The organism is Marinobacter similis, assembly GCF_000830985.1.
GTDB lineage: Bacteria > Pseudomonadota > Gammaproteobacteria > Pseudomonadales > Oleiphilaceae > Marinobacter > Marinobacter similis.
On record NZ_CP007151.1, the window covers coordinates 3,273,668 to 3,330,866 of the forward strand.

Annotated in this window: 50 protein-coding genes and 8 pseudogenes (1 of these 58 only partly in view); 32 read left to right on the forward strand and 26 right to left on the reverse strand. The window is 58.6% G+C overall.

Annotated features, from left to right (window positions below; translation table 11 throughout):
- Positions 1-737 carry the 5' portion of an ArsJ-associated glyceraldehyde-3-phosphate dehydrogenase gene (locus AU14_RS15150; protein ID WP_041342145.1) on the reverse strand. 268 nt of this gene lie to the left of the window's left edge, so the window shows 737 of its 1,005 coding nt (coding positions 1-737); it begins with the start codon at positions 735-737; its stop codon lies beyond the left edge, outside the window.
- A 42-nt stretch (positions 738-779) separates the two neighbouring features.
- Positions 780-1,808: an ACR3 family arsenite efflux transporter gene (arsB, locus tag AU14_RS15155; protein ID WP_041342148.1), complete on the reverse strand. Its 1,029-nt coding sequence runs from the start codon at positions 1,806-1,808 to the stop codon at positions 780-782.
- Positions 1,809-1,993: 185 nt separating this feature from the next.
- Here arsB and AU14_RS15160 point away from each other — a divergent pair, with 185 nt between their 5' ends.
- The gene (locus AU14_RS15160) at positions 1,994-2,242 is read left to right on the forward strand and encodes a CDGSH iron-sulfur domain-containing protein (RefSeq protein ID WP_041342151.1); all 249 of its coding nucleotides are present in this window, start codon (positions 1,994-1,996) and stop codon (positions 2,240-2,242) included.
- Between the two features lie 4 nt (positions 2,243-2,246).
- Here AU14_RS15160 and AU14_RS15165 read toward each other — a convergent pair whose 3' ends face one another.
- From AU14_RS15165 to pilG, 12 genes and pseudogenes are all read right to left on the reverse strand, one after another.
- Positions 2,247-3,257 carry a PAS domain-containing protein gene (locus AU14_RS15165; protein WP_041342154.1) on the reverse strand — a complete coding sequence of 337 codons (1,011 nt, stop codon included), beginning with the start codon at positions 3,255-3,257 and terminating at the stop codon, positions 2,247-2,249.
- Positions 3,258-3,347: 90 nt separating this feature from the next.
- Entirely contained in the window at positions 3,348-4,160 is an 813-nt protein-coding gene (locus tag AU14_RS15170; RefSeq protein WP_041342156.1) for a metal ABC transporter permease, read from the reverse strand.
- Positions 4,147-4,938, reverse strand: coding sequence for a zinc ABC transporter ATP-binding protein ZnuC (gene znuC, locus AU14_RS15175; protein ID WP_041344041.1), 792 nt, complete (start codon positions 4,936-4,938; stop codon positions 4,147-4,149). Before znuC ends, AU14_RS15170 begins: the two co-directional genes overlap by 14 nt.
- Positions 4,931-5,447: pseudogene (locus tag AU14_RS19175) on the reverse strand (Fur family transcriptional regulator). Before AU14_RS19175 ends, znuC begins: the two are co-directional and overlap by 8 nt.
- Positions 5,448-5,514: 67 nt before the next feature.
- Positions 5,515-5,976 (reverse strand): chemotaxis protein CheW, encoded by a 462-nt coding sequence (locus AU14_RS15180; RefSeq protein WP_041342159.1) that lies wholly within the window; start codon positions 5,974-5,976, stop codon positions 5,515-5,517.
- Positions 5,977-5,987: 11 nt separating this feature from the next.
- A pseudogene (locus AU14_RS15185) lies at positions 5,988-7,039 on the reverse strand (chemotaxis protein CheB).
- A pseudogene (locus AU14_RS24060) lies at positions 7,039-14,689 on the reverse strand (Hpt domain-containing protein). Before AU14_RS24060 ends, AU14_RS15185 begins: the two co-directional pseudogenes overlap by 1 nt.
- Positions 14,690-14,700: 11 nt before the next feature.
- Positions 14,701-15,599, reverse strand: a pseudogene (locus AU14_RS15195) (CheR family methyltransferase).
- Positions 15,600-15,626: 27 nt separating this feature from the next.
- Positions 15,627-17,702 (reverse strand): methyl-accepting chemotaxis protein, encoded by a 2,076-nt coding sequence (locus tag AU14_RS15200; protein ID WP_041342162.1) that lies wholly within the window; start codon positions 17,700-17,702, stop codon positions 15,627-15,629.
- A 91-nt stretch (positions 17,703-17,793) separates the two neighbouring features.
- Positions 17,794-18,339 carry a chemotaxis protein CheW gene (locus AU14_RS15205; RefSeq protein WP_041342164.1) on the reverse strand — a complete coding sequence of 182 codons (546 nt, stop codon included), beginning with the start codon at positions 18,337-18,339 and terminating at the stop codon, positions 17,794-17,796.
- A 20-nt stretch (positions 18,340-18,359) separates the two neighbouring features.
- The gene (gene pilH / locus AU14_RS15210) at positions 18,360-18,722 is read right to left on the reverse strand and encodes a twitching motility response regulator PilH (RefSeq protein WP_041342169.1); all 363 of its coding nucleotides are present in this window, start codon (positions 18,720-18,722) and stop codon (positions 18,360-18,362) included.
- A gap of 32 nt (positions 18,723-18,754) precedes the next feature.
- Positions 18,755-19,147, reverse strand: a complete 393-nt coding sequence (gene pilG, locus AU14_RS15215) for a twitching motility response regulator PilG (protein WP_041342172.1) — start codon at positions 19,145-19,147, stop codon at positions 18,755-18,757.
- A gap of 294 nt (positions 19,148-19,441) precedes the next feature.
- Between pilG and gshB the strand changes: the two genes are divergently transcribed.
- The 8 genes and pseudogenes from gshB to AU14_RS23495 all read left to right on the forward strand — a co-directional run bounded on the left by gshB (position 19,442) and on the right by AU14_RS23495 (position 26,451).
- Positions 19,442-20,404 (forward strand): glutathione synthase, encoded by a 963-nt coding sequence (gshB, locus tag AU14_RS15220; RefSeq protein ID WP_094191234.1) that lies wholly within the window; start codon positions 19,442-19,444, stop codon positions 20,402-20,404.
- Positions 20,405-20,442: 38 nt separating this feature from the next.
- Entirely contained in the window at positions 20,443-21,309 is an 867-nt protein-coding gene (locus tag AU14_RS15225; RefSeq protein ID WP_041342178.1) for an energy transducer TonB, read from the forward strand.
- Complete coding sequence (locus AU14_RS15230) at positions 21,306-21,872, forward strand: YqgE/AlgH family protein (protein WP_041342181.1); 567 nt, start codon at positions 21,306-21,308, stop codon at positions 21,870-21,872. Before AU14_RS15225 ends, AU14_RS15230 begins: the two co-directional genes overlap by 4 nt.
- On the forward strand, positions 21,865-22,308 hold the full coding sequence (ruvX, locus tag AU14_RS15235; protein ID WP_041342184.1) for a Holliday junction resolvase RuvX: 444 nt from the start codon (positions 21,865-21,867) through the stop codon (positions 22,306-22,308). The genes AU14_RS15230 and ruvX overlap by 8 nt, the downstream gene beginning before the upstream one ends.
- A gap of 32 nt (positions 22,309-22,340) precedes the next feature.
- Positions 22,341-22,850 (forward strand): bifunctional pyr operon transcriptional regulator/uracil phosphoribosyltransferase PyrR, encoded by a 510-nt coding sequence (pyrR, locus tag AU14_RS15240; RefSeq protein ID WP_041342187.1) that lies wholly within the window; start codon positions 22,341-22,343, stop codon positions 22,848-22,850.
- A gap of 59 nt (positions 22,851-22,909) precedes the next feature.
- A pseudogene (locus tag AU14_RS15245) lies at positions 22,910-23,922 on the forward strand (aspartate carbamoyltransferase catalytic subunit).
- The gene (locus AU14_RS15250) at positions 23,919-25,226 is read left to right on the forward strand and encodes a dihydroorotase (protein ID WP_041342190.1); all 1,308 of its coding nucleotides are present in this window, start codon (positions 23,919-23,921) and stop codon (positions 25,224-25,226) included. Before AU14_RS15245 ends, AU14_RS15250 begins: the two are co-directional and overlap by 4 nt.
- 244 nt (positions 25,227-25,470) lie before the next feature.
- A pseudogene (locus AU14_RS23495) lies at positions 25,471-26,451 on the forward strand (putative solute-binding protein).
- A gap of 56 nt (positions 26,452-26,507) precedes the next feature.
- On the opposite strand, the gene AU14_RS15260 reads toward AU14_RS23495, so the two are convergent.
- Positions 26,508-26,783 carry an HU family DNA-binding protein gene (locus AU14_RS15260; protein WP_041342193.1) on the reverse strand — a complete coding sequence of 92 codons (276 nt, stop codon included), beginning with the start codon at positions 26,781-26,783 and terminating at the stop codon, positions 26,508-26,510.
- Between the two features lie 285 nt (positions 26,784-27,068).
- On the opposite strand from AU14_RS15260, the gene AU14_RS15265 reads away from it, so the two are divergent.
- Together AU14_RS15265 and AU14_RS15270 are read left to right on the forward strand one after the other, a co-directional pair.
- A complete protein-coding gene (locus AU14_RS15265) occupies positions 27,069-28,133 on the forward strand; it encodes a hypothetical protein (protein ID WP_052472080.1) in 1,065 nt (354 codons plus the stop codon).
- 7 nt (positions 28,134-28,140) lie between these two features.
- Positions 28,141-30,225 carry a TRAP transporter large permease subunit gene (locus AU14_RS15270; RefSeq protein WP_041342196.1) on the forward strand — a complete coding sequence of 695 codons (2,085 nt, stop codon included), beginning with the start codon at positions 28,141-28,143 and terminating at the stop codon, positions 30,223-30,225.
- Positions 30,226-30,284: 59 nt separating this feature from the next.
- On the opposite strand, the pseudogene AU14_RS15275 reads toward AU14_RS15270, so the two are convergent.
- The 6 genes and pseudogenes from AU14_RS15275 to mutM all read right to left on the reverse strand — a co-directional run bounded on the left by AU14_RS15275 (position 30,285) and on the right by mutM (position 35,491).
- Positions 30,285-31,816, reverse strand: a pseudogene (locus AU14_RS15275) (phosphoenolpyruvate carboxykinase).
- Between the two features lie 172 nt (positions 31,817-31,988).
- Positions 31,989-32,843 carry an Hsp33 family molecular chaperone HslO gene (hslO, locus tag AU14_RS15280; RefSeq protein ID WP_041342199.1) on the reverse strand — a complete coding sequence of 285 codons (855 nt, stop codon included), beginning with the start codon at positions 32,841-32,843 and terminating at the stop codon, positions 31,989-31,991.
- 80 nt (positions 32,844-32,923) lie between these two features.
- Positions 32,924-33,331: a ribosome-associated heat shock protein Hsp15 gene (hslR, locus tag AU14_RS15285; RefSeq protein ID WP_041342202.1), complete on the reverse strand. Its 408-nt coding sequence runs from the start codon at positions 33,329-33,331 to the stop codon at positions 32,924-32,926.
- Positions 33,332-33,372: 41 nt separating this feature from the next.
- Positions 33,373-34,062 (reverse strand): GMP/IMP nucleotidase, encoded by a 690-nt coding sequence (gene yrfG / locus AU14_RS15290; RefSeq protein ID WP_041342205.1) that lies wholly within the window; start codon positions 34,060-34,062, stop codon positions 33,373-33,375.
- 86 nt (positions 34,063-34,148) lie between these two features.
- The gene (locus AU14_RS15295; protein ID WP_041342208.1) at positions 34,149-34,481 is read right to left on the reverse strand and encodes a hypothetical protein; all 333 of its coding nucleotides are present in this window, start codon (positions 34,479-34,481) and stop codon (positions 34,149-34,151) included.
- A gap of 197 nt (positions 34,482-34,678) precedes the next feature.
- Positions 34,679-35,491 (reverse strand): bifunctional DNA-formamidopyrimidine glycosylase/DNA-(apurinic or apyrimidinic site) lyase, encoded by an 813-nt coding sequence (gene mutM / locus AU14_RS15300; protein WP_041342212.1) that lies wholly within the window; start codon positions 35,489-35,491, stop codon positions 34,679-34,681.
- A gap of 235 nt (positions 35,492-35,726) precedes the next feature.
- Between mutM and AU14_RS15305 the strand changes: the two genes are divergently transcribed.
- Complete coding sequence (locus tag AU14_RS15305) at positions 35,727-36,905, forward strand: DesA family fatty acid desaturase (RefSeq protein WP_041342215.1); 1,179 nt, start codon at positions 35,727-35,729, stop codon at positions 36,903-36,905.
- Positions 36,906-36,964: 59 nt separating this feature from the next.
- On the opposite strand, the gene rsmD is transcribed toward AU14_RS15305, so the two are convergent.
- Positions 36,965-37,624, reverse strand: coding sequence for a 16S rRNA (guanine(966)-N(2))-methyltransferase RsmD (rsmD, locus tag AU14_RS15310; RefSeq protein WP_041342218.1), 660 nt, complete (start codon positions 37,622-37,624; stop codon positions 36,965-36,967).
- Between the two features lie 159 nt (positions 37,625-37,783).
- Here rsmD and ftsY point away from each other — a divergent pair, with 159 nt between their 5' ends.
- The 9 genes and pseudogenes from ftsY (at position 37,784) to AU14_RS15350 (ending at position 45,870) form a co-directional block, all read left to right on the forward strand.
- Complete coding sequence (gene ftsY, locus AU14_RS15315) at positions 37,784-39,013, forward strand: signal recognition particle-docking protein FtsY (RefSeq protein ID WP_041342221.1); 1,230 nt, start codon at positions 37,784-37,786, stop codon at positions 39,011-39,013.
- 30 nt (positions 39,014-39,043) lie between these two features.
- Positions 39,044-39,733: a cell division ATP-binding protein FtsE gene (gene ftsE / locus AU14_RS15320; RefSeq protein ID WP_041342224.1), complete on the forward strand. Its 690-nt coding sequence runs from the start codon at positions 39,044-39,046 to the stop codon at positions 39,731-39,733.
- Complete coding sequence (locus AU14_RS22065; protein WP_236744132.1) at positions 39,723-40,247, forward strand: cell division protein FtsX; 525 nt, start codon at positions 39,723-39,725, stop codon at positions 40,245-40,247. Before ftsE ends, AU14_RS22065 begins: the two co-directional genes overlap by 11 nt.
- Positions 40,244-40,726 (forward strand): cell division protein FtsX, encoded by a 483-nt coding sequence (locus AU14_RS22070; RefSeq protein ID WP_236744133.1) that lies wholly within the window; start codon positions 40,244-40,246, stop codon positions 40,724-40,726. Before AU14_RS22065 ends, AU14_RS22070 begins: the two co-directional genes overlap by 4 nt.
- Before the next feature lie 191 nt (positions 40,727-40,917).
- Positions 40,918-41,778 (forward strand): RNA polymerase sigma factor RpoH, encoded by an 861-nt coding sequence (gene rpoH / locus AU14_RS15330; RefSeq protein ID WP_041342227.1) that lies wholly within the window; start codon positions 40,918-40,920, stop codon positions 41,776-41,778.
- A 121-nt stretch (positions 41,779-41,899) separates the two neighbouring features.
- Positions 41,900-42,811: an NAD(P)-dependent oxidoreductase gene (locus tag AU14_RS15335; RefSeq protein ID WP_041342230.1), complete on the forward strand. Its 912-nt coding sequence runs from the start codon at positions 41,900-41,902 to the stop codon at positions 42,809-42,811.
- Positions 42,812-42,815: 4 nt separating this feature from the next.
- Entirely contained in the window at positions 42,816-43,589 is a 774-nt protein-coding gene (gene hyi, locus AU14_RS15340) for a hydroxypyruvate isomerase (protein ID WP_041342232.1), read from the forward strand.
- Between the two features lie 124 nt (positions 43,590-43,713).
- Positions 43,714-44,394, forward strand: coding sequence for a winged helix-turn-helix domain-containing protein (locus tag AU14_RS15345; protein ID WP_041342235.1), 681 nt, complete (start codon positions 43,714-43,716; stop codon positions 44,392-44,394).
- A pseudogene (locus tag AU14_RS15350) lies at positions 44,381-45,870 on the forward strand (ATP-binding protein). Before AU14_RS15345 ends, AU14_RS15350 begins: the two are co-directional and overlap by 14 nt.
- A gap of 82 nt (positions 45,871-45,952) precedes the next feature.
- Here AU14_RS15350 and AU14_RS15355 read toward each other — a convergent pair.
- Together AU14_RS15355 and greB are read right to left on the reverse strand one after the other, a co-directional pair.
- Positions 45,953-46,153 carry a hypothetical protein gene (locus AU14_RS15355; protein ID WP_236744134.1) on the reverse strand — a complete coding sequence of 67 codons (201 nt, stop codon included), beginning with the start codon at positions 46,151-46,153 and terminating at the stop codon, positions 45,953-45,955.
- Positions 46,154-46,407: 254 nt separating this feature from the next.
- A complete protein-coding gene (greB, locus tag AU14_RS15360; RefSeq protein WP_041342238.1) occupies positions 46,408-46,890 on the reverse strand; it encodes a transcription elongation factor GreB in 483 nt (160 codons plus the stop codon).
- A gap of 308 nt (positions 46,891-47,198) precedes the next feature.
- Here greB and AU14_RS15365 point away from each other — a divergent pair, with 308 nt between their 5' ends.
- From AU14_RS15365 to AU14_RS15405, 11 genes are all read left to right on the forward strand, one after another.
- Positions 47,199-47,717: a YfiR family protein gene (locus AU14_RS15365; RefSeq protein ID WP_041342241.1), complete on the forward strand. Its 519-nt coding sequence runs from the start codon at positions 47,199-47,201 to the stop codon at positions 47,715-47,717.
- Positions 47,714-48,112: a CHASE sensor domain-containing protein gene (locus tag AU14_RS15370; protein WP_041342244.1), complete on the forward strand. Its 399-nt coding sequence runs from the start codon at positions 47,714-47,716 to the stop codon at positions 48,110-48,112. Before AU14_RS15365 ends, AU14_RS15370 begins: the two co-directional genes overlap by 4 nt.
- Positions 48,079-49,224, forward strand: a complete 1,146-nt coding sequence (locus AU14_RS15375) for a sensor histidine kinase (RefSeq protein WP_148312761.1) — start codon at positions 48,079-48,081, stop codon at positions 49,222-49,224. The genes AU14_RS15370 and AU14_RS15375 overlap by 34 nt, the downstream gene beginning before the upstream one ends.
- The gene (locus tag AU14_RS15380) at positions 49,217-49,678 is read left to right on the forward strand and encodes a response regulator (RefSeq protein WP_041342247.1); all 462 of its coding nucleotides are present in this window, start codon (positions 49,217-49,219) and stop codon (positions 49,676-49,678) included. The genes AU14_RS15375 and AU14_RS15380 overlap by 8 nt, the downstream gene beginning before the upstream one ends.
- 22 nt (positions 49,679-49,700) lie before the next feature.
- Positions 49,701-50,018 (forward strand): response regulator, encoded by a 318-nt coding sequence (locus tag AU14_RS19920; protein WP_236744640.1) that lies wholly within the window; start codon positions 49,701-49,703, stop codon positions 50,016-50,018.
- Positions 50,015-50,947: a diguanylate cyclase domain-containing protein gene (locus tag AU14_RS23000; RefSeq protein ID WP_201773486.1), complete on the forward strand. Its 933-nt coding sequence runs from the start codon at positions 50,015-50,017 to the stop codon at positions 50,945-50,947. The genes AU14_RS19920 and AU14_RS23000 overlap by 4 nt, the downstream gene beginning before the upstream one ends.
- A gap of 23 nt (positions 50,948-50,970) precedes the next feature.
- On the forward strand, positions 50,971-51,384 hold the full coding sequence (locus tag AU14_RS23005) for an EAL domain-containing protein (protein WP_269079150.1): 414 nt from the start codon (positions 50,971-50,973) through the stop codon (positions 51,382-51,384).
- A gap of 53 nt (positions 51,385-51,437) precedes the next feature.
- A complete protein-coding gene (locus tag AU14_RS15395; protein ID WP_041342249.1) occupies positions 51,438-53,162 on the forward strand; it encodes a thiamine pyrophosphate-binding protein in 1,725 nt (574 codons plus the stop codon).
- Between the two features lie 11 nt (positions 53,163-53,173).
- Entirely contained in the window at positions 53,174-53,665 is a 492-nt protein-coding gene (locus AU14_RS19935; protein ID WP_201773487.1) for a citrate synthase family protein, read from the forward strand.
- A 104-nt stretch (positions 53,666-53,769) separates the two neighbouring features.
- Positions 53,770-54,003, forward strand: a complete 234-nt coding sequence (locus AU14_RS19940; RefSeq protein ID WP_201773488.1) for a citrate synthase family protein — start codon at positions 53,770-53,772, stop codon at positions 54,001-54,003.
- Positions 54,000-54,797 carry a citrate synthase family protein gene (locus AU14_RS15405; protein ID WP_041342252.1) on the forward strand — a complete coding sequence of 266 codons (798 nt, stop codon included), beginning with the start codon at positions 54,000-54,002 and terminating at the stop codon, positions 54,795-54,797. The genes AU14_RS19940 and AU14_RS15405 overlap by 4 nt, the downstream gene beginning before the upstream one ends.
- Here the strand turns inward: AU14_RS15405 and AU14_RS18765 are convergent.
- Both AU14_RS18765 and AU14_RS18770 read right to left on the reverse strand, forming a co-directional pair.
- Entirely contained in the window at positions 54,794-56,110 is a 1,317-nt protein-coding gene (locus AU14_RS18765; RefSeq protein ID WP_094191236.1) for a TonB-dependent receptor plug domain-containing protein, read from the reverse strand. The genes AU14_RS15405 and AU14_RS18765 overlap by 4 nt on opposite strands.
- 49 nt (positions 56,111-56,159) lie before the next feature.
- Positions 56,160-56,900 carry a TonB-dependent receptor gene (locus AU14_RS18770; protein ID WP_158498329.1) on the reverse strand — a complete coding sequence of 247 codons (741 nt, stop codon included), beginning with the start codon at positions 56,898-56,900 and terminating at the stop codon, positions 56,160-56,162.
- Positions 56,901-57,199 lie beyond the last annotated feature (299 nt).

Consider the following 57,199-nt stretch of genomic DNA (forward strand, 5'->3'; position numbering starts at 1 on the left):
ACGCAGTCGGTCAGGGAGGCGTTGGTGAGGGGGACACGGACCGCGTGCCCGTCCAGCCGGCCCTTCAGCTCCGGAAAGATCTCGATGATCGCGGTGGCCGAGCCGGTGGTGGTCGGAATCAGGGAGCTGCCGCAGGCCCTGGCCCGGCGCAGGTCTTTGTGCGGGGCGTCGATGATGGTCTGGGTGTTGGTCAGGCTATGGATAGTGGTGATGGAGCCGTGCTTGATACCCAGTTTTTCATGGATCACCTTGACCACCGGAGCCAGACAGTTGGTGGTGCAGGACGCCGCGGTGACGATCCGGTCGGTGGCCGGGTCGAACAGGTGATCGTTCACCCCCAGTACCAGGTTCTTGGCACCGGCCTCTTTCACCGGAGCCGTAACCACCACCCGTTTGACGCCCTGGTCCAGGTAATCCTGCAGAACATCGACCTTCTTCATCACACCACTGGCTTCGATGACCACGTCACAAGCGGACCAGTCGGTCTCGGCGATGGTGCGGTTGTGGGTCACCCGGATACGGCGTTCGTCGATCACGATATGAGTACCGTCGACGCCGGCATCCCGATTCCAGCGCCCGTGGATACTGTCGAAGGTGAGCAGGTGGGCCAGTGTTCCGGCATCCGCGCCCGGGTCGTTAATGGCAACAAACTCAACGTCTGGCCAGTCCCAGGCGGCACGCAACGCCAGCCTGCCAATTCGGCCAAAGCCGTTAATACCTACTTTGATGGTGCTCATGTTCAGTGCCTCCTATCGCCCTGGGCCAGGGTTTTTGGTTTGTCAGGATGAGGTTGGCTGTGGAAACCAGTGTCGGGTCCGGTTAGCGAGGGCCACCAGCGATAACATAACCGGAACCTCCACCAGAACGCCGACCACGGTCGCCAGGGCCGCGCCCGAGGTCAGTCCAAACAGGCTGATGGCGACGGCCACCGCCAGTTCAAAAAAGTTTGAAGTACCGATCAGCCCGGCTGGCGCCGCAATGTTGTGCGGCAGCTTCAGTTTTCGGGCGGCCAGATAGGCGATGACGAAAATGCCGTAGCTCTGGATCAGCAGAGGTATCGCGATCAGCCCAATCGCGACCGGGTTGTCGAGGATGCGCTCGGCCTGAAGCCCGAACAGCAGGGCCACGGTCGCCAGCAACCCGAGCACGGTGGTCGGTTTGCTGTGGTGAAGCCAGTTTTCCAGCCGCTGCTTGCCCTGCCTTAGAAGATAGCGACGGGTCAGGACGCCGGCAATCAGGGGCGCTACCACGTACAGCAGGACTGACAGTAACAGCGTCTGCCAGGGTACGGTGATGGAGGACAGGCCCAGGAGCAACGCGGCAATCGGCGCAAACGCAAAGATCATGATGATGTCGTTCACCGACACCTGTACCAGGGTATAGGCAGCGTTGCCTCGGGTCAGCTGACTCCAAACGAACACCATGGCGGTGCAGGGTGCGACCCCAAGCAGAATCATCCCGGCGATGTATTCGGTGGCGGTGGCCGGATCAATCATTCCCGCGAACAACACCTTGAAGAACAACCAGCCGAGGGCGGCCATGGTGAAGGGTTTGATCAGCCAGTTCACCACCAGTGTCAGTACCAGCCCGCGCGGCTCGCGGCCTACCTGTCGAATCGCCGAAAAGTCGACCTGGACCATCATCGGGTAGATCATCGCCCAGATGAACACGGCGACGACCAGATTAACGTGTGCGTAGGTCAGGCTGGCTATGACTTCGAACCCGCCCGGGAACAGGCTGCCGGTGGTCATGCCCAGGAGAATGGCCAGGGCGACCCAGACACTGAGGTAACGTTCAAACAGACCCATTACGCGCCATCCGTATGGTTTGGGCGGGTTTTCTGGTTATTTACTCCAGCACTCATGTATATCCTTAAATCAGCATATGCTAAAAAGTGAATATACAATAACCGGCAATGAGTGGTCAGGCAAGTGCCTTGGGGTAATTGTCTATACTGCCTCTACCTGAGGGAAAGTTTGTTACCGGAGGTGTTATGAGTGATGACAAGGCGCTGGTTGCCAGCGAGACACCCTATTCCGTGCTGGTTGAGGCGGGCAAAAACTATCTGTGGTGCGCCTGTGGCCGAAGCCAAAGTCAGCCGTTTTGCGATGGGTCCCACAAGGGCACTGGATTCAGCCCGGTAAAATTCACCGCGGAAAAAAAGGAGTGGGTCTGGTTCTGCGGTTGCAAACAGACCGGTTCAGCGCCTTTGTGCGATGGCACCCACAAGACCCTGACTTAGGGCATTAATGCCAGGGGTGGGGCACGGCGCTGAGGCGAAAGCCGCTCAGGCCATGCACCGGATCGGTCAGTGCCAGGATCCGTAGCGTGACCTCGACGGTGCTCTCACCGTCGCCATGACGCAGCGGCACATCAATGCGTTCGATGGATTGGTCGGCGCGGGCGGCGCTCAATGCCCGTCTAAAATTCTCTCGGCAGTTAGCAACCATCAGTTTTTCAAAGGGTTGGCCGGCGAGATCGGCCGGTGCCCGTTCCAGCAAATCAGCGAGTTGCGGCGAAATAAAACCAATGTGGCCGGTTTCGTCGAGTTCACCAATGATCGCTCCGGACAGTGCCACCAGATCTCGGCTGCGTTGCTCACTGTCATCAAGAGCCCGGCGCAGGATGGTTTTCTCGACCTGTAGATTGTTGACTTGCTGGTCGAAGCCCGCTTCCCGAAGCTCCATTTCCCAGAGTTGTTTCGCCTTGGTGTGCAATCGGCGGCACTGAACCAATGCCAGCACGGTTGCCACCAGGGTCAGGCAGCCGCCAGCCATCCAGACGTTTCTGAGTGCGTTGTCGGAGGCGTGCTCTAGCAATGCCCGGGCTGGCACCGTGGTCAGCATCCAGCTGAAATTCTCCGAGCTGACTTCGGTACGCAGAGCCAGGGTGGGATCAATGGGGCCTTGGGTTCGAATCTGAAACAGCGGGCGCTTGGTGTGTCTGGCCAAGGTATCTACCCGGACACCAAGGCTGGGCGGCAGCGCATTGCTGAATACGGCTTGTAGCCAATCCCGGGTTGCTCGCTGCGCCAAAGCATCGTCGCTGACCCGCCCGGGGGCCCGGGCCAGCAAGAGATGAACCAGGGCCTGGTGTTCGGCTTGATAGTGAGCCTCGGCCAGTTGGCGGGCGCGGTGTGACTCCTGATGGGCGGTGAATGCCGTGGATGCCACGCCGACGATCAGAATGACCAATGGCACCCAAAGGCCTGGCCACAGGCGGTGCCAGCCCGATGGATGAGTTGATGTGCTGTCCATGCGCGTCTTCCCGAGTCATGGCAGTTGGATGCCACACTCCCTCAGTGATGTTCCTTCACTTTAGACCAGTCCGTGGTGGCTGGGAAACTCTCAGATTCGGGCTTTGCCGGCGGTGCCATAGACCAGTACGAAGGTCAGGAATGCGGTCACTACGGCGGAAGGGCCTGCTGGAGTGTCCAGGTACCAGGACAGGCTCAGGCCCCCGGTCACCGCGATAAAGCCAAACACCATCGCAAGCCCAACCATGTGTTCCGGGCCGTGAGCCAGGCGTCGTGCGGTAGCGGCAGGAATGATCAGCAGGGCCGTAATCAGCAGCACGCCAACGATTTTCATCGCCACCGCAATGACCACTGAGAACATGAGCACCAGAGTCAGGCGCAGACGCTCGACCGGCAGGCCTTCCACCTGGGCCAGCTCCGGGTGAATGGTACTCATCAGCAGCCCATGCCAGAGGGTGCCTAGTAAGGTCAGAATGACGGCGGCGCCGCCATAGATCCAGAATAGGTCAGCACGGCTCATAGCCAGCAGATCGCCAAACAACAGGCCGGTGAGGTCCACCCGGACGTCGGGCATGAAGCTGAGTGTGACCAGACCGATGGCCAGGGCGCTGTGAGCAAGAATCCCCAGAAGGGTGTCGGTGGCGAGGGCGCGGGTTCGGGAAAACAGCACCAGAGCGATGGCCAGTACCATGCAGGTCATCACCACGCCAACATGCAGGGGCACGCTGATCAGGAAACTCAGGGCAATACCGAGCAAGGCCGAGTGTGCCAGGGTATCGCCGAAGTAGGCCATCCGGCGCCAGACCACGAAACAGCCGAGGGGCCCGGCCACCAGGGCCACGCCCAGGCCACCGATCAGCGCCCGCCAGAAAAAGTCGTTAAGTATGGCGTCAATGATGGGCATGGCTGGAGCACTCCTGATGATCGGTAACCGACGAACCCGTCTCGCCTTCCACCACGTCGCCGTGAAGATCGTGGCGGTGATTGTGGTGGTGATGGTAGACCGCGAGGGATTCCGCCACCCGGGGGCCGAAGGTTTCGATAAAGGCTGGATCGTGGGAGATATCAGCCGGGTGGCCACTGCAGCAGATGTGCTGGTTCAGGCAGATGACCTTGTCAGTGGCGGCCATGACCAGGTGCAGATCGTGGGAAATCATGATGATGCCGCAGTTGAGTTCGTCACGAAGCTGGCGGATCAGCTCGTACAGCGCGGCTTGGCCGTTGATATCGACGCCCTGGGCCGGTTCGTCCAGTACCAGCAGATCAGGTTTACGGACCAGGGCCCGGGCCAGCAAAAGGCGTTGCTTTTCGCCCCCGGACAGGTGATGCACTGAGGCATCCAGCAGGTGGCCAACGCCGGTTTTCTGCAAAGCTGCCTGGCATTCCGGCAGTGTCCGTCCAGTCAGCATCATGAACCGTTTGACGCTCAGGGGCAGGGTCGATTCCAGGGCAAGTTGCTGGGGGACGTAACCGATCATCAGTTTGCGCGACAGGGTGACCTCACCGCTGGAGGCTTTCTGCAAGCCCAGTATGGCCCGTATGAGGGTGGTTTTCCCGGCGCCGTTGGGACCAATAATGGTAATGATATCGCCCCGGTGCACGGTCAGATTGACGCGATCGACCACCAGCCGGTCGTCAAATTCCACCGTGACCTGGTTCAGGGTTGCCAGTAATTCACTCATTGCCCCGCGCTCCTGTTTTACCTTCTTCACCCCGTTCGCTCTGGCAGCGTGGGCAGAGACCGGCGATCTCCAGGGTGACGTCATCCAGCGCGAAGGATTCGGCTTCAGCGGCGGCTTGATGGCCCCGGAAACCGACGGCGCGGTCATTTCCAGAACGTTGCCGCAGCCCTGGCAGATCAGAAACATACCAGTGTGGTGTTCACCCGCGTGGGTACAGCCAATAAAGGCATTGAGCGAGGCAATGCGATGCACCAGGCCATTCTGCTGCAGAAAATCCAGCGCCCGGTAAACCGTTGGCGGTGCGGCGTTGTGACCGTCTTCGGACAGCTCGGCCAGGACATCGTAGGCTCCAGTGGCTTGTGGGATTGCCAGATAAGCTCCAGGACCCGCTCCCGTGTGGGCGTCAGGCGAACGTTACGATCCTGGCAGATAGTGCGGGCGTCAGTGAGCGCCTGAGTGACACAGGTATCGTGATTGTGTGGGCGATAGGGCAATGCGCGGGCAGACATAGCGGGAATCCGAAAAAATTTGAAACATTATAACATTTCCGAAAATCCCCGCCATGGTACAGCAGGCTCAGGAGCGAGATTCGTTGGCCAGACCTTCAAGGTATTCCAGATTAGGGATCCAGGCGTTGTCGCCGTCGACCTCCACCTGCATCAGATCTGCCGGTCCGGCTTCGCCGTCCAGTTGTTTGATTTGGCTTTCAGTGAGGCGGGCCTGACTCGGAATACCCTGGGTGATCAGGGCAATGAACGGAAGCCGCTGGTGATGTTCGCCGATGGTGTTCAGCACCACGATGCGGCCCCTGTTGGCTGCCGGAACACTGAGGCTGCCGCCATTGGCAGCGTCGTAGGAAATCACTGGCAGTTGCAGTCCCCGCCAGTCCAGATAGCCCGCCAGCCATTCCGGTGCGTCGGTCCCGGCTGAGGAACTGGCGTAATCCACCACCTCGGCAATGGAGACGTTCGGCAGTAACAGTTGCCGTTTGCCCATGGGGATCATGACGCAGGAGAGTGTCTGGCTGTTGTCGTTCATTGCTTGTGTCCTCAGGCGGAGTCCCGTTTGTGCCGGCCTTTGAGCAGGCACGATTCTTCAATGGTTTTGACCAGCTCCCGGGCCAGCTCTTCCGGTGTGCCACTGAGCGTGGAACACCCGGTGGCGGCAACCGAATCCGGCATTGAGCTGTTACCGCAGCTGGTGTGCTCCTGCACCCAGATTCGGCTGCCGTAGGCTCTCAGCATGGGCGCAGCAATGGCGCCATCGTTGCCCATGCCGGAAAACAGGATAGCATGGCAGCGTGCCCCGTAATGGTCGGCGACGTTCAGCAGAACCTGATCGATGGAGGCCCATAAGGGCCGGGCCAGGGACTGCTCAATTCGGTCAGCGCCCCGGCCGCGTCCACTCGCCACTCGTGCTCCACCGGCATCAGCACCACATCGCCATTCTGAACCCGGTAGCCCTCTTCGGCTCGCTTCAGGGCGTAATGAGAGTGGCGACCAAGAACCCGGGTCAGTACGTCGGTGAAGTTGTTGTCGATGTGCTGGGCATAAATAAAACCAACGGGCAGGCCCGGTGGCAGGTGATCGAGAAACGACTTGACCGCCGAAGGCCCACCCAGCGAGGCGCCGAGAATCCAGATTTCCTCGGCAACAGAGCCTGGGACGGCGGGTGTTACCCAGTGCGGCAAGGTCGGCGGCGTAGCTATTGCCGGTACCTGAACATCCAGCTGTTCGATGCTGGCTTCGGAATCCAGCTCTTCAAGATCGCCCAGCTGACCTTCCAGCTTGCTCAACAATCGGCGTTCCCACCGGAAGTAATCGGTGCCGCCGGGCTTGGGCGCCGGATCCAGGCCAAACAGCACCGGTGCTTCGGTATTCTCCAGCAGATGATCAAACAGCGCCGGGTGATCAGCTTCGTCTTCCAGCGTCACCAGCCAGAGGCCGGCCGCCGGAAATTTAGGATAACCCAGCAGGCGCTCCGGATCCCCGGAGAAACAGACATCAAGACCCACCTTGGCCGTCGCGGCCTGTAGCCGATGCCGCTGTAGCACAATATCCGAGACAATCCCGACTCTGGGCCGGCCACACTGGCCGGTCATCACTGGTTACCGGTCAGCCGTTTGATGGTCTCAAGCAGCTCGGTTTCCTGGAACGGCTTGCCCAGATATGCGTTGACGCCGATGGCCATGGCCCGCTCCCGGTGTTTCTCGCCGGTCCGGGATGTGATCATGCAGATCGGGGTCTCCCGCAGGTTGTCGTCGTGGCGAACAAAGCTGGCTACTTCGAAACCATCCATCCGAGGCATTTCGATATCCAGCAGGATGACGTCCGGCTTGTGGTCCTGCAATTGCGCCACCGCATCCAGCCGTCTTTCGCCAGCACCACTTCCATGCCGTTTCGTTCCAGCAGGCGCGAGGTGACCTTACGCACCGTAACCGAGTCATCTACCACCATGACGGTAGTAACCTGCTCTTCGTAGCGTGCCGCTTCACGGGCTTTCTCAAGGCTGGCCAGGCGCTGGCGTTCGGACAGGATGTCGGAACGAATCATCGCTGGCAGGTCGAGGATCACCACCACGTTACCGTCACCAAGAATGGTCGCACCGGATACGCCCCTGACTGAACTGAACTGGGGGCCGAGGGACTTAACGACAATCTCCCGGCTACCCATCAGGTTATCTACCTGCAGGGCCATCGGCTGTTCTGCGCCGCGTACCAGAATCACCGGCAACGGCAGGGCCTGACCCTGGAGTTTCGGCTGGTGATCACTGTTCAGCAGGTTGCCCAGGTACTGCAGTCGGTACTCCTGACCGGCGTACTCGTACATCGGCGCGTCTGGCTTGTAGTATTCCTCCAGCTCGTAGGTGCTGACCCGCACAATGCCCTCGATGGTATTGAGAGGGATGGCGTAGAAGTCTTCACCGGTCGATACCATCAGGGCGCGGTTGACCGAGACTGTGAACGGCAGGCGCACAGTAAAGGTGGTGCCTCGGCCGAGCGCGGAATCGATGTCCAGACTGCCGCCAAGCTGTTTGATTTCACTGGCGACCACATCCATGCCGACACCGCGGCCGGAAATCTGGGTCACCTGCTGGGCAGTGGAGAAACCGGGTTGCAGGATGAACTGCAGGATTTCTCGCTCGGTGAGGTCTTCATCCGCACGCATCATATTCTGGCGGATCGCCTTGTCGCGAATAACATCGGACGGAATGCCCTTGCCGTCGTCCATCATCCGCAGCACCACGTCACCGCCTTCACGGGTCAGTGACAACACCACTTCACCGGTTTCCGGCTTGCCGTGGGTCTTCCGATCCGCCGGCGTCTCAATGCCGTGGTCGAGTGCATTCCGGAGCATGTGCTCCAGCGGTGCAATCATCCGTTCGAGGATGTTGCGGTCCATTTCGCCTTCGGCGTTGCGGACATCAAAGTCCACTTTCTTACCGAGCTCACCGCTGATCTGGCGAACAATACGTCGCAGGCGCGGCACCATCGAGGCAAACGGAATCATGCGGGTCTTCATCAGACCTTCCTGCAGTTCCGTGTTGATCCGCGACTGTTGCACCAGCAGGGTTTCGGTATCACGAACCCGGTCGGACAGGGTCTCGCGTAGGTCGGCAAGGTCCGATGAGGATTCGGTCAGGGCCCGGGACAGCTGCTGGATCGACGAGTAACGGTCCATCTCCAGCGGGTCGAAGTCATCGCCGTAGTCCGGGCCGTGCTCTTTCTCGGCACTGAACAGGATCTGGGCTTCGGTCTCGATCTCCATGCGGCGCAGCTGCTCGCGCAGACGCTCGATGGTGGCCGCCATTTCGTCCAGGGTGTGGCCGAAGTCACTGGTCTGGGTTTCCAGGCGGCCGCGGGTAATACTGGTTTCGCCCGCCAGGTTGACCAACTCGTCCAGCAGAGGCGCGGAAACCCGGATGGTTTCCTGGGCCGCACGCTGACTGTCGGCGGCCTTTTTGAGGGCTTTCGCCCGCGGCTTCGCTGACGGTTTGGCGGGCTTGGGCAGGTTCGCATCCGATGCCTTGGCTTCGGCTTCCGTCGCCAGCGGCTGTGTGCTTGGGGGCGGTGTCGGGGCCGATTCCGGGGCTGACTCGGGTGCCGGTGTTGGCTCCGGTGCAGTATCGCCGGATTCGAAACGTTTCCGGATGTCAGCCACCATGGCGATGATGGCGTCGTGATCCTGGGTAATGCTCTGCCACTGGCTTTCGTCCGGGGCATTGCCACCCAGATCAATCAGCCGGGTCTCCAGGCCGTGGGCCTTATCACCCAGCTGCGCCAGTTGTGACAGGCGGGCGCCACCTTTCAATGTGTGCAGCGCGCGCTGGGCTTCCTGGTTGAAGGTATGGTTGGACGGCTCTTTGTGCCAGTCGTCCAGCAGCTGCTCAAGCTGATCCATGATTTCGCCGGCTTCTTCCAGGAAGATTTCCAGAACTTCCGGGTCTACCTGCTGCTGAGCCTCCGTCAGCTCGGACTGAGCCGCTCCGGTGTCGGCTGCTGCTACATCATGGGCAGTGCGCAGAGCTTCGATCAGTGCGTTGTCAGCTTCTGGCTGCTGGCCATCCTCCAGATTGGTGAGCATGGCCTTTAGCGAATCCAGAGCGCGACCACTCAGTGCTAGCAGGGCCTGTTGATTGTTGGAACCGGCAATCAGCGGGTCCAACGCGTCGGCCCAGGCCTCGGCCAGGTCCGCGATCGGATCGACGTCTGAGAGTCGCGCACCACCTTTCAGAGTGTGCAGTTCCTGCTGCAACTGGGTCACACCGGACAGCTCGTCCGGCTCATCGCGCCACTGGGCAAGGCACTCGCCGATGGCGCTGTGGATCTCCAGACCTTCGTCCAGGAAGATGCCAATCAGGTCGTCGTCATTGGCGTTGGCCAGAGGTTCAGTAATGGCGGTCAGTTCTTCCGCTTCGGTTTCTGGCTCGGGTTCCGCCGGGGCCTGCTCGGCCTCAATTTCGTGCTCATCGGTGTCGTAGTCGGACACCTCGGGCTCAGGCTCCGCCGGTGCTGGCTCTCCGGCTAGCGGCTCGCCGCGCAGGATTGCCTGAACCTTGGCCACCAGCTCATCCGCTGGCGGGCAGGGCTTCTGGGTGGCGACTTGCTCAACCATCTGCGCCAGCCGGTCGTGGCAGGCAAACAGCAGGTCATTCATGTCGTCGCTGGCATCAAGCTGTCCTTCGGCCACTTTCTCGAACAGGTCTTCAAGAACGTGGGTCAGGTCGCCAATAGCCTCGACGCCGGCCATGCGTGCGCCGCCTTTCAGGGTATGCACATCGCGCTGTAGTTCTGCGGCTACGGTCCGATTGGACGGGTCTTCGCTCCAGGTGTGCATTGCACTGCCCGTGGAGTTGATCAGGTCGTAGGCTTCTTCCAGGAAGATGCCCACCAATTCCGGGTCCAGGTGAGACAGATCGGTAACATTGTCTTCGGAAGTGAGGTCCTCGCTGGATGCTGGTTCCTCGTGCTCTTCAAGATCCGGAACCGGCAACGCGTCGTCTTCCGCTGGCGTATCAGATGCCGCGCTGACGTCGGTAACCGGGCGGGAACCGTCGGCGTTGTCCATGTAAGCCTGGATTTCACCGATCAGATCCGGGGCCGGCCGTGGTGTTTCTGAGGCTTCCAGTGCCTCGACCATGCCGGCAAGGCGATCGTGGGCCCGGAACAACAGGTCGGACAGGTCGTCATTGACCGACAGCCGCTGCTCAGTCAGGCCCTCAAACAGCGTTTCCAGTTCGTGGGACAGGTCGCCGATGGATGGGATATCAGCCAGGCGTGAGCCGCCTTTCAGGGTATGCAGATCCCGCTGCAGCAATCGCAGCAAATCCAGGTTGTGGGTGCTTTCGCTCCAGTTTTGCAGCGCGTCCGCCGTGCTGTCGATGAGGTCGCGGGCTTCTTCAAGGAAAATCTCCGCGAGCTCCTGATCCATCTCGTCGTCGGATTCATCGACATCGGAAGGTGCAGTCGCTTCGTTGGCTTCCTGAGCGCATCAGCCTCCGGGGCAGCCGGCTCGATCTCTTCGAGATCCAGACCAAGATCGATGGCTTCCAGGTCTTCGGTGAATTCCTGGTTGATGGCATCGGCCTGTTCACCGGCCTGGTCGATTTCAGCCCGATCCTGAATCAGAGTTTCCAGGCGTGCCAGGATGTTGTCGCTGGATTCGGTCGAAAGTCCCGCGGCAACCTGATCCATGGTGTTGATCAGCTGTTCGTGGGCATCGCGCACGGTCTCAATAAAGGCTTCATCCGGCTCGGTCTGCTCGGAGGCGGCAGCCTTGTCATAGGCTTCCTTGAGCGCGCCCGAGAGCGACGAGACGTCGTGCAGGCCCGCGTCTGCGGCACCTTCGGTCAGTTGTTCCAGTTCCGACCGCAAGGTATTCAGCGACTCGGTTTCTTGAGGGTTGCTGGCCCACTGGTCGAGAATCTGGTCGGCATCCAGAACGATGTCCAGACCCTCGTTCAGGAAAAGCTGCACCAGCTGTGATGGAGCCTCCTGTGCCGGAACGTCGCTACTGGCGTCACGGGGACGGTGCAGGTTCTCGTGGGAAAGCCGGTCCAGTTTCTCCAGGAACGCGTCGGTGCCCGGCAGCGGCGCCTGAGGATTGATCCGGATCTGGGCCAGGCCTTCGGTCAGGAAGCTGCAGGCATCCGCGATGCAGGACACCACGTCGCGGTCCGCGCGTTTGTTCTGGGCCCGGGATTCCTTGACGAAACGCTCAAGCGGGGTGATTACTGCGGCAATCGGCGCAATGCCCGCTGTATGGGCGCTGCCCTTGAGGGTGTGCAGGGCCCGGGAAAGATCATCGGTGTAGGAAACGGAAGTCTTGTCACCCGCTGCTGCAAGGTAATCCTTGAGCGTTTGCAGGTGGGTCTCGGTTTCGCTCTCGAAGATATCGAGCAGGACCGGGTCGACCTCGGCGTCATTGCGGCTGGCTTCCGTCGTGTCAGTACTATCGGCAGGCTCAACCTCGGTCTCGGAGGTGGGCATGCTGCTGGCATCGGGAATTTCACCGTTGCCCAGGGCATGAGCGCGAGCCTGAAGTCCGCTGGTATCGTTGCTTGGCGCCCGGCGTTTTTCGAAATCTTCAACCAGGGCCGGCAAGGCAGCAGTGACTTCTTCAAGCAGACCGGCAACGTCATCATTCATGAAAATGCTGCCGTCGATCACGCGGTTCAGCATGTTCTCCACTGACCAGGCCAATTCACCCACAACCAGCGCACCGACCATCCGTCCGCTGCCCTTAAGGGTGTGGAACGCCCGGCGAACTTCCGACAGCGCGGTACGGTCATCGTGCTGGCGCAGCAGCATCGGCAGGTATTCGCGAACGGTGTCCAAAACCTCGCCGGCTTCTTCGATGAAAATCTCAAGGATTTCATCATCGATCAGATCATCGTCGTCGGCGAAAGCTGCGGCTACCGGCGCTTCGCCGGCTGGCTCGGGTGCTGGTGTTGCGGTGTCTTCCGTTTCAGCTGGCTGCTCCTGCTCAGCCGGGGCTTCGGCTTCGCCGCTATCTTTCGTGCTTTCTTCGGTGCTGTCTTCGGTGTTCTGCTCGGTGCGGCGGGTGGTGGCCATCGCTTCGGCACGCTGAATCAGTTCATCAACGTCGCCGGTGGCCTGGCCGTCCCGGAATTCATTGATTAGCGACGGAATTCGAGTGTTAACCTCATCGATCAGGGAAAACATCTCGTCCGTGGGTTTGATGGTCCGATCAATGACCCGGTTCAGCAGGTTTTCCACCGACCAGGCCAGTTCCCCCAGGCTGGTGGCGCCAACCAGGCGGCCACTTCCCTTGAGAGTATGATAGGCGCGGCGCACTTCGGTCAGTGCGGCGTGGTCGTCATGATGCTGGCGCAGCTGCGGGTAGTATTCGTGAATGGTATCGAGGACCTCTTCGGCTTCTTCGATAAAGATGCCAAGGATCTCGTCGTCCAGCAGTTCATGATCCGACGACTTCGTGGTCTCTGGCGCGGCAGAGACCACGTCTTCTTCCGAGGCTTCCATGACCGGTATTGAGTCGTCGGCGTTGGCTTCGGACCAGGTCGGATCGGCGCCGACCGGGAAGCCAAGCGATGCCAGGCTGTCTTCGGCAACTTTCAGGATGGTTTCGTTCTCGCCAATGCCTTCAGCCAGACGCTCCAGATAGTATTCGATGCTGGTAACGGCGTCGGCCAGGGTGTCGAGTTCCTTCCAGTCAGGTACCTGTTTGCCACTGAGCAGCACGTCGGTAATGTAGCGCTCGGCTGAGGCCAGCATGTCGGCAACGCGGTTGAGCGGAATCAGGCCAAGGCCGCCCCGAATGCTGTGCAGCAGCCCGGGCACGTGCTCGATTTCCCGGGTATCCCACTGGGAAGCAATGAAATTGACAATAGCTGTCTTGACTTGCTCAAGGGTATTTCGGGACTCGCGCAGCAGTGCGCCGTTGGCTTCGCCAAGCTCTCGCGTACCCAGATTAACCGTTTGGTCTACGTCATTGTCGGTGTCGTCGTCAGACTGGCCGTCGCTGTCGAGGCCAGCCAGACTGGCTTCGATGTAGAGCAGGGCGCCGGCAATATCCATCATGGTGCCGTCGTCGACGGGCTCCATTTGGTTGCTCAACTTGTTGACCAGTTCGATCTGTTCGGTGACGACCTTGCGGGGAATGCCCAGACCCAACACGGCCAGGGTGTTCGCTACCTGGCGAAGACCGGGGAGCAGATCTTCCAGCTCGGTGTTCTGGCGCTGTTCGGCGCGAACAAACAGGTCAAGCTGGTCCTTGAGCTTGGTCAGCTCTTCATTAAGGGCGCTAACCACCGAGTGGATTGCTTCGCGGCCCGGGCCGGAAACGCGGCTGCGGGCGGCGTCTACGTCGTCCTCAGAAGGCAGGGCCTGGTCCAGCTGGTACTCAGATCGCAGACTCTGGACCTGGGGTGCTTCCAGATCCCGGGCCCGGGCGACGTAATAAAGAAGGTGCTTCAGCAGCGCCTCAGGCGCCGGCTGTTGCAGGATGTCGGCGTGTTCATCGGTGAGTCGACGAATTTCGCTGTCCAGTTCCCGCAGCAGGGATTTAACCGCAGCGTTGACCGGGTTTACGCGTGCCTGCAGGGTCTCAACAAAGGCACTGGCTGCTTTCCAGAGTTCGCCCCGTGGCGTTTTCTGGCACAGGCGGATAAGGCGCTGGATGACCTTTTGCATGTAATCGAAATGGGCTGCCAGATCGTCTTCGCGGATTACGGCGGCCAGGGCAAACTGGTACATCTGGCGCAGTTTGCGGATATGACCCAGGACCTTCGGATCCTGCAGGCGCTGGGATACCTTGCCAGTGACTCGCATGTGCGAGCGACTCAGATCGGGTTTGAACAGGGATGTGTCTGACAGCAGGGCTTCGCCGCGCGCAGCCCGAAGGTCGTTCAGCAGGGGCAGCAGCACCATTGGGAAATCGTCCCGGCTGCTGGCCAGGTGATCCAGATACTGGGGCAGCTGGAGGATCGCCTGCATCAGCACTTCGACGGCCTCGTCGACATTGGCGACGGTGTCGTTCAGCACGGCCTGGGTGAGCTTCTCCATCTCTTCGGTCAGCAGAGCTGCGCCGAAAAGTTCAACCATCTGCAGGGTGCCATGCACCTGATGAAGATAATTCAGGCAGAAGCGCAGGCGCGCGGTGTCGTCTCGGTTTTCGACATACGCTTCCAGTGCATACTGACCCTGGGTCAGCGTGTCCTGTATCTCGCCCCGAACCCAGTCGAGGGCGATGCTGTCATGGTGATTGCCCATAACCACTCCGGTTATTCTTCGTCAGTCTGGCGCTTGATCCACGCCAGTACATGTTCCGAGGGTAGTCTCTGCAGACCCGGTGGCTGCCATTCGGTCAGCTCTCCCTGGCCCAGCACCAGCAATCCCCCGGGCGCCAGCCGCTCTGCAAGTCGCCTGACTATTTCCCGCCGGCGCCAGCGGCGGAAATAGATCAGCAGATTCTGGCAGAAGATAATATTCATTCCGTGCATGGGAGCCTGGTCGAGGTCCAGCACGTTGAGTCTGGTAAAACACACCCGTTCACGGATGCTTTTTACAATCTCTACGGTGTTCCGCTCGGCCGGGCGGAAATACCGGGTTTTCAGTTCTTCGTCCATCCCCATCAACTTGCGGGGATTGAACAAACCATCTCGGGCCTTGTCGATCGCGGGCTTGCTGATGTCGGAGCCGGTAATCCCGAACAGGGGCTGCAACTCCAGCTGGCTCATGCATTCGTTCAGCACCATGGCCAGGGTGTAGGGCTCTTCACCGCTTGAACAGCCAACACTCCAGGCCTCCAGTGGCCGCTTGCGTAATTGCTCCCTCGGTCGGGTCAGCACGTAGTCCGCCACCAGGCGAAAGGCATCCGGGTCCCGGAAGAACCGGGTTTCCTGGACCGTCAGACGGTCCACCAATGTTGACCATTCCTGGATGGCATCGGGTCCGGATACGATCTTCTCGTAGTAGCCTGATAGCTGCCGCAGCCGATTTCCCGCATCCGGATGCCAAGGTTGGTTTCCAGAAATGAGCGCCGCTCTGCCGACAGGGTTATCCCGGTGCGATGTTCCAGCAAGGTCTGCCACTGGCTGAACTGCGCCTCGTCCATGTCAGGGAGTCGGCGCAGTGACCAGATGCCTTCGGCGGGTGACAGGTTGTTATGCATTTGCGCCATAAACCGTCAACAGCCCCGGACCGAAAATCAGCTCACCACCGGAACGTCGCTGTCTTCCTCTTCCTCGTGGTCGGCCACGTCTTCTTCCGGCAGGGTGAAGCCGGCAACGGAAGACCGCAGCTCGGACGCCATTTCTGCCAGGTTACCGATAGACTTCGCGGTCGCGTTGGTACCGGACGAGGTCTGGGACGTGATTTCCTGGATAACGTTCATGGTGTTGGAGATGTGCGCAGCGGACGACGACTGCTGTCGTGCGGCGTTGGAGATGTTCTGGATCAGCTCCGCCAGAGACATGGATACGTTCTCGATTTCCTCGAGCGCGATACCCGCGTCCTGGGCCAGGCGTGCACCACGGACCACCTCGGCGGTGGTGTGTTCCATGGAGATAACCGCCTCGTTGGTGTCAGACTGGATCGTCTTAACCAGGGCTTCAATCTGTTTGGTTGCCGCAGAAGAACGTTCAGCCAGGCGCTGAACTTCGTCGGCAACGACCGCGAAGCCCCGGCCTGCGTCACCGGCCATGGAGGCCTGGATCGCGGCGTTCAGGGACAGGATGTTGGTTTGGTCGGCGATGTCGTTGATCAACGATACGATGTCACCGATCTCCTGGGAGGACTCACCCAGACGCTTGATCCGCTTGGACGTTTCCTGGATCTGCTCACGGATGTTGTCCATGCCACGGATAGTGTTCTGTACCACCTCGGCGCCTTTCTTCGCGATCGCAACCGACCGCTCAGCAACTGCGGAGGACTCGGCAGCGTTCGAAGATACCTGGTCGATGGAGACCGCCATCTCGTTAACCGCGGCTGAGGCGCCGGCGATTTCCTGAGCCTGGTGCTCGGAGGCGTCGGCCAGGTGCATGGCCGTGGCCTGGGTTTCCTGGGATGCAGATGCTACCCGCACCGCAGTACCCCGGATCGCCTGTACCAGTCCGCGCATCTGGTCGATCGCGTAGTTAATGGAGTCGGCGATGGCACCGGTAAAGTCCTCGGTTACCGTGGCCTCGGTAGTCAGGTCACCATCGGCCAGGTCAGCCAGTTCGTCCAGCAGTCGCAGGATCGCGTTCTGGTTCTGCTCGTTCTGCTCCTGAGTCGTAGACAGGCGTTCCTGGGCTTCCCGGTACAGGGCCAGGCCGATCATGACCACGATGGCAGCCATGGCAGCCAGAATAATGAAGGCGAGCGTCGGGCTGACCAGTCGAGAACCAGACTGGTTCCGGAAGCCTTCCGCCAGGACGGACAACTCGGAGAGCAGGATTTCGGAATTCTGGAAGATGTCGCTGGCCGCAGTACGTACCTTGAAGAGGTCGGGAGAGGCTTCAAGGATGGCGTCTACGTTTTGGGAGACGAACTCGAACAGTTCATCGACGGCTTCGAGACCGTAAATGGCGTCTTCATCGTCTACCCGGGAGATGCCCATGGCCGGGTTGCCGTTGAGCTGTCCTTCCAGTACTCGCCCGAACAGGCTGGCGTCACGTCCGAAACGGTCTGCGGCGATAACTGCATCTTCGTCGCCGGACAGTACGTTGTTAACCGAGCGCACGATCCGTTCCGCCAGCAGTGACTGACGCTGTGCCAGCGCGATCTGCTCGGCCGGGGCGTCGTTGTCGAGCAGGATCTGAACGATGTCGTCGTACTCAACCTGCAGCTGTGGAATGGTTTCGTTCAGTGTGCGCGCAACTTCGTGCAGGCCCAGAACCGCGTCCTGGGTCGACAGGATGCTGTCGGCATTTTCACGAACCGTATTCCAGTTGTCTTTTACGCCACTCTGGTTGGCCAGTTCACTGGGTGGGAGGCCGGTTTCCGGGTTGCCCTCAGAGACGTTGTTCCAGAGCGTCTGGAACTCATCCCGTGAACGCCGGAGCTGGTTAAAGGCTTCGGCGGTACCGCCCGCGGCTTCTGTCGCGTTCTTCGCAATGGCCTGGGAAAGCACCCTCAGCTCAGCGGTGTTGGCGATGTACTCCTGGTCGTTCTGGCTGTCACTGTTAATGATAAACAGGACCACAACGAGCAGGACGGTGAGTGCAATCAGTGCGGCAATCAGACCGGCAACCAGCTTGTTGCCTCCCTGTCCCATACTGAGTCTTCCGGCTCTGTTTTTCATTTTCTGGCTCCCGGCCTCTTCTTAAAGATTGGCAAGTTTGTTGTTGCGGGTATCAGGCGGTCAGGGTGATGTTCCTGCCAGTATCAACACCCTACCACTGTGCGACGTCGAGAAAGCGTTCGTCGTCGAGCAGATCAACGGCCGAAAAGACTTTCCAGACTTCTTCGTTACGCTCGTAGCCGCCTGTTACAAACGGACGAACGTTTTCAGGCACACCTTTCGGTGTGTCCTTGAAACTGTCAGATGCGAAGTACTGCATGCCCAACACGCTGTCGACCACCAGCCCGCTGAAGATGTCTCCCTCTTCGACAACCAGCACCCGACGTTCGCGCAGGCTGCGCGAAGAACGGGGGATGTCAAAGAAACTGGCAAGATCAACCAGGGGAAGGAGGCGGCCACGGACGTTGGCGGCACCCAGGAGAAATGGACGAACTCCAGGGATATGAGTGAACCTCGGAACATGGAGGATTTCAGTGACTTCGCCCATGGGAGCCACATAGCGCTCACCGGCAAGAATAAAGCCGATACCGTTCCACAGCTCAACGGCTTCCTGTTGCTCCGGCAAGCCGGCTGCCATGGACCGGCTGCGCTGGGCGATATCCGTCAGAACGGCAAAGGGGGCGGTCTGGGCGGACATGCTTACTCCACGGTTGGGGATCAGGCAATCAGATTGTTGATTGTTTTGATCAGATCGTCTTCGTTAACCGGCTTGACCAGATAACCTTTGGCGCCCTGACGGGTACCCCAGACACGGTCCGTTTCCTGATCCTTGGTGGTCACGATAACCACTGGGATGGAGGCGGTTTCTGGAGCGCGGGTCAGCTGGCGGGTAGCCTGAAAGCCATTCAGGCCGGGCATGACAACGTCCATCAGCACCAGGTCGGGCGTTTCTGCGCGGGCTTTGGCAACACCGTCTGCGCCGTTATCAGCAGTCAGAACGTCGTGCTGGTGCTTTTCCAGGATGGAAGAAATCTTCTTCACCTCAGTGGGGGAGTCGTCAACAATGAGAATGCGAGCCATGGGTTCCTCGATGGTTCTGGGTTTCAGCAGGTTTACTGTGCCGCCTGGGGAATGTATTGGCGGATAGTATTGAGCAGCTCGTCCTTGCTGAACGGTTTGGTCAGGTATTGGTCAGAGCCGACGATGCGGCCCTTCGCCTTGTCGAACAGGCCGTCCTTGCTGGAGAGCATAATAACCGGCGTCTTTTTGAAGGAGGAATTGTTCTTGATGAGTGCGCAGGTCTGGTAGCCATCCAGTCGCGGCATCATGATATCGACAAAGATGATGTCCGGCTGGGAATCGGCAATCTTGGCCAGAGCGTCAAAGCCGTCAGTCGCGGTGATTACCTCACAGCCGACTTTTTTCAGAAGGGTTTCTGCGGTGCGACGAATGGTTTTGCTGTCGTCGATCACCATGATCTTCAAATTCTCGAAGTTGTCATCCATTGTCCAACTGCCTTGCGCTCAGCGACTGTCATTATTTTACAACGGGTTTTAGCACAAACCTTACGGCTGTTCTATAAACCCCGCATATTTATAGAGTATCAATGGCTGGATAAAAAGTATTACTTTGTGACCAAATGTACTTTCGCCTGCAACGTCACGTAATCGGCTGAGGATTTCTGCGGATGCATTCGTGGCTCGGGTACAATACCATTCGACGTCTCAGCATAGCACTTATCGCCCGGTCCACTCTGCTGACCGGTTCGTGTTTTCAACCCTTGGATTTCAAGAGGCACTATGACAGTCCGACTCGGGATCGTGATGGATCCAATAGAGGATATCCATTTCAAGAAAGACAGTTCACTGGCGATGTTGCTGGCGGCGCAAAAACGCGGCTGGGAAATCGAATACATGGAACTGCCGGACATGTACCTGGATGGTGGCAGGGCCATGGCCCACACCCGGGACCTGACGGTGCACAACGATCCGGAAAACTGGTACAGCTTTGGCGGCAGCCAGGACCGTGCCCTGGGGGATCTGGATGTCATCCTGATGCGCAAGGACCCGCCGGTGGATCGTGAGTTCCTGATGGCGACCTACATCCTTGAGTCGGCGGAGCAGCAAGGTGCCCTGGTGGTGAACCCGGCGGCAACCCTGCGGGATTGCAATGAGAAGCTGTTTGCCACCCAGTTCGAGGATCTGACCCCACCGCTTTTGGTGAGCCGGTCAGCGACCCGTTTCAAGGAATTCTACGCCCGCCACGGCGATGTCATCATGAAGCCGGTCGACGGCATGGGTGGTCACTCGATTTTCCGGATCAGGGAAAATGACTTTAACCTGGGCGTTATCATTGAAACACTGACCAATTACGGTGAGCACCAGGCCATGGCCCAGAAGTACATTCCGGAGATCGCCGACGGCGACAAGCGCATTCTGATGATTGAGGGCGAGCCAGTACCTTACGCCCTTGCACGTATTCCGTCGCAAGGCGAGAATCGTGGCAATCTGGCGGCAGGTGGCCGAGGTGAAGGGCGCGAATTGACGGTTCGGGACCGCGAGATCTGCGACCGTGTTGCCCCGATCATCAAGGAAAAAGGCCTGATGTTTGTCGGACTTGATGTCATCGGCGATTACCTCACCGAAATCAATGTAACCAGTCCCACCTGTATCCGTGAGCTCGACACGGCATTCGGCATCGATATTGCCGGCCTGTTGATGGAAGCGGTTGCCAAGCGTCTGGAGGCGCGTAAGCGGGCGTAATGCCTGGCCCGGGGCTAACGATTTAACCAGGATCTGGAATGGCAGTTCAGGTAAGCGACTTCGACCGGTTTTCCTTTACCCTTTTTATGGCGCTCGCGGTGCACGCCATGATTGTGCTGGGGATTACCTTTGCCCCGGAGCCGCCCCGGTCTTCGGCGCAGACCATGGAGATTACCCTGTCCCAGTTCGAGGACGAACAAGCTCCAGAAGAACCGGATTTCCTGGCCCAGACCAATCAGCAGGGCAGTGGCAGTGAGGAGCAGGCCGAGGAAATGACCACGCCGAATCCGACCCAGGTCAGTCAGCCGGAAGAGGCTCAGGTGCAACCGGAGCCGCCCTCGAAGACCGAGCCGCAGCCCGTGCAGGAAAAACAGGTGGTGCAAACCGAGGCCGAGTCCAGCCGCAAGGTTGAGCAGCCCAAGGAACGCACCAAGCCGGTTGAGGAGCCGGTGCCGGTTCGCGAGAAGAAGAGCCTGATGGAGCGGAGCCTGGAAATTGCCAGCCTGGAAGCACGGCTTGATGCCCAGCAACAGGCCTATGCACGCAAGCCGCGAGTGATGCGGGTGACGGCCGCCTCGACCCTGAAATCGACCAACGCCTGGTACGTGCAGAACTGGATCAGCAAGGTTACCCGGGTTGGCAACATCAATTACCCCACCGAAGCACGACGCGCCGGAATCTACGGCACGCTGAGAATGCTGGTTTCCCTCCGCAAAGATGGCACAATCAAGGAAGTGGCGGTGCTTCAGTCCTCCGGCAGTACAGTGCTGGATGACGCCGCCATCCGAATCGTCAGAATGGCGGCGCCGTTTGCGCCATTCCCGGACTCCATGGGCGAGAAGGTGGACGAATTGGAAATCATACGAACCTGGTCTTTCCAGCGGCGGGGGCTGACTTCCGGATGACAGCATCAAAGCATTCTCCCAACAGCTTGAGGCACCACTTTCTGGTGGCGTCACCCTATCTTGCGGACCCACGTTTCCACGGCGCGGTGATCTACCTGTGCGAGCATTCCGACGACGGCGCACTGGGCTTGATGATCAACCAGCCCCTGGATATCCATCTCGGTGAAATCCTGGAACAACTGGATATGCACGGCGGCGAGCTGGATCTTCCGGTATACAGCGGCGGTCCGGTAGAGCCTGAGCGGGGGTTTGTCCTGCACCCACCGGGAACCAGCTGGCAGAATACCGCCGAGGTGACCGAAGATGTGCTGCTGACCACCTCCCGGGATATTCTGGCCGGCATTGGCCAGAACCAGGGGCCGGAGGAATTCCTGGTTGCCCTCGGCTATGCCGGCTGGAGTGAGGGCCAGCTTGAACAGGAGCTGGGCAGCAACTCCTGGCTCACCTGTCCCGCCTCCACCGACATCATCTTCCGTACCCCCTGGGAAGATCGCTACAAGGCGGTGTTGAAACTGATCGGCATCGATTTGAACCAGCTCAGCGAGTCCATTGGCCATGCCTGAACCGGGCAACCGCCGTGTGCTCGCTTTCGATTACGGCACCCGCCGCATCGGGGTGGCTTCGGGCCAGGAACTGTTGGGCACCGGCCAGCCGGTGGCGATGATTCCGGCCCGGGATGGTATTCCCGATTGGTCCAGGGTGGAGGCGCTTCTTCAAGAGTGGCAGCCAGACCTGGTAGTGGTCGGGTTGCCCCTGAACATGGACGACACCGAGAACGAGATGTGTGCTCGGGCCCGTAAGTTCGGCAACCGACTCCACGGCCGCTACCATGTGGCCGTCGAGATGGTGGATGAGCGCCTGACCAGTTTCGAAGCCAAGGGTGAGGTGATGGCCGCCGGGGGTAGTCGCGATTTCGGCCGCCACGGCGTTGATGACCGGGCCGCCGTACTGATTCTGGAAACCTGGTTTGGCCTTCAGCGTGACCGGGTCGACCATTGACCGATCAAGGCCTCTAAAACAGCGAGGAAGTAATGACCGCACTGCTTGATATCGACCAGTTGCTGAATGAGCTGGAAACCGGCCTGCGCCAGGTTTTGGCAGATCGGGGCGTGGACCAGCCGGCATTGATAGGCATCCGGACCGGTGGTGTCTGGCTCGCTGATATACTCAGCAAGCGTCTGGGCCTGGATGAGCCCTTCGGTGAACTGGATATCTCCTTCTACCGTGATGATTTCAGCCGTATTGGCCTGAACCCGAGGGTAAAGCCCTCAAGCCTGCCGTTCGATACCGAAGGTCGTGACGTGATTCTGATCGACGACGTGATCATGAGTGGCCGGACCATCCGTGCTGCCATGAACGAGATCTTCGACTACGGTCGTCCAGCCAGTATCATTCTGGCCACCCTGATTGATCTGGGTGCCCGGGAACTGCCGGTGCAGCCTGACGTGGTTGGCCGGACCCTGGCCCTCGAAACACACCAGCGGGTGAAGCTGCGGGGCCCCGATCCTTTACATATTGAGCTTCAGGAAGCCGGACGTTGATTCGGCTTTTTTTGGCCATACGCTAACGACAAGAAACCCGAACAGCATACAGGCGACTCATGACCGCAAACGATCCTTCCCCGCACCACTTGCAGCTGACCCGGGATGGCCAGTTGCGCCATTTCCTGACCCTCGATGGTCTAAGCCGTGATCTGTTGACCGACATTCTGGATACCGCCGATTCCTTCATCGAAGTGGGGGAGCGCACCATCAAGAAGGTTCCGCTGCTGCGGGGGCGCACGGTGGTGAACCTGTTCTTTGAATCCAGTACCCGCACCCGGAGCACCTTCGAGTTGGCCGCAAAACGACTGTCCGCCGACGTGCTCAATCTGGATATCAGCACTTCCGCCACCTCCAAGGGTGAATCCCTGTCCGATACCCTGCTGAATCTCGAGGCAATGGCCAGCGACATGTTTGTCGTGCGCCATTCCCAGAGTGGTGCGCCACACTTTATCGCCGAGAGCGTCACGCCTGGAGTGGCCATTATCAATGCCGGCGATGGTCGTCATGCCCACCCGACCCAGGCCATGCTGGATATGCTCACCATTCGCCAGCACAAGGGCGGATTTGAGGGCCTGAAAGTCGCCATTGTCGGAGACGTCTTGCACTCACGGGTGGCACGCTCGCAAATCCGGGCCCTCAATGTCCTCGGTGTCGCCGAGGTGCGGGTAATTGCGCCGGGCACGCTGCTGCCCAAGGATGTCGAAAGTCTGGGCTGTACCGTGCACTACGACATGGCTGAGGGTATGAAAGACCTGGATGTGGTGATCATGCTTCGGCTCCAGAACGAGCGAATGGAGGGTGCCCTGTTGCCCAGTGAGCGGGAGTTCTATCGGCTGTACGGGTTGAACCGGGACAAGCTGGCGCTGGCGCATCCGGACTGCATTGTGATGCACCCGGGCCCGATCAACCGGGGGGTGGAAATTGAGTCGGCGGTGGCCGATGGGCCACAGTCGGTCATCCTGAATCAGGTGACCAACGGCATCGCGATCCGCATGGCGGTGATGTCCATGGCCATGGTGGGCAGCTTGCCGAACGCCAGCGCACCCAGACTCAGGGAGGACAGGTATGAGTCGTTCAGTTCGAGACAGCGGCGCAAGCCTCAAGATTGTTGGCGGGCGCCTGCTGGATAGCCAGGGTACCGACGTCGAAAATACCGCTTTGCTCATCAAGGACGGCCGCATCGTGGCCATGGGTGAGACGGCGGCACGGGCCGGTGCCGACGAAACCGTAAATGCCGAAGGCTGTGTCATCAGCCCGGGCTTTGTCGACCTGCACTGCAACCTCAGGGAGCCGGGCAACGGCCAGAAAGGCAATATCGAGTCGGAAACCCGGGCGGCCGCCCACGGTGGCTTCACCACGGTGTGCGCCTCGCCGGAGACATCGCCGGTCAATGACTCGGGTGCGGTGACCAACCTGATCCGGGATCTGGCCAGCAACCGGGCTTCCGTTCACGTTCTGCCGGTGGGTGCTATCACCCGGGGTCTGGAAGGCGAACTGCTCAGTGATATGGCGGGTCTGGCCGCTGCCGGCTGTGTCGCGGTGGGCAATGGCGGCCGAGGCGTGCGCAATGCCCGGGTTCTGCGCCGGTGTATGGCCTACGCCCAGACCTTTGGCCTGACTGTCATGTTCCGGCCGGAAAACCAGGCCCTGGCGGCGGATGGCTATGCCCACGATGGCCTGGTGACGTCCCGTCTGGGGCTGCTGGGCATCCCCGAAGTGGCGGAAACCACGGCGGTGATGGAGATGATCCTGCTGGCGGAAGAAACCGGGGCACGGCTGCATCTGAGCCAACTGTCTTGTGCCCGCAGCGTCGAGATGCTTGCCGAGGCCCGCAGCCGCGGTATTGCGGTGACCGCCGACGTGGCCATTCATCAGCTGCTGTTCACCGAGGACGCGCTGGCCGGCTTCGACAGCCGTTTCCATGTCCGGCCGCCGCTGCGCAGTGAACGTGATCGGAAGGCGCTGCTTGCCGGTGTCCGGGACGGCGTCATCGATGCCATTACCAGCCAGCATCAACCCCATGATACAGCGGCCAAGCAGGCGCCCCTGGCGGCTACCGAACCGGGCCTGTCCACCATTGAGAGTGTTCTCTCCCTGGGCCTGGAGCTGGTGGAACTGAACGAACTGGGTTTGCCGGAGCTGATGCGGGCGCTGACCTCGGGGCCAGCTTCGGTTCTGGGACGAAACGCCCGATTGGCTGAAGGTGAAGTGGCCGACCTCTGCGTGTTCGACCCAGAGCACTACTGGACGCCGGCTGACGATACCCTGGTCTCGGTAGGCCGCCACGCGCCGGTTACCGGTCGCGAAGTGCCGGGTGTGGTGCGCCTGACCCTGGCCGGGGGCAAGGTGGCCTGGCAGCACCCGGCGACCTGAGCGCGGATCCTGCTCAAAATGCGGCAGAGGTAGTGATACCTCTGTCGACACCATCACAGAATCTCCTGTTGTTGCTGAAAAGCCCTTGATGACAGCCACCGGTGCCAACGTATCCTTACCGAGGCCGGCATACTGTCAGCCAAGGAAAGCGGGCCAGTCGGTACACCTGGACGTACCGGCACCCGACAATAAAAACATCAGGAGTCCTCCCGTGACATCAGCAACCTTCCCGCATCGGGTGGCCATGGCTGCCGCCCTGTGTGCCAGTCTTTTTTTTCCGACCCTGAGTCATGGCCAGGGTGAAACGCTGAAACGCAGCTTTTGCGTATTCGATCCGGTCGGTGCCAATGGTCCCCTGTTCGCGATCACCAAGACCTTCCAGCCGGTGGCGCTGAAGCAGGGCATCAAGCTGAATCTTCGGGCCTATACCGATGAAAAGGTGGCCGCCGAGGACTTCAAGGCGGGTCAGTGCGATGCTGTGTTGCTCACTGGCACCCGGCCCGGGAGTTCAACAAGTTCACCGGTAGCTGGAAGCGATGGGAGCTGTTCCCGGCGAGCAGGAGATGCGTCTTCTGTACAACACCCTCAGCCAGGCCAAGGCGCGGCCGTTTCTGATTGACGGCCCCTATGAAGTCGCTGGTGTGTTCCCGGGTGGGGCGATATACCTCCACACCCGTGACCGTGGAATCGATTCCGTGGAGAAGCTCCAGGGCAAACGCATAGCGACCCTGGATTATGATCAGGCTTCCGTGCGCATGGTCCGGCATGTTGGTGCCTCGGTGGTGGGCTCTAACTCGGCCAATTTGCCGGCAAATTCAATAATGGCAGCGTCGACCTCGCCTACGCCCCGGCGGTTGCCTACACACCGCTTGAGCTCTACAAGGGCGTTGAGCAATGGTGCCGTGGTGAAATACGCCATTGGCTACATGAATTTTCAGGTGATTATCCACCGTGACCGGTTTACGGATGAAGCGGTCCAGATGGTGCGTAATGAATCGATCAAACGCATTGATGAGCCTACGACATCATTGCCCAGGCCGAAGCGGAGATTCCCAAGACGGTGTGGATGGACCTGCCGCAGGAAGATACCGCCGAGTACGACAAGATGCTGCGCAAGGTGCGGCTGTCGCTGCTGGATGATGGGGTTTTTGACGAGCGGGCCATCAAGTTGATGAAGGCGATTCGGTGCCGGGTGGACGCAACCCGCGCAGAGTGCGCTTCCTGAGGGCGATTTTCGATGTTGATTGCGATATAACGGGGCCTGCCAGTGCAGGCCCCGTCTTAGTCAGCTGATTTTATCCTTAAGTCCCTTGCCGGCCTTGAAGCAACGGTCTTGCTGGCCGGAATGCGAATGCTGGCTCCGGTTTGCGGGTTCCTGCCATCCCGCGCTTCCCGGGAGCGAATATTGAAGGTACCAAAACCGATCAGGGTGACGTCTTCACCCCTCGCAGCGGCTGCAGAGACCTGATCGGTGAACGCGGTAATCACCTCGCTGGCCTTGTCGCGGGTCAGGCCGGTTTGATCAGCAATAGCAGCAGCTAGTTCGGGTTTGCGCATCGGATACTCCTTTTTTTATTTCTGTTTTGGTCTGGGTGCTGGCTACAGGCCCGATGGCCTGCAGTTGGTCTCATCTATAGTGGGTTGCTGTTCAATGTGCAAATTCCGGCATCGGGATTTACCGGGGTGGTTGGCGTCATTTGCGGCGTCGGTCTCATAAAAACAGGATCTTGTGAGCCATAATGCCGCCTTGGTTACAGTCTGTAACACGGTGGCTTGGGTCGGATCGGCGGCATCACGCCCACGTAAAACGCTGAGAATAAAAACGCCAAAGGTAAAACCGCGATGACAGATTCCCTGACTCACTCATTGGAACGTTCGCTCGTCTGGCCCCGCCTCAAGGGGTGGGGTGCCGCACTGATGGCAGGTGTGCTGCTTAGCGGCTGTGGGGCGGTCAACAACATGCTCTACAAGACCACGGGCGACGTCATGCAAGGCTTCTCCCGGGATCACACGGTGCCTTACCTGCTGGAAAGCAGCGATCTGGCCATGGGTTGTGCCATGAGTGAGGCTACCGCGCCGCTGCTGATGTCCTTCGGTCGGGTCACGTCTGAGCCGGATCAGCTGGCCGTCATGCTGTATCTTTCGGCCGGTGGTTGCGCCGAGGAGAAGGCCCGGGAGTTTGAGCTGGACGGTCTGGCGGCCATGCACGCCATGAATGCTAACGAAGCCGAGGATGCCCTGATTCGTCAGAAACGCGCCTATGCCCTGGCTTCCGAGCGCTATTTCAAGGGCTGGAAGCATCACAATGCTTACTACGGTGCGCCCGGAACTGGCGAATGTCCGGATTTTTCCGATGACAAAGATGAGTTCATATACATGGCGGGCTTGTTGTCGGGTTTGCAGGCACTGAATGCCCAGATCCAGTCCACATCCTCTATCGGAGTGCCCGCCAACGTCGGCTCGATCGTCGCCCGGGCAACGGAATGTCTTGAGAACGAAAAGTGGTGGGGAGCCCCCATGGCGCTGCGGGCGACCGTCTGGGCCATGATTCCGGGCGCTGAGCCAGAAGGTGAAAATGCCTTCGAGCGCCTCGACATTGCCGACGAGCAGGGCGAGGCAGCAGGAGTTCGCCTGCCGCACGTATTCCACGCTATCGCAGCCATCAACAAGGGTGACCAGGATCTGGTTAAGCAGGTTATTCGGGAGCACGCACGCTCGCTGGAGCAGACGCCCGCCAACGCTGACTGGCGATTTGTGGATGCCATGGCCACCAACATGATCGTCGCCATTTCCGATCGGCTCTGGGTGGAGAATACCGGCCATCGCACCCCTCTGGGCCAGCTGGGCAGCTTTTGGGATGACCAGCCGGAAGAGGTAGAAACCATGAACCTGGACGACCTGTTGTAACTTCGCCATGTCCCAGAATGTAGCGCTTTCCAAGGTCGGAGTCCGTCGCAGCGGATTGGAGTGGTTCTCCTCTCTGCCCGCCTGTCTGTTGCTGTTGGCGGTCGTGGTCTTCTCAACCAGCAGTGATATTCACAACCAGATACTGCGCGGGGGCGAGCAGCTCTGGAGTGGCTATTACAAGCTGCGGATGGATCCGGTCGAGCCCACCTGTAATGCCAACCGGGATGTTGATGCGGCCGTTGCGGCGGAATTGGCGGAAGCGCCGGCCAGCGACGATCCCATGGCGGCTCTGCTCGGCGCCGTGGAGAAGAACCCGGCAGAAGTGCGGCTTGCCATCGAGCGGTCGCTGGCGGATTGTCGGGAAGCCTACCAGAGCTACCAAAGCCTTCAGGGGCAGCTGACGCTGGGCGTCAAAGCTTATCGGGCAGTTGAGCTGTTCATTGCCGATCTGATTGCCTTCGGGCTGTCGGCCCAGCGCTATGTTCTGGTTCTCCTTGTCATGCTGTGCGCGGTAACCGCCACGCTGACCCGCCACCACATTGCCATGCGAGCCATGGAAACCCGGCTGGATTACCTTGTGTCCCATACTCTGCAAACCGTCGCCAACGCTATGTTGCTGGGGTCCAGTGTCATATTCCGCCAGTCTACGCTGGGGGCCGAAACCTCGGTCTCATCGGACGAATTGCTGCTGCATAATTTCTGGATTGCGGGCTTTGGCTGCCTGACCCTGGCCAGCCTGTACCGGTTGTTCCGGGTACCGGAAGAGCTGGAAGAGGGCGGCAATCTGAATAAGGCGTTCCTGGCCGTGCCGCTCTACACCGGAATGTGTCTGATCTCTGGCAGTTACTTTGCGCTGATCGGCCATGCCTCGGGAATTGGCATCTATCTCGGCAAGATGATGGAACTGTCCGACATGTTCCTGAATGTTGGCTTGTACGTTTGGGTGGGCATGATGCTGAAGCAGACCCGCCTGGCCACCCTGGTGTTCAATGTTTTCCGGCCCTGGCGCATGTCGCCGGAAATGCTGGCTGTGGTGGCGGTATTGGTTGCTGCCATCCCGACCGCCTACACCGGTGCTTCGGGTATCTTTGTGATTGCTGCCGGTGCGGTCATCTACAGTGAGTTACGGGCCGCGGGCGCCCGACGTCAGCTGGCGTTGGCGGCCACTGCCATGTCTGGCTCGCTCGGTGTGGTGCTGCGTCCCTGCCTCTTGGTGGTTGTGATTGCCTATCTGAACCGGGAGGTCACCACGGACGAGTTGTTTGGCTGGGGCATTTGGGTGTTTGTCCTGACCGCCACGATGTTTTTTCTGGTGGCACTGACGGTGAATCGCCAGAGCAAGTTCGAGTTGGCGCCGTCGTCAGTGGCGTTCCCGGCCATGCTGCGAGCAATGAAGCCGCTGATTCCCTATGTGCTGGTAATCGTTGCCGTAGTGCTGCTGTACCGAACGGCGTTGGATGTCAGCATGGATGAATTCTCTGCGCCACGCCTGTTGCCGGTGATCATGCTGGCGATCCTCGCGTACGAGCACTTCGGCCTGAAATCCCGCCGGGGCAGGGCCTCGGGCGAGGCTGACCACCCGGGTTTGGAAAGCTGCTTGAGGAGAGCCACCAACGACACGACGGCGGAAATCGGTGCCCTGCTTCTGTTGCTGGGATTGTCTGTCAGTATTGGTGGTGTCATCGAGCGTTCCCACATTATGCAAAGTTTTCCACAGGCGTTCGACAGTGCCTGGTCGGCCATGCTTCTGATGGTGGTCATCCTGGTGATACTGGGCATGATTATGGACGCCTTCGGCGCGGTCATTCTGGTCACAGCAACCGTGGCGACCATCGCCTATGCCAGTGGTATCCACCCGATTCACTTCTGGATGGTCACTCTGGTGGCCTTCGAGTTGGGTTACCTGAGCCCGCCGGTGGCGCTGAACCATTTGCTGACCCGGCAAGTGGTGGGTGAAGCGGAAGTGCTGGCGGCCCAGCAGGAATCCGGAACCTTCTACCAGCGTCATGAGCGCATCATCATGCCACTCATCGCCATGGGGATTTCCCTGGTGCTCGTCGCGTTCGTGCCGCTGTTGTTTTATGCGGTTTAGGGAGCAGCCACAAAAAAAGCGCCGTGCTTTCGCAGGGCGCTTTTTTATTTGGGGCTGACTTAGAGCTTCGGGCCGGCCTCAACAATTGCGTCGGAGACGTCGAACTTTTTGAAGTTCTCAACGAACTGGGCGATCAGCTCGGCCGCCTTGCCGTCGTAGTACTCCGGGCTGGTCCAGGTGTTACGTGGATTTAACAGCGAGGAGTCTACCCCTGGGATGTACTTGGGTACGTCCAGGTTCAGGGTCGGCAGGTGCTCCGTTTCCACGTCGTCCAGATCGCCGTTTTGAATGGCGGCAATGATGGCGCGGGTGGTCGGGATGCTGAAGCGTTGGCCTTCACCATAAGGACCGCCGGTCCAGCCAGTGTTGACCAGGAACACCTTGCTGCCGAACTCGTCCATCCGCTTCATCAACAGCTCAGCGTAAACGCGGCCGGACGCGGGAAGAAAGGTGCACCAAAGCAGGTGGAGAAGGTGGACTTCAGCTTGGACGAAGAACCCATCTCGGTAGAGCCAACCAGCGCGGTGTAACCGCTCAGGAAGTGGTAGGCCGCCGCTTCTTTGGTCAGGATCGACACCGGCGGCAATACACCGGTCATGTCGCAGGTCAGGAAGACGATGTGCGAAGGCTCGCCGGCACGGTTCTCAAGTACACGCTTTTCAACATGCTCAAGCGGGTAGGCGCAACGGGAGTTTTCGGTGAGCGAGACGTCGGTGTAGTCCGGCTCGCGGGTTTCCGGATCGATGGTGACGTTTTCAACGATGGCGCCAAAGCGGATCGCGTCCCAGATAATGGGCTCGTTCTTCTGGGACAGGTCGATGCACTTGGCGTAGCAGCCACCTTCCACATTGAATACGGTGCCTGGGCCCCAGCCGTGCTCGTCGTCACCGATCAGGAAGCGGTTCGGATCGGCAGACAGGGTGGTCTTGCCAGTGCCTGACAGGCCGAAGAACAGGCAGGTCTGGCCGTCTTCGCCGACGTTGGCCGAGCAGTGCATCGGCAGTACATCTTTTTCCGGCAGCAGGAAGTTCTGCACAGAGAACATGGCCTTCTTCATCTCGCCGGCGTAGTGCATCCCCGCCAGAAGGACCTTGCGCTTGGCAAAGTTGATCATGACCGTGCCGTTGCTGTTGGTGCCATCGCGCTCGGGATCGCACTCAAAGTTGGCGGCGTTCAGGATCTGCCATTCCTGCTTGTCGGCTGGGTTATAGCTGTCCGGGCGAATGAACAGGTTGCGACCAAACAGATTCTGCCACGCGGTTTCGGTGGTCATCTTGACCGGAAGATAGTGCTCGGGATCAGAGCCGACGTGAACGTGAGACACAAATTGGTCTTTCTCGGCAATGTAGGCCTCAACACGATCCCAGAGGGCGTCGAACTTTTCGGCGTCAAACGGGCGGTTGATCGGCCCCCAGTGGATATCATCAGCGGTGCTCGGCTCTTCGATGATATAACGGTCCATGGGAGACCGGCCTGTGCGCTCACCCGTCTTCACAACCAGTGAACCGTTAGCAGCTAGCTGGCCTTCGTTGCGTGCCAGTGCCTGCTCGACCAGTTGTGCTGTACTCAGATCATTATAAGTGTTGCTCACTTCGACCTCGCCCTTGGGATGTCTTCATGATTGCTCAGGCCGTCCCCCAAAATTTGACGGAAATCTGAACAATCGGGTCAATTCAGGCGCGCTATTATGCCAGAGGCGCCGGTAAAAAACGACTGCCCCGGAGCCGCGCCATGAGCGGCTTCCGGGCAATTACACAGTGGCGTCAGTGTAACGTATGACCGGTGAAAAGATGATCAATATCGTTTCTATCGAAGCGATAGTGTGCGTGACAGAACTGGCAGTCCATGTCGATCTGGCCCTGTTCATCCAGGATGCTGTAACACTCGTCTTTGCCAATCGCTTCCAGGGCGCCCAGGGTCCGCTCTCGGGAACAGCTGCACCGGAAGGCAACGGTCTCGGGTTCGAACAGGCGCACGGTTTCCTCGTGGAACAGCCGGTGCAAGATGGTTTCACTGTCCAGCTCCAGCAGCTCTGATGCCTCCACGGTGCGAGCCAGGTGGTTAACACGCTCCCACAGGTCGTCGTCCTGCTCGGTGGTGCCGGGCATGCGTTGAAGCAGCAGCCCAGCTGCGCTGTGTTCATCGGCGAAAAGGATCAGGCTGGTAGCAATTTGCTCGGAGCGCTCGAAGTATTCCTCCAGGCAGCCGGCCAGGCTGTTTTCTTCCCGAGGTACAACGCCCTGATAGCGGTTGCCTTTGTTCGGGGTGATGGTGATTGCCATCCGGCCTTCACCGAGCATGTCGTGCAGGTTTTCTTCGCTCACGGCGTGCTCATCGAAGCGGGCCAGGCCGCGAATGTAGCGGTCATGGCTGCATTCCGCCATCAGGGTGCGGAGCGGGCCTTCGCCCTGGGCCTGCAGGGACAGCGTGCCCTCGAACTTGAGGGTGCTGCTCATCAGCACGCTGGCCACCAGTGCCTCACCCAGCAGACCGCGAACGGAATCGGGGTAGGGGGCCTGGCTGCCGATTTCCTGGAAGCTTTCCCCCAGTTGGACCCAGGCGCCCCGGACTTGGCTGTCCTCAAAGATAAAGCGCTGGAATTGGTCACGGGATGCCATGGTGTATCTCCTGAAAAAACTGAGTTGGGCTCAGAGCCGAGCCCGGTTTTAGTCGTTCGGCGCGCTGCGCTGGAAAAGAGTCAGATGTTGTTCTGCTCGCGGAAACGCTGGATATCGCGGCGGTCTTTTTTGGACGGCCGTCGCGCCGGTGGTAGTTGGGCGGCCTGCATGGTTTTACGCTGCCACGCGAGGTCTTCCCGTTTTTTAATGCTGTCGTCGGTCTCGTGGTAAAGCTTCTGGGCTTCCGGGGCGCCCCGACGGCGGTCGCTGATGTCGTCAACGATGATGACTTTTTCCTGCCAACCCAATCGCAAGGTCAACTTGGCGCCGGCTTCCACCATCCTGCCGGGCTTGCAGCGCTGGCTGTTATAGTGGACCTTGCCGCCTTCAATGGCTTCTTTGGCCAGGGAGCGGGTTTTGTAGAAACGCGCGGCCCAGAGCCATTTGTCGAGTCTTACGCGGTTGTCGTCAGTGGTGGGTGCCGCCATGTCTCCTCGCCTGGTGAACGTCTGAACTGATTATAACCTGCTCACCGACCGGATGGCAGAGACTGACGTTGGCGCAATGCGGGCAGCACTTCGTCGAAGTGGTGAATGCCGGGAATGTCCGGGTGCTGCTCATGCGCCGCTTGCTGACTGTCGGGTGCCAGGACCGCCAGACACTGGGCAATGCCGGCATCGCGGGCACTTTCAAGTACCGGGAAGCTGTCGTCCACCATCAGGGTTGAGTTGGCCTGGTATGGCGCCAGTTGATGCAGGTCCTGCCAGAATTGCCGGTCTTCCTTGGCGCGTCCGAGCTGGTGACTGGATACGATGGCATCGACCCGCTGGTCCAGTCCGGTTCGTTCCAGTTTCAGTTTCAGGGGATCCGGATGGCAGTTGGTGACAATCACCGTGCGCAGGCCTGACTCGCGCAGGGCGTCGAGAAAATCGGTGACGTGGGGGCGGTAACCAATCTTGTCACCCACTTCCGATTTCAGCTCGGTGATGTCCAGGGCTAGCCGGTTGCTCCAGTAATCGGTGCAGTACCAGTTCAGGGTGCCACGTTCGGCCATGATCATCGGAATGACATGATCTTTGGCGTCCTGATGGGCAAGGTTGTGCCGTTCTGCGTAGCGCAGGGGCAGGTGTTCCAGCCAGAAATGGGAGTCAAAATGCAGATCGAGAAGGGTTCCATCCATATCGAGGAACACCGTCTCCAACGAGGACCAATTCACCATAAACAAAAACAGCCTAAAGATTTTTCTTCAGGCTGCCGCAGAAACCCGGCCTTGGCAAGCCGGGATAGTACGGATTCGTCGCGGTGTTACTCGGCGCTTTGCTGAACCGGCTCTGGCTTGCGGCCAACCCGGGTGCAGCCCAGGCAGCGCACGAATGTCGCTTTGGCAGGACCCACGACCAGAACTTCTCCGGCTTCTCCAGCATTCCCGCCCAGCAATGAGAACGGCAACGACACCAGGTAAACGGCACTGCCGATGACAGTGGTGGCGAAAAGGACCGGACGGGCGAAAATGGCATCACCGGTCATCGCCAGCGCAGAAGGACTTTCGTCTACCGCTTTGGCATGCCCGACAGAAGAAAACGCCAACAGGCAGGCGGCCAGCGTGGCCATCAGTGTGCGGGAAATCTTTCGAGTCATCGTACTGTCTCCTGAACTTGTCGCCCCGGTGGTTTCTGTCGCGCCCGATTGTGCCGACCGCACCCTTGTGGACGCCGAGTGGACGCTGAATATGCCTCCCAGTGTAGACGAAGGGCATGAAATCTCTGTTAACTATGAATCATATTTGCGTATTTTCAAACGATTTTTCGTTGCAAATTGTGCATTTGTGTCGTCGGCTATCGCTGACAGCGGTGGCAATAGACAGTGGAACGATTGTTCATCCGGATTTCCTTTAAAGTGGTCTCGCACTCAGGGCACGGGGCGCCGGTTCGTCCGTACACCAGCAGTGACTGGGCGAAATAGCCCGGTTTGCCATCGCTATTTACAAAGTCCCGCAGGGTGGTTCCGCCCATCAGGATGGCTGCGCTGAGGGTTTCCCGGATCGCTTCGGCGAGCAGGTGGTAGCGGTCCAGGCTGATCCGACCGGCCTGCCGTCTGGGGTGAATACCGGCCTTGAACAGGGCCTCGTTAGCGTAGATGTTGCCCACGCCCACCACCACGTGGTTATCCATGATGAACGACTTGACCGGGGTCTTTTTGGAGCGGGATAGCCGGTACAGCATGCCCCCGTTGAACTCCGCCGACAGGGGTTCGGGGCCCAGGCTGGCAATTAGCGGATGACTGTCGGCGGCGTCTGACCACAGCCAGCAACCAAACCGTCGCGGGTCATTAAAGCGCAGGACGACACCGCTCTGTAACTTCAGCTCGACATGATCGTGGGTCATAGGCGGGGCCTGGTCGGAAATCACGCGCAGGCTGCCGGACATGCCCAGGTGAACAATTACCGTGCCGCCGTCCAGGTTCAAAAACAGATACTTGGCACGCCGATCTACGGTGCGGATGGTCTGACCTTCGAGGCGTTCGGCGAGGTCGTCCGGGACCGGCCAGCGCAGGCTGGCATTACGGACCGTGACCTGGGTGATGCGCTGCCCTTCACAATGGGGGGCGATGCCGCGCCGGGTGGTTTCAACTTCGGGTAATTCGGGCACGCGGTGACACTCCGGGCGGTTAGGGGTTGTCGTTTGGTTGGTAGGCCAAGGCTAATTTGGAAACACACTAAGTGTAATCAGTAACAAAATTGCAGCCAAATACGGTTGTGACAGCGAACACCTGTACGCTAAAGTGGCATCATTGGCTTGTTGCCCCCCTACGAAGGTCTGATACTCTCCGGTTTTCTTTCCTTCCGAAACGGTGCAAGTCGCTGAATTGATTTGAGGATTTTTTATGTGGTTTAACGGTCTTCTTGACCTGTCGGTGATGCAGCTGATTCTGGTTGCGCTGGGTATGACCCACATCACCATTGTGAGTGTGACGCTCTACCTGCACCGTCACTCGGCCCACAATTCGCTGGACCTGCACCCCGTTCTGAAGCACTTCTTCCGCTTCTGGTTGTGGCTCACCACCGCCCAGAACACCAAGGAGTGGACGGCGATCCATCGGAAGCATCACGCCAAGTGTGAAACCGAGGAGGATCCTCACAGCCCGGTAGTGCTGGGCGTCAAGAAGGTGCTGTTCGAGGGTGCTGAGCTTTACGCCACCGCAGCCACGCCGGAAACCCTGGAGCGTTATGGGCAGCGCACCCCGGAAGACTGGATCGAGCGAAATGTCTACAGTCGCTACAAGATGCTGGGTGTTTCGTTGCTGGCAGTGATTAACCTGGCACTGTTCGGCGTGCACGGGATCTGGATCTGGGCGCTGCAGATGATGTGGATTCCCGTCTGGGCTGCAGGCGTCGTGAACGGCCTTGGCCACTGGTTTGGCTACCGCAACTTCGAGTGCACCGACAATGCCCACAACATCTCTCCCTGGGGGATTTTGATTGGCGGTGAAGAGCTGCACAACAACCACCACACCTATCCGAATTCGTCCAAGCTTTCGCGGCGTTGGTACGAAGTGGATATCGGCTGGGGTTATATCCGTCTGTTCCAGCTGTTTGGTATGGCCAAGCCGAAGGGATACCGGCCGATTGCCCATCATGTGCCGGGCAAGCAGGAAGTGGATGTTGAAACCGTACAGGCCATCGCCAACAACCGGTTCGACATCATGCGCCAGTACCGCAAGCGCGTCATGGAGCCGGCTCTGCGCCAGCAACGAGCGCTGATGGATGACGAAATCTGGCCGCGTTATCGCAAGCTCAAGCAGTTGTTGTCACGTGAAATCACGCTGATTCAACCGAAAGAAAAGGAAACCCTGGAATCTGTCCTGGAACGAAACGCGATGTTGCGTCAGATCTACGACAAGAGCCACGAACTGCAGGCGCTGTGGCGTCAGCGTGGCCTCAAACCCCAGGAAAAGCTGAACGCGCTGATGGAATGGTGCAAAGAGGCGGAGGCCAGTGGTATTCGCTATCTGGAAGAGTTCGCCGAGCACCTGCGGGCCTATTCGCTCAAGCCCGCAGCCTGAATTGAGAACCCCGCTTCGGCGGGGTTTTTTGTGTCCGGATCGCTGGTTTTGTGAGGCCGTCAGGCGGTGTGTTCCTGCTCAGGGGCACACGAAATAGACACTCGAAACAGACAATAGGTGACCTGGCCTGCGGTCTTCTGGCGATGGAGTTGCCAGTGGCCGGGTACGGACGGGGTTGCTCTCTCGCTTTCGTGCTCCAGATAGACCCACCCCCCCGGCTTTACCCAACCTTGTTCGTCCACTACGGGCAGGATGGCCTCAAGCCAGCCCTGGCGAAAAGGTGGGTCCATGAAGATGATGTCGAACGGCTCCCGGGTGCGGTGTGCCAGGTAGCTGTCGACGCTTGCGCACTCCACCGTGCCGCGGTCTGATTTCAGCAGCCGCAGGTTATCCCGGAGTGCCCGGGCCAGGCTCGGCGTGTGATCGACCAGTGTGACAGCGCCGGCACCACGGGACAGGGCTTCCAGGCCCAGGGCGCCGGAGCCGGCAAACAGGTCCAGGCAGTCGTTACCGGCGGTGTGAAACGACAGCCAGTTAAACAGGGTTTCACGGGTTCGGGCCGGCGTAGGGCGCACCCCGCCGGCGTCGGGAAAGCGCAGTTTCCGGCTGCGCCAGTCGCCACCGATGATGCGGAGTTCACCCATGCAGCCTCCGGCGCCCTGGGAGCCTCGGCCAGGCGAATTCACTGAGCCCCGGCCGGCGGTTTTTTTGCGTGCCATTTAGTTAACTCCAGCAACCTGTCTGTGTCAGTGCGTAGCGCGTATGTTAGCGGAAACCGGGGCGGGCGGGATAATTCCGGCAACCCTCACTTCGGCAGGACAGTCTGCTAGAATGTCGGCCTTATTTCTCCCGCCCATTCGGATTGATGGTATGACTTTATGACGGCAGAGTGGATTTCAATTGGCCTGTTGGCCCTTCTAGTACTCATTTTAGTGTTGGATGTTGCCGGCAATCGCAGCCGGGCCCCGCGTCCGAAGCCGGTGCCTCAGCGCAAGCCGGAGGTGGCGAAAGGGCCGGCGCCGGCCGAGCCTGCTGAAAAAGCCAGTGCAGAAGAGGCGAGTGTAGAGAGCCCAGCCGAGGAAGCGGCCCCGGCCGAAGCCAAGCCTGAAGCAGTCGAGGCCCCAGAGCCTGTCACTACCCCTGAGCCGGCAGCAGAGCCGGAACCGGCGCCAGAGCCAGAGCCGGAACCCCAGCTCAGTGTCTTCGAGCGCATCAAGCAGGGACTGGGTAAAACCCGGGCCAGTCTGACCGGCGGTATGGCCGATCTGTTCTCGGTGGGCAAGAAGATCGATGAAGACCTGCTCGAGGAAATTGAGACCACCCTGCTGATGGCGGATGTGGGTGTTACCGCCACCTCGGAAATCATTGAATCGCTGACCGACAAGCTTGAGCGTAACCAGCTCAAGGACGGCGAAGCGCTGCGCAAGGCCCTGCGGGACGAACTGCATGGGCTGTTGAAAGACGTATCCAAGCCCCTGGTGGTGGATGCCGGCAAGAAGCCGTATGTCATCCTGATGGTTGGTGTGAATGGGGTCGGCAAAACTACCACCATTGGCAAGCTGACCAAGAAGTTCCAGAACGACGGCAAGTCGGTGATGCTGGCCGCCGGTGACACCTTCCGTGCTGCCGCCGTTGAGCAGCTGCAGGTATGGGGCGAGCGCAATAATGTTCCGGTGGTGGCCCAGCACAATGGTGCTGACAGTGCGTCGGTGATTTTTGATGCGATCCAGTCGGCCCAATCCCGTGAGGTGGATGTCGTGATCGCCGACACCGCTGGCCGTCTCCAGAACAAAGACAACCTGATGAACGAGCTGGAGAAAGTCGTTCGGGTAATGAAGAAGCTGGATGACACTGCTCCCCATGAAGTGATGCTGGTGTTGGATGCCGGTACTGGCCAGAACGCCCTGAGCCAGGCCCAGGTGTTCCAGCAGGCGGTCGGTGTCAGTGGTATTACCCTGACCAAGCTCGACGGTACCGCCAAGGGCGGCATTGTGTTTGCCATCGCCCGCCAGTTGCAGTTGCCGATCCGCTTTATTGGCGTGGGTGAGCAGGTGGACGACCTGCGCAGCTTCGACGCCGAAACCTTTGTGGATGCCCTGTTTGACTAGGCCTCGGCACGACCGGAGCTGCAGCCTGCCATGATTGAATTCCGCCAGGTTACCAAGCGCTACGACAGTGACCACACCGCCCTGCGTCAGGTGAATTTTGGCCTGGATCGGGGCGAGCTGGCGTTTCTCACCGGTCACTCCGGTGCCGGGAAAAGCACGCTATTGAAGCTGATCATGGTGATGGAGCGACCGAGCGCGGGCGAGCTGATTGTGGGCGGTCAGGTTCTGAACCGGTTGCCTCGCCGTCAGATTCCGTACATCCGGCGTCACATTGGGGTGGTCTTTCAGAATCACCAGCTGCTGTTTGATCGTACCGTTTTCGACAACGTTGCCATGCCGCTGGAAGTGATGGGGGCGTCACCGCGGGATACTGGCCGGCGGGTGCGGGCGGCCCTCGACAAGGTCGGTCTGCTGAGCAAGGAAAAGATGAATCCGATGCAATTGTCTGGCGGTGAGCAGCAGCGCGTGGGCATTGCCCGGGCGGTGGTGAACAAACCGCCGGTTCTGCTGGCGGACGAGCCTACCGGTAATCTGGATCCAGCCTTGTCGGCTGACATCATGAACCTGTTTGGCCAGTTCAGTCAGGTCGGTGTCACCGTGTTGATCGCCACCCACGACATTGCCCTGATTAATGAGATGGGGCGTCGCACCCTGACACTCGATCATGGCCGCCTGATTGCCGGTGGCCAGCCACTTGCAGGGGGTGTAAGTGGCCACTGACCCACGCCGAAAACCCGAAACGGCCCGTGGCGCTGCAACTTCCCGCTCGCCCTGGCGCCAGCAGGCCGAAAGTTACCTCAATCACCACCGAAAAGTGGCCCGGGACAGTGCCGAGCGACTCTGGCGCAACCCCGTGGCCAGCTCCATGACCTGGGCCGTGATGGGGGTGGCACTGGCGCTGCCCGTGGCGCTATTGTTGCTGCTGACCAGCCTGGAAGGTGTGAGTGCCGGTTGGGAAAGCAGTGCCCGTTTGACCGCCTACGTGCAGCTGGAATTGCCAGAGGAGCGCGCACGCGAGCTGCGGGAGGAAATCGCGTCCGACGGTAGGGTTACCGAGGTGGAACTGGTCAATCGCGATCAGGCGCTTGCCGAGTTTCGGAAATCTTCCGGTCTTGAGGAAGCGCTGGACTACCTGGACGACAATCCGCTGCCGCACACGTTGCTGATTACGCCGGAACAAGGCGCCCGCTCCGAGGCTGGCGTTGAAGGTCTGGTAAGCTTTATCCAGCCATGAATGGCGTGGAGCGGGTGCAGGTTGATCTGGGCTGGTTGCAGCGCCTGAATGCGATGACTGATTTGCTGGCACGAGCGGTCTGGGCGCTGTCCCTGTTGCTGGCGGCGGCTGTCGTTCTGGTTATCGGCAACACCGTGCGGTTGTCGATCGAAAGCCGTCGGGACGAAATTCTGGTGGCCAAGCTGGTGGGCGGCACCGACGCCTTTGTGCGGCGGCCGTTCCTCTATACTGGTGCCTGGTTTGGCCTAGGGGGCGGGGTGGTCGCGTTCATACTTCTGCAGCTGTCCCTTTGGTGGCTCAGTGGGCCGATTGAACGTCTGACAGAGCTGTATCGCAGTGAATTCACCTTGAATGCCCTTGATGTCGATGGCGCGCTGGCGTTGATAATCGTTGCGATGCTGTTAGGCTGGCTAGGCGCCTGGGTAGCCGTGAAGCGGCATCTGGACGATATTGAGCCGGGCGAAATTGCCGGCGGATGATCCAGATTGCGGAAAAACCGTATTGAAAAGGCAGTGTATCCTGGCGTAGTTTCAGGAGTAGAAATACCACAGCGATTTTCCAGAGTGTTGATTTTTAACGGGTTACTGGGAAATTCGGGAACTTATTGGGGTCTTGGCGGTCAAAGCACCAGTTGCTATATTTATTGGCCGTCAGGTTCGGAGGTTAAGGCATGGGTACGAGTTTACAGCTCATTGACAGACTGGTTCCGGGTGGAAATCTCGAGTCGTACATCCAGGCGGCGGGACGCATTCCGGTGCTCACCGCGGAAGAAGAGCGGGATCTTGCTGAGAAGCTTCATTACGACGGCGATGTTGAGGCCGCTCGTCAGCTGGTGCTGTCCCATTTGCGCTTTGTCATTCATATTGCCCGGAGCTATTCCGGTTATGGGCTGGCCCAGGCTGACCTGATTCAGGAAGGTAACGTCGGCTTGATGAAAGCCGTTAAGCGTTTTAACCCCGAATACGGCGTTCGTCTGGTGTCGTTTGCAGTGCACTGGATCAAGGCTGAGATCCACGAGTTTATCCTGCGCAACTGGCGCATCGTGAAAGTGGCCACCACCAAGGCTCAGCGGAAGCTGTTCTTCAACCTGCGCAGCCAAAAGAAAAAGCTGGCGTGGTTGAACCATGAAGAGCTGAAAGCGGTCGCTGCTGATCTGGGCGTAGAGCCCCGGGTTGTGCGCGAGATGGAAGGCCGGCTGTCATCCCATGACACCGCCTTTGATGGCCCGATGGACGATGACGAGGACAACGCGTATCAGGCCCCGGCCTACTACCTTGAGGATCGTCGCAGTGACCCGGCCACCCAGCTGGAAAACGCGAACTGGACCGAAGATTCCAACGGCCGCCTGATGGAGGCGCTGCAGAATCTGGATGAGCGTAGCCAGGACATCCTCCGGGAACGCTGGCTTTCGGACAGCAAGTCCACGCTGCACGAATTGGCCGACAAGTACGGTGTTTCCGCTGAGCGTATTCGCCAGCTGGAGAAAAACGCCATGAAAAAGATTCGAAATCAGATGGCCGAAGTCGCCTGACCCCGGCCCTTCCGAACTCGGATCCCTGTAAACGCCACCACCGTTCCGGCTGGTGGCGTTTTTGTTTGTATAATCGGTGTCCGCAAACAACACTTGAGACGACTGCAGGGGACTATGGGTTATGACCGCTGAACGACCGCACATCGCTTTTCTGGGTATTGGCCTGATGGGCGCTCCTATGACCCGCAACCTTCTGGACAGCGGTTTCCCCATGACCTTGTGGAATCGCACCGCCAGCAAATGTGCACCGTTCTCTGGTGAGGCTACGATCGCCGATACGCCCGAACAGGCCGTAGCTGGCGCCGATGTGGTCATCACCATGCTGGAGAACAGCGAGGTTGTAGATCAAGTACTGGTTGCCCAGGGTGCTCTTGGCGCGCTCAAGCCTGGCGCCCTGCTGATTGATATGAGTTCCGTGCAGCCGTCTGTCGCCCGCCAACACGCCGCGCTTGCTGCTGAACGGAGTGCAGGTTATGTAGACGCCCCGGTATCGGGCGGCACGGTAGGCGCGCAAGAGGCGCGCCTGAGCATCATGGCCGGCGGCTCCGAGGAAGACGTTGCGCGGGCACAGTTGGTGTTCGCGGCTCTGGGTCGGTGTACCAGGATCGGCCCCGTCGGGTCTGGTCAGCTAGCCAAGCTGGCGAATCAGGCGATTGTGGGCATTACCATCGGCGCGGTTTCGGAAGCATTGCTGCTGGCGGCCAAAGGCGGCGCCGACCCCGCTGCGGTTCGTGAGGCCCTGATGGGTGGCTTCGCAGGCTCTCGAATTCTGGAGTTGCATGGGCAGCGGATGTTGGAGCGAAATTTTTCGCCCGGAGCGCCTGCCCGGATCCAGCTCAAGGATATGCGCATGATCTTGGATGAGGCCCGCGACGAGGGGCTGACCCTGCCGTTGTCGCAGCAGGTGCATAATGAATACCTGTCACTGGTTGCCAACGGCCACAGTGATGTCGACCACAGCGGCTTGCTGCTGGAACTGGAACATCTGAACGGAGCGCTGCTGGGATCCCTTGGCCGCGGACCGAAGGAGTAACGCCATGCCGCGCTTCGCCGCCAATCTGTCCATGCTGTTTACCGAGGTGGATTTCACCGCACGCTTCGCCTGCGCCCATGCCGCCGGGTTTGACGGGGTCGAATACCTGTTTCCCTATGCCTATCCAAAAGACGTGTTGAGTTGGGCGCTCAGCGACAATGAGTTGACCCAGGTACTGTTCAACCTGCCCCCGGGTGACTGGGACGCGGGTGAGCGGGGCATTGCCTGCCTGCCCGATCGGGTTGAGGAATTCCGGTCCGGAGTCGATCAAGCCATCGACTACGCCAAGGCGCTGGGCTGCCGGCAACTGAACTGTCTGGCCGGGCTGCGGCCGGAATCTGTGTCCGAGGAACTGGCCTGGCAAACGCTGGTGGACAACGTGGCCTACGCCGCAGAGAAGCTGGCCGCCGAGGACATTACCTTGTGTCTGGAAGCCATCAACTCCCGAGTGGATATGCCGGGCTTTATGCTGGATACCACCGGCAAGGTGCTGGCGCTGATTGAGCAGGTGGATGGCGATAACGTAAGGTTGCAGTACGACCTGTACCACATGCAGATTATGGAAGGCGACCTGATCAGGTCCATGGAGTGCCTTTTGCCGTGGATAGGGCACATCCAGTTTGCCGATAATCCCGGGCGACACGAGCCCGGCACCGGTGAGATTAACTTTTCGAATGTTTTTGCCGCGATCGACAGCATGGGGTACGAAGGCTGGGTCGGCGCGGAATACCGGCCCTCCGGCGTAACCGGGGACAGCCTGGCGTGGTTTGAGGGGTAGGGGTGACCGTCGCCATAGGCGACACCCTCTTACAAGATCGTAACTGGCTCGGCCACCGACTTCTTCGTACCCTGTCATTACATTGAGCTTTAAAAATCGTAATCCGTTTACGGGAGGTAGGCCGGTGAAAGCACTGGTAATCGAAGACGATCAGGACGTAGCAAATTACCTGGTAAAGGGGCTGAGAGAGTCTGATTTCGTTGTGGATCATGCTGCCGACGGGAAAGACGGTATGTTGATGGCGGCCAGTGAAGAATACGACATCATGATCGTGGATCGGATGCTTCCGGGCGTGGACGGACTGTCCATCATCAAAACAGTGCGGGCTACGGGTAACCAGGTTCCGGTGCTGATCCTCAGTGCACTGGGCGACGTGGATGACCGCGTAGAAGGCTTACGCGGTGGCGGTGACGACTATCTCACCAAGCCGTTCTCCTTCACCGAGTTGCTGGCCCGTATCGAATCGCTGGTGCGTCGTAACCGACAGACACCGGAAACCGAGACGGTATTGCGGGTGGCCGATCTGGAAATGGATCTGCTGGCGCGGACTGTAAAGCGCGCGGGCCAGAATATCGATGTCCAGCCCAGGGAGTTTCGGTTGTTGGAATACCTGATGCGTAACGCCGGCCAAGTGGTTACCCGGACCATGCTGCTGGAAAAGGTGTGGGACTATCACTTTGATCCCCAGACCAACGTGATTGACGTGCACATCAGCCGCCTGCGGGCCAAAATCGACAAGGAATTCGAAACACCCCTGCTGCAGACCATCCGGGGTGCAGGGTACATGTTGCGTGAAACTGCTTAGTCAGCTCAGGACCTCGTCCTTCCAATTAGCCTTGCTGTACATGGTGGTGTTTGCCACCTCCGTCTTTATTTTGCTGGCCTTTATCTATTGGCGTACAGCAGGCTTTATGACCGCCCAGACCGATGAAACCATCGAGCGGAAATTGCCGGTCTGGCAGAGCAGTACCGTGGCCGTGGCGTGAATGGCCTGATCACTATCATCCGCGAACGGGTTGCCCGAGACCCGAACGCCAAGTCGATTTATCTTCTCACCACCGATGACTTCCTGAAACTGGCCGGTAATATCGAATCCTGGCCCCAGGGAGCCCGATCAGAAAGTGGCTGGATTAACTTCACGCTGAATGAAGACGTAGGCTGGAATGGCCCGCAACGCCTGGCCCGTGCCCGTATCTTTGAGGTGCAGGGCGGTCTTCGATTGCTGGTAGGGCGTGATGTCGATGAGCTCACCAACCTCAAGCGGGTCATCGAGACCGCCATCAATTGGGGCATGGGTATAACTCTGGCGCTGGCCCTCCTTGGCGGCTTCCTGATGAGCCGCAGCACCACTCGGCGCATTGAAGTGATCAACAACACGTCGCGTCGAATTATGAACGGGCATCTTTCCCTGCGAATACCTACTCGGGGCACCGAAGACGATTTCGATCAGCTGGCCGAAAACCTGAACCAGATGCTCGATCGGATTGTGTACCTGATGGAAGGTATCCGGCATGTTTCCGACAGCATTGCCCACGACCTGAGGACGCCACTGACCCGGCTGAGAAACCAGCTGGAAAGCACCCTGATGTCCGTCGATAACGATGAGGCGCGGGAGCAGGCCGGCCGTGCCGTGGCCGAAGCCGATCAGCTGTTGGCCACCTTCAACGCCTTGCTGCGAATTGCCCGCCTGGAAACCCGTGGCAATGCCGCCGATATGAAGCCGGTTGCCCTGGATGAGCTGGTTGCAGACGCCTGTGAGTTGTACGAAGCGCTGGCTGAAGACAAGGAGCAGAGGTTCGAGCAGCACATGGAAAAGGGTGTGATGATTGAGGGTGACCGGGATTTGCTGTTCCAGATGGTCAGCAACCTGATTGATAACGCGATCAAATACACGCCGGAACAGGGTGTTATCGGAGTGGCGGTCCGCAAAGAGGGAGAGGAATCGATATTCGAAGTGCGCGACAGCGGTATCGGCATACCTGACGAGGAGAAAGAGCAGGTGTTCCAGCGCTTTTACCGGGTGGGTAAGAGCCGCTCATTGCCAGGCAACGGTCTGGGCCTGAGCCTGGTCAGTGCCGTTGCCGAGATCCATCAGGGTCGGATTGTGCTCAGTGATACTCAGCCGGATGCAGACGCGCCCGGGTTGACGGTGTCGGTTCACATGCCGGCATTCACCGGTGTCCGCAAGCGCATCAAGGCGACGACCATGGAGCAAACCGCTGGAGTAGGCGGCGATAGCTCACCCACTCCCACCGAGGCCAGTGACGCTAAAAGCTTTTAGGGTTACTGGCTGGCGCGGAAACGGTTTACCCGTTCAAAAACCGGTCCAAAAATAGCCTCGGCCCGGTTTTCAATAGCTTGGGTCAGGTGTTCAACCTGCGAACGGCGACGATCCACTTTGGCCTGAATGCTGTCCCACTCGCCCTCAAGGTGTTTCTGCTCGGCTGCCAGAAAGGCCGCAATGTTGTGGCGGTTAACCTTGCCGGTGATGCCGTATTGGTCCAGGCGATAGCGAGGGTGTCGATGCCATCGAGGGCAATATTCAGCAATTTCTGGGTGTTCATGGACAGGCTCCGTGTTTGCGAATCTTCAGGAAAATCGATCCCTGCAAAATAGCGCCAGAGCCTAGAGTGTACAACCTAATTCCCGCTTCTCAGCACCTGGGCGCATCTGAACAAAAGGTAATTCGCCAGCCACGCTGTTGTAACCCCGGCTGTGCATAATAGAAGCTGTAATGTTTGAGGCGGGCGACGAACACGGCCCGCTTCGCTCTCCAGCACAGCGCTAGCCTTAACCCCGTTCTTACGGGTTTTTTTCGTTACACCAAACCGTTTTCTTCGTACCACACCTGGTCAATCCACCAGTGCTTTTCAGCGGTGGGTGTTCGCACCGATACCTCGTCCCCAGGCTCCTTCTTCAGACATGCGCGAGCAATGGGCGCATCGATGGACACGAAATCCTTGCGCTCGTAGATCTCATCGGGGCCGACAATTCTGAACGTCAGGGAGGTTTCGTCGTCCACCAACCGGACCCAGGCGCCGAAAAAGACCCGGCCTTCCTGAACCTCGGAATAGTCCACAATCCTGACGCTCTCCAGGCGGGTGCGGATATAGCGCACTCGTCGGTCGATTTCGCGCAAGCGACGCTTGTTGTACTGGTAGTCTGCGTTCTCTGAACGGTCGCCGAGGCTGGCAGCCCAGGTCACCTTCCGGGTGACTTCCGGCCGCTCCGTGCGCCAGAGGAAATCCAGTTCCTGTTGCAGCTTGTCGAACCCGGCGCGGGTAATCAGGTTTGTTTTCATAGTTAATCAGGGTGGCTATCAAGAGAGGGGGTTGGGGAAAGGTATAGAGTCTCAGATTGATCACGGCAGTGCTATCCCAGACACATCCGAAAACACTTCTTAACCAACCGTTTATTGACGCGAAGACCACCGATGCTAACCTTCGGGGAACATGCCGGCAATTGTTGGTTTTAAGCGCAAAGCCTCCCAACAAGCCGACTGCGGATTGCGATAGATCGACACACTCCGGGCTGGCTTGCCAGACGTACAGGGCGTACATCGTTAGTGGTAAGGGTTCGATAATGCATGTGGCCGGGGGCTGCCCTTAGGTGTTCTTAAAATTTCTCATAGCGTTGCTGCTGTGGTCGACCCTGGGGACGGCCTACGGTTCAGTGCGGTCCGAATATGAGGTAAAGGCAGCGTTTCTCTACAACTTCACCCGACTTATCACCTGGTCTGAGCCTTCTGAAGAAGGGGCTCGGCTGACCATTTGTGTCTTTGGCAGAAACCCGTTTGGCGATGTACTCCAGCAGTTGAATGGCCGCGTGTCCCAGGGCCGGGCTCTGGAGCTGGATTATCCTGCTTCGCTGCAGCAGATCGATCGCTGCCAGGTGCTGTTTGTGGGTGCTGGCAAAGCCCGTAATCTTGCCGAAATTACCGACTATGCGCATGCCCGGCAAATACTGACCATCAGTGAGATCCCCGACTTCGTGGATAACGGGGGAATCATCGGCTACGTCAAGGAAGGCAACGTTATCCGCTTCGAGATTAACCTGCTGTCTGCCCAGCAGGCTGGCCTCCAGATCAACTCCCGGTTGCTGGAACTTGCCTTGAGGGTAATCCGATGAGCAACCACTGGCGGTGGCAGTACTGGCCTCTGAAAACCAAGCTCCTGTTGCTGACGGTTTCCATCAGTACCCTGGGCATCCTGCTTGTCTGCACCAGTCTGGTGGTGGTGGAAAATCGCACCTACGAGGAGCAGCTTGAATCCGAACTTCATGTCATTGCAGACATCCTGGCGGAGCAATCGGCGGCCGCCTTATTGTTTGAGGACAGTCAGCAGATCAAAACCATACTCTCGAGTTTGAATCAGATCGAGACCATCGAGCAGGTCTGTGTTTACAACGTTTCTGGCGAGGTCATGAGCGCCTTGAATGGGACAGGCTACGAGCCCTGTCCGAGCTCGATCTGGAGCCGGCGGTGGGGTTCGTGGGCGATTACTATCGCCTGCTTGAGCCGGTAACACTGGACGGAGAAATTGTTGGGCAGTTCTATCTGATGTCCCGGCTGGAGGTGCTTCGAGAACACATCTGGACCTTTATCGTCATATCTTTCAGCGTCGGCGTCGGGATTCAGGTGCTGCTGATCTGGGTGGCCTCGCGCCTGCAGCGGCTGGTATCAGAGCCCATCGTTGAGCTTTCGAATGCCGCCGATCGGATTTCCCATGAGCATGACTACTCCATTCGGGTGCCGGTCTATGGCAAAGACGAGCTGGGCAGTCTGGGCAGCGCGTTTAACGAGATGATTGGCACCATCCAGCAGCAGAACCGGAAGATCCTGCAGAGCAAGGATAACCTGGAACGCACGGTTGCTGAACGTACCTCTGAATTGAGCCTGGCCAATCGGGAGTTGGAAGCGTTCAGTTTTTCGGTGTCCCACGATTTGCGACAGCCTTTGAGAGCCATCGAGGGTTTCGGTCAGGCTCTTGAGGAGGACTGCCGGGACCAATTGAATGATGTCGGTCTCGATTATCTGGCCAGAATTCGTGCTGCGACCGTGAGAATGGGAAGCCTGATTGACGGCATGCTGGTACTTTCCCGCGTCAGTCGGCAGGCCATGGAGGTCGAGCGCGTTGACCTGAGTGCTATGCTGGCGGAAATCGTTGAGGAATTGCAGGACACTTCCGACGCGGTACCGTCGGAAGTGACTATTCAGCCGGACATACAGGTGTTTGGCGATGAGCGCATGTTACGCATTGCTTTTCAGAACCTGTTGGAGAATGCGTGGAAATACACCTCAAAAAACGAGAAAAGAGCGATTGATGTGTCTGCGTGTGAAGAGCGCAACAGTATTACCATCGCGTTGAAGGACAATGGGGTGGGGTTCGACATGAAATATGTCGACAAGCTGTTCGTGGCTTTCAACCGCTTGCATACACCAGCCCAATTCTCCGGAACGGGTTTGGGGCTGGCCACGGTAGATCGGGTAGTACGGCGCCATTTCGGGCGGGTATTCGCGGAATCGCCAATCGACAGCGGTGCGTGCTTCTATGTAGAGTTCCCCCGGTCGGAGCGTGGTGCGGAGTCAGGGTTGCAACAACAGGCAGCCCAGCGAAATCGGAGAGAGTATGGCTAAGGGCGATGGTTCAATTCTGGTTGTGGAAGACAACCCCGATGACCAGATCCTGACGATGCGGGCGCTCCGTAAAGCGAGCAGTCATAGCCCCATTATCCTTCAGGAGGACGGCCAGGCCGCTCTGGAATTTCTCTTTGGCACCGAAAGCAGCAAACGTTCACCCCAGGTCGACACCCTTGGTGTCATTCTCCTGGATCTCAAGTTGCCGAAGGTCAGTGGCCTTGAGGTGCTGCGGCGTATCCGGTCGTCCCCGCAGACGGATTGGCTCCCGGTGGTCATGATGACCTCGTCCGACGAGCCACATGAGCTGCGCGAAGCCTATCGGCTGGGCGCCAATAGCTTCGTTACCAAGCAAATTGACTACAGTAAGTTCAGTGAGCAGATGTGCCTGCTCGCCCGTTATTGGTTAACCGTAAATCAAGTTCCTATGGTCGGCTCATCCCGATCGTTCTGAAAAGGTAGTGCTGGTGAGTGACATGAAAAGCCGCCTTCGGGTGCTGCTGATTGAAGACTCTGAGGATGACACCTTCCTCCTGTTGCGGGCTCTGAAAAAGGGAGGTATCGAGCCGTACTACAGAGTGGTCGACAGCGAGAGCGCGATGGAAACCGCGCTCATGGAGGAAACCTGGGATATGGTCATCACCGACCATAGCTTACCTGGTTTTACCTCCTTTCGGGTGCTGGAGCTGAGCCGTCAATATGCGCCCGATTTGCCGGTGATTATCGTGTCCGGTTTGATTGGTGAGGACGTGGCGGTAAGTGCTATGAAGCCGGCGCCCAGGATTACATCATGAAGGACAACCTGAACCGGTTGATTCCTGCGATACAGCGCGAGATGCGGGAAGTGTCCATCCGCCTTGCCAAAAAACGTGCCGAATCAACCCTGGAGCACATGGCCTACCACGACAGCTTGACCGATCTGGTCAATCGTCGGGAATTTGAGCGCCAGCTTGTTCAGTCACTCCATGATTCCCGCAAGTCTGCGCGCGATTGCGTGTTGCTGTACCTGGATCTCGACCAGTTCAAGATCATCAACGACACCTGTGGCCACATGGCTGGCGATGAACTGCTTAAACAGCTTTCGAAATTGCTTGGCCAGAAGCTCAGGGGCTCTGACACCCTGGCGCGATTAGGTGGCGACGAGTTTGGGGTACTGTTGCGGAACTGCGACGCGGTGGATGCCCGCAAGGTTGCCGAAAACCTGTGCAAAGAGGTCCGTGAATACCGTTTTGTCTGGGAGGACAAGCCGTTTGCCGTCTCCCTCAGCGTTGGTATGGTCATCATGGGGAGCAATTACAAGACGGCCAGTGAACTGCTCAGCCACGCCGATCTGGCCTGCTATGCCGCCAAGGACCGGGGGCGGGATAACGTTCAGGTGTACGAGACCAGCGACCTGAACATGCAGCAGCGTCAGCGCGATATGCATTGGACCAGTCGCCTGCAGAGCGCGCTGCAGACCGACGACTTTATATTGTACCACCAGGAAATGATTGCCTTGCAGGAAGCCGGTGCCGACGGATTCCGCACAGAATTTCTGGTGCGTTTGCGTGACGGCGACGACATCGTACCCCCGGGCGCTTTTATTCCGGCCGCAGAGCGCTTTGGTCTGATGCCACGCATTGACCGGCGAGTCATTGACCTGGCGTTTTCCTACCTGGACCGCACGGGCCTGGGCCGGGAAGCACGGGCACCTTTTTCATCAATCTGTCCGGTGGCTCACTGAGTGATGGTGAGCTTTTCCATTACATCCACAGTAAGGTTCAGGACTATTCCATCCTGCCTGCCAGAATTTGCTTTGAAATCACGGAAACGTCTGCAATTGCGCACCTCAACGACACGATTGGTTTTATCGAACGAGCTCGCCAAGAGGGTTTTTCATTTGCCCTCGATGACTTTGGCACGGGAATGAGCTCCTTCACCTACCTCAAGGCCTTGCCCATTGATTACCTGAAGGTGGATGGGGGCTTCATTCAGAACCTGCTCGCCGACCCGATTGATATGGGGATCGTTGACGCCTGCAACCGTATTGGCCATGCCGCCGGACTGAAAACCATCGCCGAATTTGTCGAAAACGACGAAGTGAAGGATTGCCTCACTAAACTCGGTTTTGATTACGCCCAGGGTTACGGCATCGCAATGCCGGTTCCCCTGAATGAATAACGCGAGCTAAGGCAAGAAGTCTTTCTGCGTCCTCTAAAGTTGTTGAAGAACCTATGCTTGATTGTGGTGATCTGATTCTTCGTTATCTGGAGCGCTTGGGCGTGGCATACGTCTTTGGTGTGCCTGGGGGTAGCATAGAGCCGTTTTACAATGCACTTGCGCGCAGTGAGCGCCAGGGAGGTATTCGGGCCGTCACCGCTCGCCACGAAACTGGCGCCGCCTTCATGGCCGATGGTTATGCCCGGGAGACGGGCAGGATTGGGGTCTGTTGCGCCACGGCCGGTCCCGGCTCAACCAATTTGCTGACCGGTGTGGCAAACGCCTACGCCGACAATATCCCCATGCTGGTGATTACGGCCCAGACCTCGCTGAACCGGTTTGGGCAAGGTGCCTTTCAGGAATCCTCCTGTACCGGCATCAATACCCTGGATATGTTCGCCAGCTGTACCCGTTACAACACACTGATCTCGCACCCCGAACAGCTGGAATCCAAGTTGCTGCACGCCTTAAGTCATGCCCTTGGCCAGCAGCCGGGGCCCGTGCACCTGGCCATTCCGCTGGATGTCATGCGGCACACAGTTGAAGACGCCTCGATGGCATTGGGCCTGACCGCCTTTATCCCCAACGAAGTTGTGCCGGATTCGGGCTCGGTCCAGCGGGTGGTGAGCGATCTCACTGACGTCATGCAGGCAACCATTGTGCTGGGTGAGGATGCCATCCACTCGGCTGATCAATGGATTCAACTGGCGGAGCTGCGACACTGGAATCTGGTAACCACACCCCGAGCCAAAGGCTTAGTGAACAGTTTTCATCCTCAATATCGAGGGGTCTTTGGTTTTGCCGGCCACCAAAGCGCGACTGAGGCGCTGAAACCTGAAAATGCCGACAGGGTCATCATGGTTGGTGCCGCTCTCGATGAGGTCTCCACTGCGGGCTGGAGTCCCGATGGCCTGTTGTCTGCGCGCCTGATTCACTTGTCCAGAAACCCGGGACACCTAACCCGGGCAACCATGGCGGGCCATGTGGTGTTGGGTGAACCCCGGCACGTTGCTGAGGCGCTTCTAAAAGATCTGGGTGAGTTGGAAAACAGAGCCAGTCTGATCGATTGGGACTTTACCGATGGCGTTCCGGAGTTCGTTGAAGGCCGTTTCCGGGAAAGCTGCTTCGACACCTCGGGCCCGGTAAAGCCGCAGGCGCTCATGACTTATTTGAGCAAGGCCTGTCCTGAAACAACACGAACACTCTTCGATACCGGCAACAGTTTTTTGTGGGGTATCCACCACTGGAACGTGGGGCAGCCTGGCCGGCCCTTGCCTTCCCGAAACCTGTTCCACATAGGAGTTGGCTTCGCTTCGATGGGCTGGGCAATCGGGGCTTCAGTCGGTATTGCCCTGGCAGCTGGAGATGCGCCGGTTCTGTGTGTAACCGGCGATGGCAGCTATTTGATGTCGGGCCAGGAACTGACCACCGCGGCCCAAGAGAATTGTAACGTGCTGATGGTGATACTGAACGATTCATCGTTAGGGATGATTCGTCATGGTCAGGTGCTGGGAGATGCAGAGCCGATTGCCAATGAGTTGCCCCGCGTCGATTATGCAAAGATGGCGGAAGCTATTGGTGTGGAATCGTACCGGATCACGACGCTGGAAGACCTTCACGAGCTTGACCTGACTTCGATCCTGGCGCGGCCCGGTCCCTGCTTGCTCGATGTTCTGATTGACCGAGACGAGTCGCCGCCGATGGGCGTCCGAATGAAAGTGCTCAACGAGACAAAATAAACGGGATTAGTATGGCAACAGAGTACCAGTACCACTCCAACATCTGGCTGGAAGAGCCGGAGCCCGACAATCCGTTCGCAGCGAAGGCTTGTTACTGCAGCGGCTATGACGTTTATGGTGACGTCATTCCCAACGCAGGATGGTTTGAATATCTGCTGCTTATGTTTAAGGGTGAGCGTCCGGAAAAGCACGATACCGTTTTGCTAGAGCGGCTGGCGATGGTGCTGGCTAACCCTGGCCCGCGAGAGGCCAGCGTGCGTGCTGCAATGAACGGGGGTGTAGCCGGCACGAACACAGTTCTGCGCTCATGGCAGCCCTGGCAGTCGGGGCTGGGCAATATGGTGGTTCTCAGGAACTGGCCATTTGCATCAGGCTTTGGGAAGAGTGCCAATTCGATTTTGAAAAGTGGTGCGATAGATTACTCAGCCCGAATCAGGACGACCGTGCGGATATCTGGCTGCCAATTGAGCACGCTCCGGGTTTTGATCCCAATGGTGACGTAACTCCGACGCCGATTCTGCAATCCCTTGATCTGTTGGTCGAATTGGCACCGGCCAATGGTGCGCTCTCCTGGTTGCAGGCTAACAGGCAGGCACTGGAGCAACACGTGGGTTATCCCCTGGCAATGAGTGGGCTGGCTGCAGCAGCAATGATCGATCTGTCCATGGATGAGGATCAGGGCAGCATGCTTTATCTAATGTTGAGGTTGCCTGGCGCTGCGGTGCATGCGCTAGAGCAAAAGAAGGTGGGCTGGAAAAAATTCCCCTTCTACGGCCCTGCAATCGAGTTGGACGAAAGTGCAACCGATGCTGGCAACGATCAGGAGACGCTGCAGAAATGAGCCACAAACGACTATTAGAGACCGAGAAGCATTGGTTAACCCGCAAAGGAAAAGCTTACCTGTCGGATAGGGTCATTGTGCATGGCAAAGACCTTCACCAGGAGCTTGGAGACTTCGATTGGATTCACCTCTACCTTTACGTGATTTTGGGCCGTGATCCTGGCGTAAACGTCGCAAAACTTCTGAACTCTTTTTGGGTGTCCACGAGTTACCCAGACGCGTCTATCTGGCCGAATCATGTTGCGGCTCTAGGGGGCACCGTGCGATCCACGGCAAGTTTGTCGCTTATGGCCGGAATGAGCATATCGGAAGCTTCCATTTACGGTCGTCGCCCGGAGGTCCGCGCACTGGATTTCTTCTATCGGGCGGGGGCGCACTGTGATGCTGGCGGCGACTTATTTGAGTTTATCGAAGAACAAAGGGCTGCAGGACGAACGCTATACGGCTATGGCCGGCCCCTGGCAAGCACTGATGAGCGGATTCCCTACACGCTTGCCAAGGCTCGGGAGTTTGAACTGGATGGCGGTCGGTATCTCAAAATGGCACTGGATGTGCACGCATATCTGCATGAAAAATACGGTTATTCGATGAACGTTGCCGCAGTTCATGCTTCGCTGGCTGCAGACATTGGATTGAACTGTCAGGATTATCAGACCTTCGCGACACCCGCTTTTGTGACTGGCATCGCGCCCTGTTATCAGGACGCACGCGATCAGCCTGAGGGCAGTTTTTTCCCCGTGCGTTGCACCAACATCGTTTACAACGGGCCTGCTAAGCGGAAGTGGAGCGCTTAAAACTGGTACAGGGCCTCAACATAGGCTGAACGGCCAGGGAGTGGGAAATCGCCCGGAATCGCCGGTCTCGGATCGGCATACGGGCTGGGAGCTCGGACATCCGCATTGAATGCGTTCCGGACCGACATTGCGATATCAAAGCCTCGCCATAGGCCCTGGGTGCGGGCGGTGAAATCGACGGTAGTGTAGTCATCCACCGGCGCTCTGGGATCGCCAGCAGATCGTTTCTGCTCCCCGACGTAGTTCACTTGGGTATTCACAGCCCAGGTCGGTACCACTTGCCATTCAGCGCGCGCGTAAGCCTGGTGATTAGGCGCCTGCCCTACCGATTCGTTTGTTTCCTGGTCCTCGGCCGTCTGGTAGGCGTAGTTCGCCGCCAGATTCAGGTTATCGAGCAGTTGATACGTCACTTCCAGCTCGCCACCATGGCCTTTGCGTTTTCCGGAATTCTTGTACTGCGTGGCTACCGGACCGGCAATGGGTTCGGCATTGATCAGGTCGTCAATTTCGTAATAGAAGACGTTAACGCCGTAATAAAGGCGGGAGCTGGCCTGGTAGGCGAGGGCAAGTTCCAGAGTGTCGATGGTTTCCGGGTCCAGTTCGTCGTTGCCCACCAGAATAGGGTTGTTGGCGACATACTGTTCGTTCAGTGAGGGCGCGCGGAAGGCCCGGCCATAAAGCAGTTTGGTGGTCAGGTTGTCAGTGGTGGCCCATACCAGCGCAGCTCGAGGGTTTACGGTTTCCCCAAAGTCCGCGTAGTAATCGTAGCGAAGCCCGCTCACCAGCTGCCAGTTCTGGGCAAATTGCCACTCGTCCTGAACAAAGGCGTAATAGTTTTTCCGATCCTCTTCCGGCATCCACACCTGATTCGGATCGTCTGAAACGTCGACCACTTCGCCCTTGGGGCTGAAATCCGTGTTGAAGTTCTTACTCTCGGAGACATCGTAGAGATCCGCCCAGAAGGCGCCAATGCCAGACAGGATGCGGTGATCTTCCACGTTGCTATAAATGGAGTTTAGGTCCAGTCGCACCTGCTGTTCCTTGTATCCAGGGCTGCCCAGGAATCCGTCTGGAAAAGCGCCGTTAAAGGCCCCAGGAGGGTAAAGGACGATGTCGTTTTCGGGTTCCTGAGTAAAGTTGAAGTAGCTGATGCGGGATTCAACATCCAGGCCGTCTACAATTTCCAGCCAATGGTAGCTGTAATCCAGATTGATGCGCTGAGATTCGTACTGCCCTCGGGGTCGAGCGCCTGTGCGAGTCCGGTGACCGTTTCGAGATTTCTCCGGTCTTGTAGGCCCGCCCGGAAGTCCCAGCGGTCTCCGTTGATTTCCAGCCGAGCGTCGAAATGATCTGCAGCGGCGTTTACCGGGCCAGGGGCGAGGGAGGCCGAGGTGCCGAAGTCTTCGTCAAAATTGGTCTGGGCATCCCGTTCAACGTTTCGGCGCCAGCATCGGTGCTCTCTTGTTCCAGAACGAGGCTGATATCAACTTTGTTCCAATTTGTGGCGGCCTCAACCCAGGCGCTTTTGGTATTGAAACTGCCGACACGGGTGCCAGTCACCACGCCCTCGATGTCCTGGGCACTCTTGGTGATGATGTTGATGACACCTGCGTAAGCGTCTGCGCCATAGAGCGCCGATCCAGGCCCGCGAATTACCTCAATCCTTTGAATGGCTTTCACCGGCATTCCGCTCCAGGAGTTGCCGCGGTTGCCGAACATCGCTGTTGTGGCCGGAATGCCATTGATCAGCAGCAGCGCCTGAGCGTTTGAGGTGGAGGTAATGCCCCGAAAAATGTACTTGGGTGCAAACCCCTGGTCAGAATGGTTTACATGCAAACCAGGCACAGTTTCAAGTACCTGGTCCAGATCGGTTGCGCCGATTGCTGCAATGTCCTCGGCACTGATAACAGAAGTAATGGCAGCGGCTTTATCCAGCGGCGTTGCCGTCCCGGAGGCAATCGACACCACCCTGATCTGGCCGAGTTCTTCCAGGGAAATATCCCAGAAAGGGTCGTCGCTCTGGTTTGCGGTAACGGAGGTAGATCCCATCGTGCAGGCCAGCGCCGAAGCCCCAAGGTAGCGCCGGGCTCTGGATCTCAACATAGATGGACCGTTTGGGTGGATCATGGCCTAGCCTCAGCGCTACTGCGAATCTGGTTGGAACTGTTGGTGCAATTCTATTGTTATTGGCAACAGCCAGGTGCACGGAATAGCCGGAGGTCTGGGTTAGAAACCTTGGTCGAGCATAGAGAATTGCTGGCTAAACCGAAGTTTAGACCTAATTGTAGTTGAATCAAACTCAGACCAAGGATCTGATCTGCTTCTTTTTGTTACATAGTATGTCGGAGGTTTCAGAACCTTCGTGGGCAGTGAAAAGCGTCACAAATCCGTCAAATCGAGGG

What these genes read in the sequence shown, in the direction of transcription:
- arsB (WP_041342148.1), bottom strand. Translation starts at nt 1,808, where the DNA reads ATGGGTCTGTTTGAACGTTACCTCAGTGTCTGGGTCGCCCTGGCCATT.
- AU14_RS15160 (WP_041342151.1), top strand. Translation starts at nt 1,994, where the DNA reads ATGAGTGATGACAAGGCGCTGGTTGCCAGCGAGACACCCTATTCCGTG.
- AU14_RS15165 (WP_041342154.1), bottom strand. Translation starts at nt 3,257, where the DNA reads ATGGACAGCACATCAACTCATCCATCGGGCTGGCACCGCCTGTGGCCA.
- AU14_RS15170 (WP_041342156.1), bottom strand. Translation starts at nt 4,160, where the DNA reads ATGCCCATCATTGACGCCATACTTAACGACTTTTTCTGGCGGGCGCTG.
- znuC (WP_041344041.1), bottom strand. Translation starts at nt 4,938, where the DNA reads ATGAGTGAATTACTGGCAACCCTGAACCAGGTCACGGTGGAATTTGAC.
- AU14_RS15180 (WP_041342159.1), bottom strand. Translation starts at nt 5,976, where the DNA reads ATGAACGACAACAGCCAGACACTCTCCTGCGTCATGATCCCCATGGGC.
- AU14_RS15200 (WP_041342162.1), bottom strand. Translation starts at nt 17,702, where the DNA reads ATGAAAAACAGAGCCGGAAGACTCAGTATGGGACAGGGAGGCAACAAG.
- AU14_RS15205 (WP_041342164.1), bottom strand. Translation starts at nt 18,339, where the DNA reads ATGTCCGCCCAGACCGCCCCCTTTGCCGTTCTGACGGATATCGCCCAG.
- pilH (WP_041342169.1), bottom strand. Translation starts at nt 18,722, where the DNA reads ATGGCTCGCATTCTCATTGTTGACGACTCCCCCACTGAGGTGAAGAAG.
- pilG (WP_041342172.1), bottom strand. Translation starts at nt 19,147, where the DNA reads ATGGATGACAACTTCGAGAATTTGAAGATCATGGTGATCGACGACAGC.
- gshB (WP_094191234.1), top strand. Translation starts at nt 19,442, where the DNA reads ATGACAGTCCGACTCGGGATCGTGATGGATCCAATAGAGGATATCCAT.
- AU14_RS15225 (WP_041342178.1), top strand. Translation starts at nt 20,443, where the DNA reads ATGGCAGTTCAGGTAAGCGACTTCGACCGGTTTTCCTTTACCCTTTTT.
- AU14_RS15230 (WP_041342181.1), top strand. Translation starts at nt 21,306, where the DNA reads ATGACAGCATCAAAGCATTCTCCCAACAGCTTGAGGCACCACTTTCTG.
- ruvX (WP_041342184.1), top strand. Translation starts at nt 21,865, where the DNA reads ATGCCTGAACCGGGCAACCGCCGTGTGCTCGCTTTCGATTACGGCACC.
- pyrR (WP_041342187.1), top strand. Translation starts at nt 22,341, where the DNA reads ATGACCGCACTGCTTGATATCGACCAGTTGCTGAATGAGCTGGAAACC.
- AU14_RS15250 (WP_041342190.1), top strand. Translation starts at nt 23,919, where the DNA reads ATGAGTCGTTCAGTTCGAGACAGCGGCGCAAGCCTCAAGATTGTTGGC.
- AU14_RS15260 (WP_041342193.1), bottom strand. Translation starts at nt 26,783, where the DNA reads ATGCGCAAACCCGAACTAGCTGCTGCTATTGCTGATCAAACCGGCCTG.
- AU14_RS15265 (WP_052472080.1), top strand. Translation starts at nt 27,069, where the DNA reads ATGACAGATTCCCTGACTCACTCATTGGAACGTTCGCTCGTCTGGCCC.
- AU14_RS15270 (WP_041342196.1), top strand. Translation starts at nt 28,141, where the DNA reads ATGTCCCAGAATGTAGCGCTTTCCAAGGTCGGAGTCCGTCGCAGCGGA.
- hslO (WP_041342199.1), bottom strand. Translation starts at nt 32,843, where the DNA reads ATGGCATCCCGTGACCAATTCCAGCGCTTTATCTTTGAGGACAGCCAA.
- hslR (WP_041342202.1), bottom strand. Translation starts at nt 33,331, where the DNA reads ATGGCGGCACCCACCACTGACGACAACCGCGTAAGACTCGACAAATGG.
- yrfG (WP_041342205.1), bottom strand. Translation starts at nt 34,062, where the DNA reads ATGGTGAATTGGTCCTCGTTGGAGACGGTGTTCCTCGATATGGATGGA.
- AU14_RS15295 (WP_041342208.1), bottom strand. Translation starts at nt 34,481, where the DNA reads ATGACTCGAAAGATTTCCCGCACACTGATGGCCACGCTGGCCGCCTGC.
- AU14_RS15305 (WP_041342215.1), top strand. Translation starts at nt 35,727, where the DNA reads ATGTGGTTTAACGGTCTTCTTGACCTGTCGGTGATGCAGCTGATTCTG.
- rsmD (WP_041342218.1), bottom strand. Translation starts at nt 37,624, where the DNA reads ATGGCACGCAAAAAAACCGCCGGCCGGGGCTCAGTGAATTCGCCTGGC.
- ftsY (WP_041342221.1), top strand. Translation starts at nt 37,784, where the DNA reads ATGACGGCAGAGTGGATTTCAATTGGCCTGTTGGCCCTTCTAGTACTC.
- ftsE (WP_041342224.1), top strand. Translation starts at nt 39,044, where the DNA reads ATGATTGAATTCCGCCAGGTTACCAAGCGCTACGACAGTGACCACACC.
- AU14_RS22070 (WP_236744133.1), top strand. Translation starts at nt 40,244, where the DNA reads ATGAATGGCGTGGAGCGGGTGCAGGTTGATCTGGGCTGGTTGCAGCGC.
- rpoH (WP_041342227.1), top strand. Translation starts at nt 40,918, where the DNA reads ATGGGTACGAGTTTACAGCTCATTGACAGACTGGTTCCGGGTGGAAAT.
- AU14_RS15335 (WP_041342230.1), top strand. Translation starts at nt 41,900, where the DNA reads ATGACCGCTGAACGACCGCACATCGCTTTTCTGGGTATTGGCCTGATG.
- hyi (WP_041342232.1), top strand. Translation starts at nt 42,816, where the DNA reads ATGCCGCGCTTCGCCGCCAATCTGTCCATGCTGTTTACCGAGGTGGAT.
- AU14_RS15355 (WP_236744134.1), bottom strand. Translation starts at nt 46,153, where the DNA reads ATGAACACCCAGAAATTGCTGAATATTGCCCTCGATGGCATCGACACC.
- greB (WP_041342238.1), bottom strand. Translation starts at nt 46,890, where the DNA reads ATGAAAACAAACCTGATTACCCGCGCCGGGTTCGACAAGCTGCAACAG.
- AU14_RS15370 (WP_041342244.1), top strand. Translation starts at nt 47,714, where the DNA reads ATGAGCAACCACTGGCGGTGGCAGTACTGGCCTCTGAAAACCAAGCTC.
- AU14_RS15380 (WP_041342247.1), top strand. Translation starts at nt 49,217, where the DNA reads ATGGCTAAGGGCGATGGTTCAATTCTGGTTGTGGAAGACAACCCCGAT.
- AU14_RS19920 (WP_236744640.1), top strand. Translation starts at nt 49,701, where the DNA reads ATGAAAAGCCGCCTTCGGGTGCTGCTGATTGAAGACTCTGAGGATGAC.
- AU14_RS23000 (WP_201773486.1), top strand. Translation starts at nt 50,015, where the DNA reads ATGAAGGACAACCTGAACCGGTTGATTCCTGCGATACAGCGCGAGATG.
- AU14_RS15395 (WP_041342249.1), top strand. Translation starts at nt 51,438, where the DNA reads ATGCTTGATTGTGGTGATCTGATTCTTCGTTATCTGGAGCGCTTGGGC.
- AU14_RS19935 (WP_201773487.1), top strand. Translation starts at nt 53,174, where the DNA reads ATGGCAACAGAGTACCAGTACCACTCCAACATCTGGCTGGAAGAGCCG.
- AU14_RS15405 (WP_041342252.1), top strand. Translation starts at nt 54,000, where the DNA reads ATGAGCCACAAACGACTATTAGAGACCGAGAAGCATTGGTTAACCCGC.
- AU14_RS18770 (WP_158498329.1), bottom strand. Translation starts at nt 56,900, where the DNA reads ATGTTGAGATCCAGAGCCCGGCGCTACCTTGGGGCTTCGGCGCTGGCC.